The sequence below is a fragment of the Anabaena sp. PCC 7938 genome, from assembly GCF_049315035.1.
GTDB classification, from domain to species: Bacteria; Cyanobacteriota; Cyanobacteriia; order Cyanobacteriales; family Nostocaceae; genus Anabaena; species Anabaena cylindrica.
Genome location: NZ_CP186034.1, coordinates 465,515 through 523,185, shown reverse-complemented (window position 1 = coordinate 523,185; position 57,671 = coordinate 465,515). Strand labels below are relative to the sequence as shown.

Here is a 57,671-nt window from a genome sequence, read left to right as displayed (position 1 = left end):
CTCAAAATCGGCATCACTTAAAAAACCGTTATCAGGTTCAGAACAAGTATCCCAAGCTGTATCATGAGGACGATATAAACGGCGGGGATTGATAATAGAAACAATCTTCACACCAATACCTTCAGTTTCTAAAAAAGCCGCCGCTTCAAACACAGGAATTAAAGTCAAATCGCCAATGACAGCAAATACAACAGTCTTCCCACCAGCCACTTCATGTAATAACACCGCACCATCAATTAAGCCTTTTTCAGTTTGGGCAAAGGTGCTACGAATTGGCAAAGGAGACTTACTAGCAGTAATGACAATGCCCTTATTTTTTGTTTGCAAAGCCCAATCATAACAGACTTGAATACTGTTAGCATCTGGGGGAAATAATGGGAAGACATTTCCGGTTCTCATCAAAGATGCAAAATAAGCTTCAATTTCTGGTCTTTGGTGAGTCCAACCGTTGCGTCCTTGTTCTAAAGCCCCGGCTGTAAATAATGTAATTGTTGAGGGAGTTTGACGGCGTAATTCTGCCATTGCTTGGGTGACAGTTTGCCAAATTGGTAAACCATTGATAGCAAAAGATTCGTAAGAACACCACAAAGTTCTCGCCCCCATTAAGGATAAACCAGCGGCTAAACCTGCACAAGCATCTTCGCTCAAAGGTTCGTAAACTTGACCGCCTGGGGCTTGATTATATAAATCATCGGTGGTGGGGTGATTGATTTTTAAAGCTTGGTTAATGTTAGCAATTCCTGAAGCTTCGTTTCCGTCAGCATTAGTCACGAGGAAATTTTTATCTTTATTTCCAACTATTCCCACTAACCTACCCATTGCGGTTGTCGCCACTTGGGGAACTGCCCCAACTTTATATTCTTCTAATGGTAATTCCCCTAAATCTGCTAAGGGTAATTCAAATTCTGTCACCACAGTTTTAGCTGCGGGACCACCTCCAGCCCGTTCGGCATTTGTCCGCACAATTTGCCATGCTGCGGCTGATAATGCCCGTTTTTGTAAGGCGGTGACAATATGGGGCGCGTCTAATGTATCTTTAGGATAGAGGTTGTGTGATTTTGCCCCCAAGGCGTGAACCCCTGCACCTTTGAGTTGTTTGATAATAAATACGGTCAATTTTCCGCTAAGTGCTGAACGGGCAGCTTTATCCATGCCTACTAATACCGCTTTGGTAAATTCTAGGCGGTTCTCAAAAGAAAATGCGGTACTATCAACATATTCACCAGCTTGATTTTGGTCGTCAAAATCTTTAGCATTTACTAACACAACTTCGGCAAAACCGTTACCTTGCCAATAGGCTATCATCTCTGCGTTGGTTTTCAATGATACCATGCTGTGGTGTTCTTGGCTGTAACCGTTCCACACTAATACGGGTAAGAAGTTGGTAACGGTGGGGTAAGCGGTGTTGAAATGTGCCATTGAACTCATGATATAGGGTTCACCCAGTCCCCCGTCTCCCACGGTGAAGGGGAAGAGTTTGTCACGGTGCAAGAGTGCAGCAGACATAGCAAAATGTTGTCCTTGTCCCAGGGGTCCAGCCGGTGCGAGAATACCGGGAATGTAGCCGGAAAGGTGTCCTAATAATCCATGTTTTTCTCGAAAGCGATCGCGCAATTGTTGTACTGTAGAAATGCCCATGTCTTCTAAGGAACGATCCAAAAACATGGCACTATAAAAACCAGGGGCGTGATGTCCCACTTCCGTGATAATGTTTTTATGTCCCAGCATGACCAAAGCTGCATAAGCTTCCGCTTGGCTGGCAAAACCGCCGGGATGTCCAGAAGCCTTACTACCAGTGACTTGTAGGGTTAGGTAGCGCAGGGCATCAGCCGCGAGTAGAGTTTGATATACTGCATTTGGATCTGTTGGGGATGCGATCGCACTCTGACCCGATTCTATCACCGGTTTTACACCATAAGTTTCAAAATTTGGTAGTGCTTCCCCAAAATATTGTATCCCTTCACAAAAATTAGGAAGCGCAGAAGATGCTTTAGACGTAGCGACTGTCATGCTGAGTACCTTAATAAAAAGCCAATAAACTGAATATGCTCGTTCAATGTAACCAAAATTTTACATCTTTGCGGTTGTCACAGTGAATTGCTTTTTCTCAATCTTCAGCATAAGCAATTTCAATATAGCCCTCCTGCTGTTTGCTGCCAAAAACAGGCAATATCAGGACTTGCAAATAAAAAAACATCCCATCATTGTTATAGCTGGGAAGTAGGGGGACAAATTTTTTTGACAGAAATGATGATGCCCGCCAAGACTGTACCTTATCTGAATTAAACTACCAAATAGATATCTATGTTAGAAAAATCAATTGTCAAAATCTTGTTGTTGTAGAAACCTAATGAACTGAAGTATTTACTTAGTAAGCCATTTAAATCATTACCAAAAATTGTATCATTACTACTCCATAAAGGTATAACAGTATTACCTCCTGATATTGATTCCATTTGTGCTGAAGTGAGTTTATGAAACAGTCTATTCAATTCAACAGAACTTAATTCAGTATTCATGATTGCAGCTATTGTCTTAATTTACCAATCCAAAAATGAGTAGGTATAAAAATCAATGAGGGGTAAAACCTGTAAAAATAAATGCCCTAAAAAAATGTTTTACCCTCAACCAACTAAAAAAATTGTAATTGTAGTATCAGAACACAAATAATTAATTACCAAGAATTTATGACAACGTATATCGACCTAGAATTGTCTATAGTGGCGATTTTATTATCGCGGGGTCCACTATCTACACCTTTGACATCTCCAGTCCCTGTAGTCTCCACGTTTCCAGTATTACCCGATATAAAATAATTATTGACGCTACCACCACTACCACCAGATACAGTCTCTGTTTCAACCACAGATAAATCACGAAAAATGCTGGCTGCATTATTAGATTTTAAGTCTGCGATTACTATTTTCTTCATTGTCTTATCCTCTAAATTAGGAGTTAATTCCGTTCAGATGTTTTTGCATAACTAGATTTAAACTAATACAAAATTCCGATAGATATAAAGCTTTATGCACATGAACATAGGACATAAAACCGAGGATTTTGTCTAAAAATTTAATTCGTATGTTTTTATATTTCTAAATCCCCATCATAGAAAATTCCCATACTAAAAATATTTTTAGACATTATATTAAGACATAAATCATATAACTTTGTTTGAAATTTTTACCTTTATATATTGAGATTACCAAATTAAATTAATACAAAATTTTCATATAATATGGTTTGAAACATTAAGTTTGCAGACATAAAACCAAGGATTTTGTCTAGAAATTTAATGCTTTGATAGTATTTCTGAGGATAGATACCCGTGTTGGCATATTACTTAACAAGTAATATCGTATCTGCTTAAAGGCTTATTCTAGATCACAGAAGTCAGAAGAAGATATTTTTCCCCTACACCCACACCCAAAAATTCATTCCTTGCATATCATCCCATCACAAGGTTGTCAATGAGTATATTTGTCATATACTACTATATAATCAACATAAAGTTTTGTGAAGCGAGGGCTAAGAATGTACATAGTACAAATTGCCTCAGAATGCGCTCCTGTGATTAAAGCCGGAGGGTTAGGGGATGTTGTTTATGGACTCAGCAGAGAACTAGAGAATCGAGGAAATACAGTCGAGCTAATTTTGCCTATGTACGATTGTATGCGCTATGACCATATTTGGGGGTTACATGATGCCTACCTCAACTTGTGGGTTCCCTGGTATGGAGCAGCAATCCATTGTTCAGTATACTGCGGTTGGGTACATGGAAGAGTATGCTTTTTTATTGAACCTCACAGTGAAGACAACTTCTTTAATCGGGGTTGTTACTATGGTTGCGATGATGACAATATGCGTTTTGCATTTTTCAGTAAAGCAGCTTTAGAGTTTTTACTCAGAAGCAATAAAAGACCTGATATCATCCATTGTCACGACTGGCAAACAGGCTTAATTCCTGTCATGCTTTATGAAATTTACAAATATCATGGCATGGAATATCAACGAGTTTGTTACACAATTCACAACTTTAAACATCAAGGTATGGGTGGTGTAGAAACTCTCAAAGGAACAGGTTTAAACCAACCATCTTATTACTTCCAATACGATAAGCTCCGTGATAACTTTAACCCCTTTGCTTTAAACTTTATGAAAGGGGGCATTGTTTATTCCAATGCATTCACCACAGTTTCACCCAATCATGCCATAGAAGCTCAAACCAGTGATGTAGGCTGTGGTTTAGGTCACACATTGCATTTACAAAAAGAGAAATTTACTGGAGTTCTCAACGGCATTGATTATGATTTTTGGAACCCAGAAATTGACCGTTACATCCCCCATAATTACAGCCGGGATGACTTTGAACAAAAAACATATAACAAAAAAGCGTTGCGAGAACGGCTAATGTTAGCCCATGATGATCAAAAACCCATCGTGGCTTACATCGGTCGATTAGATAATCAAAAAGGTGTGCATCTTGTTCATCATGCCATTTATTATGCCCTCAGTAAAGGAGCGCAATTTGTATTACTCGGTTCAGCCACAGAACCAGTAATCAATGCTCATTTTCAACATGAAAAACAATTTTTAAACAGTAACCCAGATGTGCATTTAGAACTGGGTTTTAATGAAGAATTATCCCACCTCATTTATGCTGGTGCAGACATGATTGTTGTCCCTAGCAATTATGAACCTTGTGGGTTAACTCAGATGATTGGTTTAAAATACGGTACTGTACCCATTGTGCGCGGTGTTGGGGGGTTGGTAAATACAGTCTTTGACCGAGATTACGACCAAAATCTACCTCCAGAAAAACGCAATGGTTATGTATTTTATGAAATGGATAACCAAGCCTTAGAGTCAGCAATGGAAAGAGCAATTTATTTGTGGTATCAGCAGCCTGAACAGTTCCAGCAACTAGCTATTCAGGGTATGGGCTATGACTACTCATGGAATGCTCCCGGAGCCGAATATTTAGAGATTTATAACTGGGTAAAACACAAATGGTAACTCACTAGACATCTCGAAAAAAAGTAGAGATGTTCCATGTAACGTCTCTACAAAAGTAGATTTAATTTTTGGAAACATCCAGTGTTAAGCTGTTGTGCATTTAATTTGTATAAGGCTGGCGGGCAAGATGCCCACCCCACAAGATTTAACAATTTTAGGATTATCAAATTTAGGTGCTTAACAGCTTATTAAACCTGCATTGTTAAGTGTGCGTTATTTGTTGTCTGTGAATGAACACACTCTGAGTTTTTCAGTTAATTTATTAGAAGATAGATTCACGCTAATCAAAATTTTATGCCTCTACCAATCAGCCCTAAAACCCCTGCCACTTTGCAAATGCTCCGTTGGGTATTCACCCCCATGCCCTACATGGAAGAATGTGCCAAAACCTACGGAGACATTTTCGCTCTCAAGCTGCAAAAAAAATTACCTCCGCTAGTTTTTATCCATAGCCCGGAAGCAATGCAGCAGGTTTTAAGCAATGATACCAAAGAATTAGAAGCTCCAGGAGACTTGAATAGCATTTTTGAATATTTACTGGGGAAGCGTTCTGTTATATCACTCAGTGGCGCAGAACACCAAAGACAACGCCAGTTAATGATGCCGCCTCTACATGGAGAAAGAATGCGGAATTATGCTGACTTAATGGGTGACATAACTGAAACAACTATGAATAAACAGCAATTAAATCAACCCTTCAATGTCCGTACAGTTACCCAAGATATTACCCTCAGTGTGATGATGCAAGCTGTCTTTGGACTCTATGAAGGGGAGCGTGCGGAAAAGTTACAAAATTTACTGTGTGAAATTTTAGAAGTAGGTAGTGCGGTTTGGAGAGTTGCCGTACTTTATTTTCCCGCTTTAAAAGATGTGATTGGTCTCTCTCAGCTTTGGGAAAAACAGCAGCGGCAGCAAGATAAAGCTGACCAACTCATTTATGAAGAAATTCAGGAACGGCGAGACAATCCTGACCAGTCGCGCACAGATATTCTCAGTTTACTCATGGCTGCTAGAGATGAAGCTGGTCAACCTATGACTGATGTGGAACTACGGGATGAGTTAATAACCTTGTTAGTAGCAGGTCATGAAACTACAGCTACAGCGATCGCTTGGGCTTTATACTGGATTCATAAGCTACCGGAAGTTCGGCAAAAATTATTGTCAGAAATAGATGGTTTAGGCGGAAATCTAGACTCCAATGCCATCTTTAAATTGCCCTATCTCACCGCTGTTTGTAACGAAACCTTACGGATTTACCCAATCGGAATGTTGACTTTCCCCAGGCGAGTAAAAACGCCTATTTCTGTGTGTGGTTATGAACTCGAAGCAGGTACAGTCATCATGGGTTCAATTTATCTAACCCACAACCGAGAAGATATTTATCCCAACCCCAAAAAATTTAACCCAGAACGCTTCTTAGAAAAACAATTTTCACCCTATGAATTTCTACCTTTTGGTGCTGGTGCAAGACGTTGTATTGGTTTAGCATTTGCCCAATTTGAAATGAAGTTAGTATTAGCTAAAATTCTGAGTGGTTGGCAATTAGAACTAGCTAATACTCGTGATATAAAACCAAAACGCCGTGGTTTAGTGACAGGGCCAGACCGTCCTATTCAAATGGTCGTCAAGAGTCAGCATCAGGTAAAATCTCACACCTTAGAAACCAGTGTTATGTAATTAATTCTAGCAATTTAAGTTGATAAGCTCTCTTACAGCAGCATTTAGAAGTCACAATATAGCGGTATGCATTTGAATGAAATACGTCATAGCCCCCTTATCGCTTGCGGGGAGGGGGTTGGGGGTGGGGTTCTTGTATCTCACTCAACCAAAAACCTCTATAATAAAGGATTTCTGAGTTAAATTTGATATTTTATCAAAAATATCACTTCTCTCTATTCCTGATTTAACAAGCATTCTGATTCCTGAATTCTGCTGTATAATCTACCAATTGAATTATGTCTCACTATAGATACTCTTCTTAGGAATCAGCGTATACATTGGCCAGTAGGAAAAACTTCTAAAAATAATCTTTTTATGTCAGACCAACCAACTTTTGAGGAAAAATTATTATCTCAGGAAGCTAAAAGAAGAATATCTGAAAAATTAGATGAAGTAGAACAAATAGATATAGATATAAAAACTGATGTTGGTAAATTATTTCAGGGACAAGTAGATAAAGTTGAACTTACCGGACAAGGGTTGGTAATTCAAGACAAAATCCGTGTCCAAGATATAAAAATGCAAACAGATAGAATTTCTATTAATCCTTTAAGTGCGATTTTTGGTCAAATTGAACTTAATGAGCCAGTTAATTCCAATTTTCGCATTGTTCTCACGGAAGCAGATATTAACGATGCCTTAACGTCAGAGGTGATTTACAAGTGGGTGAGACAATTTAAGTTAAATGTAGATGGGGAGATTGTCAGCTTTGAACCACAAGAAATGCAGGTGTTTTTACCCGGTGAGGGCAAACTAGAATTTAAGGGTAAGGTATGGCTCAAAGACAAAGATAATACTCATATCTTAGGTTATCATGCGATCGCTCATCCCCAAACTCAGACAAAACCACCCAGGTTGGAGAGTTTTCATTGTACGGAAGGAGAAGGGATAAGAGTGGAATTAATAGCAGCCGCCATGCAGAAAATTAAAGAAATAATCAATTTACCTTACTTGGAGTGGGAAAATATGGTATTTTCTATCATAGATATGGAAGTAAAAAAGGGTAGTTTAATCCTGATACTCAAAGCCCATATAAAACAAATTCCTTCAATGGAAACTATCCTTTCTCCTGAGTAGGATCTATCTTGGTAAATATTAATTTTTATAAATAACAAATTCTGTAAATTTATAAAAATCTAACTCACATTAAACAGTTTGTTTATTTGAAGATAAAATTCATGCAAGAATATGATGTTGTAATGATCGGTGCAGGACATAATGGTTTAGTATGTGCTGCTTATTTGCTCAAAGCAGGCTATAGCGTCCTGCTACTAGAAAAGCGTCCTGTTCCCGGTGGTGCAGCCACAACAGAAGAATGTATCCCAGATCAAGCACCAGGCTTTAAGTTTAACTTGTGTGCTATTGACCATGAATTTATTCATTTAGGTCCAGTTGTTGAAGAATTAGAACTGACAAAATACGGATTGGAATATCTAGAATGTGACCCAGTAGTTTTTTGTCCACACCCAGATGGTAAGTATTTTTTAGCTCATAAATCATTAGAAAAAACCTGTGCAGAAATTGCCCGTTATAATGAACGTGATGCTAAAAAATATGCAGAATTTACAGATTACTGGCAACGGGCTATTAATGCCATGATTCCCATGTTTAATGCTCCACCAAAATCAGTTATAGATATTTTTGGAAACTACAACATTCAGAAATTTAAAGATTTATTTTCAGTAATTGGTTCTCCGTCCAAAAGCTTAGATTTTGTGCGTACCATGTTGAATAGTGCTGAGGATATACTCAATGAATGGTTTGATGAAGAATTTCTCAAAGCACCACTTGCTAGATTAGCTTCCGAACTCGGTGCGCCCCCTTCACAAAAAAACCTGGCAATTGGTGTCATGATGATGTCTATGCGTCATAATCCCGGTATGGCTAGACCTCGCGGAGGTACAGGTGCATTGGTGCAAGCATTGGTGAATTTAGTCACAAGTAAAGGCGGGGTAATTCTCACCGACCAGCACGTTGAAAAAGTTTTAATTGATGATGCTAAAGCCGTGGGTGTGAGGGTTGCAGGTGGTCAAGAATACCGAGCTAAATATGGAGTAATTTCTAATATTGATGCCCAGCGTTTGTTTTTACAAATGACTGACAAAAGCGATATTGATGCAGTTGATTCTGAATTGTGGGAAAGATTAGAACGCCGCATTATTAACAACAATGAAACTATCCTCAAGATAGATTTAGCTTTAGATCAACCTCTACATTTTCCCTATCACGCTCACAAAGATGAATACCTCATTGGTTCTATCTTAATTGCCGATTCTATGAATCATGTAGAACAGGCTCATAACAAATGTACATTAGGCGAAATTCCCGACTCTGATCCATCAATGTATGTGGTCATGCCCAGTTTCCTTGACCCTAGTTTAGCACCTCCAGGTAAACACACTGTATGGATTGAATTTTTTGCTCCTTATCAAATTGCAGGTGCAGAAGGTACCGGTTTAAAAGGTACGGGTTGGACTGATGAATTGAAAAATAAAGTTGCAGACAGAGTAGTTGATAAACTAGCGACTTATTCGCCAAATTTGAAAAACTCAATTATTGCTAGACGTGTGGAAAGTCCAGCAGAATTAGGTGAAAGGTTAGGTGCTTACAAAGGGAATTATTATCATATTGATATGACAATGGATCAAATGATATTTTTCCGACCTTTACCAGAATTAGCAAACTATAAAACCCCCATTGACAATCTATTTTTAACTGGTGCAGGGACACACCCCGGTGGTTCAATTTCGGGTATGCCAGGACGCAATTGTGCAAGGGTATTTTTGCAAAATAAGCATCCGATTAGTCAGACTTTAAAGGATGCTGGAAACTCGCTGAAGTCTACTGTAGGTTCTGTGTTTGGGATTGGTTAGGAATATGTTATGGCTTAAATACAGCAGCATTTTGCAGTCAAGCAAACCGTTAAAAAGCTAATATTATTTCACTGTTAGTAAGGGAACATCAAACAATAAATTATCCTACAGGGAATCCTATCACAAAGGCTCTGCCTAATATCTGTTAAAAAGGAAGGCAGAGCCTTCTAGAATTCATTCCCATACAGAGTATGTATGGGAACGAGAAATCAGAAGGATAAAATCCTTGTAAAACCAGAGTTTTTACCTTAAGTTGACACCAATGAAAGCTCCTTAGGCGTTTTTAGAGAAAAGATCACTATTCGATCATCCACCGATTTATCAAACGTTCTGACTCCTGAATTATTACGTTTTTAGTTAATCTTGGAATAAACTAATAGGTTCTTGTATGCCTCGATTTTTTTGATTTTTCCTTGGGCTGTAAATAATTCGATGACTTCTTCAGCTTTACTCCAACCAACTGACTGCGTATAAAACAAAATTTTTCCGTCAGGATTCAACTTATTCAAAAATAGCTCAACAAGAGATTCATCGTTATGATGTACAAAAGGAGCTTCTTCTGGCATATAAAATTCACCAATATGAAAGAGTGAAACCACATCTAACATAGGTAAAGAACGAGCAGTTAGAGTGTATATATCCGTACAAATCACTTTATAAAATTTGGCAAGTTGGCGATTTCTTCGGCAGATACGAATATATTCTTCATGTTCAGGAATGGAAGCAGTAATGCCAAATATTTCATTGGGACTGTCAAGTTTTTGATTTTCTAAACCCAAAATATGATGAGCGCCTGTACCGAAATGAAATATACTTTTATCCTGAATATTATACTTTTGCAAATACTCGTTTAGTTCAATATCACATGGACAGAGATTAGGTTGTAATTCCCATGATGATTTTGTGCGGTAGTAATCAGCGCCAACCCAATGCGGTAGAACAGGTTGAGTCAAACTCACTGAGTAGTATAATTTTGCGAGTTGGCGATTACTGAACACTAGATCACGAATTGTTTTCCTAAAAGTAACTACCATTAGTGAATAACCCTCAATAGTTTTGAAAAAGTGAAGTGAATTTGATTTTGATATTTTAGCTACGACATCAATTCAGTTATTGAGCTAAAAATGTTGATTATTAGTTTCATGTGTGATGAGCAGTAGATATTTTGCTATCCTTGCTCACAAGTTGATAGAATTCCCCTGTCTGAGTACCAAAAAAGTTGTGTAGATGCTAATTAAGATGTTTATTCGGCAGAGAAAATTATCTTGTCTTGAAAGCTATCTGCCGATTTCTCATATTAATTTTATACCTTGAAGACATTAACTCCAGGAACTTTGCTACGGTATTTTTACTAATGTCGGTAAGCCTAACATAGAAAAAATAAAGATGATATTAAGTTAAGATGAAAACTTGTTGAAGTTTGGGGAATACTTGTCAGTTTTTACTTTTCATGGGGAAAATAAAACTTTTACTTTTTACCCCTCACCCAAAGCAAGCAGTATTGAGTGTTGTCTGACTTTTTACCGATGACAAAGGGGACATAAATCTGGTGAAATAAAGATAATGTTGTCCAAACCGTAGTCATGATAGATCGTGTGTTGATTCTAGGTGGAAGGGGACGCATTGGTAGCGCTGTTGCTAATGATATTCTCAGCCACACACAGGCAAATATTACCATCACTGGACGGTCTCCAGAGACGGGAAAGGCTGTCAGCTTGTCTTCAGGAGGACGAGAACAGTTTTTAGTTTTGGATTTGACTGAAGTTGAAAAATTGCGGGATGCGATCGCACAATCAAATCTTGTCATCCACTGCGCCGGGCCATTTCACTATCGAGATACTCAAGTTCTCGAAATTTGCATTGAGCAAGGTGTTAACTACTTAGATGTCAGTGATCATCGTTCCTATACTCAAAAGGCGTTAAATTTACACGATAAAGCTGCTACTGCTGGAGTAACGGCAATTATTAACACAGGTATTTTCCCTGGTATTTCTAATAGCTTAGTCCGCCAGGGAATCGAGCAATTTGATGTAGCTGAAAAAATTCATTTAAGTTATTTAGTATCTGGTTCTGGTGGTGCTGGTGTTACCGTCATGCGAACAACTTTTCTAGGTTTACAACATCCTTTTCCAGCTTGGATAAACCGCGAATGGCGTTTAGTTGCACCTTATTCTGACCAAGAAAATATTAACTTTCCGTCACCCTACGGAGTCAGCGGAGTTTACTGGTTTGATATGCCAGAAACTATCACACTACCCCATTCTTTTACCACAGTGAAAACTGTAATTACTAAATTTGGATCAATTCCTAATTTTTACAACCACCTGACTTGGATAGCTGCCCATATTTTCCCAAAATGGTTAATGCAGCGTCGTTATATGATTGAATTTTTGTCTCATGTTAGTCATAGTATGACCGATTTTACAAATATTTTTACTGGAATTGGCGTAGTAGTACGAGCAGAAGTAACAGGAGAAAAAGATGGTAAAACAGTTGTTTATGCTTCAACTTTAATGCATGAAAATACTGCTGTTGCTTCTGGTGTAGGGACTGGTAGTATCGCCAAATTATTACTAGAAGGTAAACTCAAACATCCTGGAGTTTCACCTGTAGAAGCAGCATTACCGACAAATTTATTTACAGAGATTATGCAAGAACGGGAAATACAAATTAATTCCCATTGGGTAACAATATAATACAAATAGGCGTGCAATTTATTTTGCACATTTCGGTAAGGGAACGGGGACCAAAACAAGATGACAGGGATTTCAATTTTTTGAGAAAATATATAATTAATTTTTCTGAGGTACTGACAACATAATTTTAGGTAAATCAAAGTTACTCAAATTCATCAATTGTCGCAGAAATATGAGATTTTGATTTTGTGCCATTGGCAATATTCCGCTCATACCAATTCATTAACGGAGTGGCACTAATTCCATGTACAATCACAGAAATAACAATAGTCGTGTAAGTTATCCAGGCAATTTGTTCAGCAGCCTCACCTTTTAAACCATTACTTAAGCTATAGGCAAGATAATATAAAGAACCTATACCCCGAATACCAAACCAACCAAATAGTAAGCGAGTTTCAGGATTGAAAGTTCGACGGTGAGAATTGAGAGGACGTTTACCAATAGTGCTAACCCATACTCCCACAGGTCGAATCACTAAAAATAGCAAACTTATCACTAAAAAAGATTGGGGAGCATAATTAAACATTGGTTCCCATAATAAAATTGTTCCTAAAAGCAAAATTAGACCAACTTCTAATAGCTTTTCTAATCGTTCAATAAATTCTAATTGTGCAAGTGGCTTTTGGGGATTTGTGTAACTTCTTTGGACAGCTAACCCTGCTACAAATACTGCTAAAAATCCATAGCCATTAACAACTTCTGTTAAAGAATAAGTTACCAAAATCGTGCTAATAGCCACAAAATCTTCCATTACGTCATTAACAGGACGAGATTTTTGGATTTTTTTATCAATCCATACTATGACTAAGGGGACAATCAGCCCTACAACGATACCGGATGCGATCGCCCAAATTACATCTACTACAACCCATTGTCCAAACCAGTGATGCCAATTACTATCTTTGAGGGCATAAATACCAAAATAAACAAACGGAAATGCTAAAGCATCATTTAAGCCTCCTTCAGAGGTTAAACCAAAGCGTAACTCATCGTCGTCATTTATATCAGTTAATTGCACCTCTGAGGCTAATACAGGGTCAGTTGGAGCGAGAATTGCACCTAATAAAATCGCCTCTCCCCAATTCATACCTAACCATAATTTCCCCACAGCGGCCAGGGAAAAAATGGAAATTGGCATTAATAATCCAATCAGTCTTGCTGTAATATTCCAAAACTTCCACTTTAGCAGTGTAACTATTTTTAAGCCACAACTAAATACCGAAACAATCACCACAAATTCAGTTAGTCTTTCTAGTAATTCGGTGTTGAATAATTCCTCACGACGTAATTGAATTAGTCCTAAGCCATAAGGCCCCAAAAAAATCCCTACCATGAGGTAGATCATGGCAAAAGAAAGAGGTAGACGCGAAATCCAACCTGAGGCTAAAGTAACAATCAGTAAGAGTAGACCAATTACTAACAAATCAAGAATATAAATATCTACCATAAACTTTTGTATAAAAAATTATTGCTACTTTGGTAAGTTAATCACACCTGATTTTAGGTATAAATCACCCAAAGGTAGATTTTGTGGAAATATTTGGAATTTATGGATAGATTTGTTAGCCTAGTGAGAAAATAAATAACTTATAGTTAGTAATTTTTGTTATGCAATTACCTGGTGAATCCCAAACCTCAAGATTTATACAACGTCTTCAGTGGGTTTTTAATCCTTTACAATTGATGGAAACATCAGTAAAGACGCATGGTGAATTTTTTACACTCCGACTGTCAGGTGAACAACCAATCGTTTTTATTACTAACCCCCAAGCGATTCAGGAAATTTTTACAACTCCACCAGAGTATTTTGATTCAGGAAGGGGAAATGGACTTCTCAAGCCTTTAGTGGGTGAAAATTCTTTGCTACTGATAGATGGTAAAACTCACCAACGTCAGCGACGATTATTAACACCTCCATTTCATGGAGAACGGATAAAATCCTATGCTCAAATTATCACTAATATTACAAAACAAGTGATTAATGATTGGGAAATTGGCAAACCTTTTTCTGTTCGTGACTCAATGCAAGAAATCTCCTTGAAAGTAATTTTGCAAGCTGTTTTTGGTTTATGTGATGGAGAACGTTTTAGAGAATTAGAAGAACTTGTGAGTTCTCTGCTAAATTTATCTGGTTCTCCTTTGCGTTCTGCTGTAACTTTTTTCCCTTCACTGCAAGTAGATTTAGGCGCGTGGAGTCCTTGGGGAATGTTTTTACGTCAGAGAAAGAAAATTGACCAACTTCTCCAGACTGAAATTGAGGAACGCAGAAATAATTTTGATTCATCTCGTAGCGATATTCTTTCATTAATGATATCAGCACGGGATGAGAATGGGGAAGCGATGACAGATTCAGAGTTACGTGATGAATTGATGACTTTGTTATTCGCTGGTCATGAAACTACAGCTTCAGCTTTAACATGGGCATTATATTGGATTCATCATTTACCAACAGTTCGGGAAAAGCTGATAAATGAGTTAAATAGTCTTGCTGAAAATGCAGATTTAAATGAAGTTTCTCGCTTGCCTTATCTTACTGCTGTTTGTCAGGAAACTTTACGCATTTACCCGATTGCCATGATTACTTTACCTCGGATAGTAAAGTCACCAACAACTATTATGGGTCATGAATTTGCACCGGGTATATTACTAGCACCTTGTATATATTTAACTCATCGCCGTCCAGATTTATATCCAGAACCAGAGAAATTTAAGCCAGAACGCTTTTTAGAAAGGCAGTTTTCACAATATGAATATATTCCCTTTGGTGGTGGAAATCGTACCTGTATTGGTATGGCTTTTGCGATGTTTGAAATGAAGTTAGTTTTAGCTACTGTGTTATCACAATTAGATTTAGCTTTGGTTGATAATATACCTGTTAAACCTATGCGTAGGGGGGTAACTTTAGCACCTTCTGGTGGTAAATGGTTGATTCCAAGTGGAAAAAAAGAAAGGGTGAAAAGTGTTGTTGAAGTTTAGTTAGGGTTTGCTGTAAAGCCCTGCGGGCATAGCTTCGCTTACCGCGTAGCGTGCCGTTAGGCATAAAAGTTATCTGTGAGGGCTAGGAGTCAGAATTCAGGAGTCAGGAGTCAGGAGTCAGGAGTCAGGAGTCAGGAGTCAGGAGTCAGGAGTCAGGAGTCAGGAGTCAGGAGTCAGGAGGAAGAATTAGAAGAAGAGAAGAATCGTCTTGAATCTGGTCAAGTGATAGGTAAATGAACAGTTTCAACGCTTATTCCTTGCACCTGATTCACCTTTTTAACCTTCAAACTCTTGATATATCTAAGTTTTAGCTTTATTAAGCAGCCCTAGTTAAAATCAATAAATTACAAAGTTATAGCCTTTCCCACTCTAGTTAGATACAAAATTACCCCTCCCCAACCCTCCCCTTGGTAAGGCTACGGTGTACACACAAGTAATCCTGGCATAGGTTTGAGCCTTTTTTCAGCCGGAAATTTAAGCTTCATCACCGCATAATTTCAGAATTAGGGAGTTAACATCAGTTGTGAGTTGAAGATTACGGCTTAACTTGGCGGTTAGTCTGGCTATAAACCTCAAAAAATTCGTGTAATTCATGCTTTGGTTTGGGGTCTGCGGTGACTTGAATCCTTTTCTCAGGACTGGAAACCATCTCTGGATAAGGATGTGTGTACACCGTAGCTTACCAAGGGGAGGGTGCGCGATAGCGCGGGTGGGGTGTATTTCATGAGCTTGGGAATTGCTATATGTTTTTAGGCTAGGTGTGAGGAACAACAAGCGAATAAAAATGGCTCATCGTTCCAATCCCTAGCCTATTTGGCAACATTTGGTACAAATTTTAAATAAGTTCCACCCAATCCTTCCACAATACTGCGCGTATTGGCATCCATCATTTTTTGATAAGTTTCTCCATCACTACCAGGTTTACCAAGTCCATCAATATAAAGTTGTCTGGAGAAAAGTTTTACATTTGCTTCTTTGGTAATTGGCTTAATTAACATGGGGTTAGTTGTTGTATCTGCAAAAACTGTTGGTACTTTAGCTTGTTGAATATATTGAGCCAAATTTCTTACTTTTGTATTTGTTAAATTATCTTGGTTGCTAATACTTGATAAACCTTCTTTATAGGGAAGATTGTAAGCTTTGACATAATAAATCATTGCTTCATGAGTTGCTAGTAATTTTCGGTTTTTAGTAGGAATACTAGTAAGTGTATTTTTTATCCAACTATGTAGTTGGTTTAATTCATTTGTTATTTTTTTTGTATTATTGCTATATTCTTTTTCATTTTTGGGTGACAGTTTGCTCAAATTACTATTAATTACTTCTACTAATTTGATAGTATTTTTGACATTGTGCCAAATATGTGGTTCAGTGTAATTTCTGCCATTTTTTTGAATTTGTTGAGGTTCAGATACGGCACGTTGACCGACGGCTATTTTAAGGGAACGGTTTTTAGTTGATGTAATAATTTTAATTAAACCTGGTTCAAAATTATAACCATGATAGAAAATAAGATTAGCTTGTTCAATGGCTTGGATATCTTCTGGTGTCGGTTGATAAATACGCGGATCTATACCAGGAGGAATCAAACAAGTAAGGTTAATTGTTGTCCCGGCAACCTGTTTAGTTAGGTCACACAATATACTGTTAGTTGCGACAACTTGAGGAAGATTTCTATTAATTATATTGGATTGATTAGATTGTGTGTAGGTTGTATTTGTAAATTGATTTCCACACCCAAAAAATCCAATAGCTAAAATCAATCCTGCATTATTTAATAAGTTCTTATATTTCACTGGATGGTTATTTTTGCTACGCTGTATTAGTTTTATAAATTAATAAAGGCACAGCATTAGGAGTGTGCCTTAAGAATTTTCATAACGCCTAACTTTATTGAAAGTCAGCCGCAGGTAACTTACCTTGCAACATTTGAAAATTAGCTTTTACACAAGTACCACAAGTGCAACCAATGTGATCAACAATGGAACTGTTTGCTGGAGTTAAATTTGGTGCTATCAATTCGGGATTTGGCTGTGCAGATGCAATCACAATTATCTGCGGAACAGGTGCAGATTTCATTTTTGTAGATGCGTGGGCTGGACTAACTACCAGCAGTAGAGATACGAAAAATACATGACAAGCAAGCAAAATCAATTTAGCTATGTTCATAGTTCACTCTCAGAGGCTAGGCTGGCTGCTGCTGATACAGCATAGCCAATTATTATTGATTAGTCAGTAGTTGTTGACCAGATTAGTAGTTCTCCTTGTTCCCCACCTGCGGCTAATAAGGGTGGAGAGACTCCACTTTTACTGGGATGCCACGCTAGGGTGGAAAAACCGGCGCTGACACCTGTGAGAATCTGTGATACTTCTGTGGCTTGGTTCCACAAACACAACCAGCCATCAGCACCGGCAGAAGCGAGAAGAAAACTTTGGGGTGCAAATGCGATCGCATTAATGATATCCACATGATTGGTTAATATCCGTGCTTCCCAACCCAAAGATTCATCTTCTGATTTTTCCCAAACTACCACACCCTCAACACTGGAAGAAGCCAAAAGCGGCGCACCTACGGCTGTTGTGACTTCTGACCAAGCTAATTGGCGAATTTTTCCCGGAAAGCCGCGCATTACCCAAGGGTCAGGATTTCCCCATTCCAATACGGTAACGCTGCGATCCATATTACCCGAACCTAAATATTTACCGTCAGGCGACCAAGCCATTGCTACACTAACGGTTGTCATAGAAAGAAAATAAGGTTCCTCATCCCAATCTTGAGTATTCCAAATCTTCACTCCCTGATAACCGCTAATGGCTAAATATTGCCCATCTTTACGCCAATCAATAGCCAAAACTGACGAGTTTTCAAAATTCAGCGTCACAACAATTTCTTCTGTATCTGCATCCCATACTTGAACATAACGCCCTAAACTAAAAGCGAGTTGGTTATTAGTAGGACTCCAAGCTAATTTATCAACCCAAGCAGGAGCATTTTCTAAAGTAGCAATTAATTTATTTTCTCGCCAAATTTTAACTTGTCCATTTTGTCCACCAACGGCTAAATATTTACCATCAGTGGAAAATGCAACACAATCTACTGATTTATTTGTAGCAGTTTGTAAGGTTTTTAATTCGCCATTTTCCCACAAAACAACTTCTCCAGCAGCCGAAGTTGCTGCTAGTATCTCTCCTTGAGATGACCAAGCTAGGGATGTGACATAATCTGCAAGTTTCCCTGAATAATGGGCTGCAAATTGTTGAGGTTTGCTAGTTGTGAAGTTCATGTCTAGATATAATTTTACTAACCGCAGAGACGCAGAGAACACAGAGAAAAGAAAATGGCGTTGTTGATTGAGGATATTAATTTCTCATTCTTATGCACCAACGCCTCAGAGGATGTTTGAAAAATGGTATCTGAATGTATTAAAAATTTTAAGATTCTCCTAAATCCTCCTTAAAAAGGAGGACTTTGACTCTAGTTCCCCATTTGTTAAGGGGGATCTCGATTTACGCCAAACAGGCAAGAAAATCTTGTTTTAGTTGGGATTCATCTAGATTTCGACCGATGAATACAAGTTCGTTTTTCCGGGTTTCGCTGGCTTTCCAAGGTCTATCTGGTCTACCATCAAATATCATGTGTACTCCCTGGAAGACGAAACGATTATCTTCTCCGGCTATGTTTAAAATGCCTTTCATGCGGAAAATATCTGTTCCTTGGGTACGCAATAATTCACCCAACCAATCATTTAATTTTTGTCCATCTATTGCACCTTTTTCGACTAAAGCTACAGAATAGACGCTTTCATCATGTACATGAGCATCTTCACCTAAGAAATTGGGGTCAATTTCTAAAGCGCGGTCTAGGTTAAAGGCTTGTACTCCCAAAAGTGCATCCATTCCTAGTTCTGAGTTGCGGGTGCGGTGGATTTTAGCGATCGCATTCATCGACCGAATCCGCTTTTCTAATTCTTCTAAATTTTCTGGGGTGACTAAATCTGTTTTATTCAATAAAATCACATCAGCAAATGCAATTTGTTCTTGGGCTTCGTCTGCTTCCCAATGTTGCCAAATATGTTTAGCATCCACAACTGTAACTACTGCATCTAATGAAAGTTGACTCTGCATATCTTCATCAACAAAGAATGTCTGAATTACAGGTGCAGGGTCAGCTAATCCAGTAGTTTCAATTACTAAATGGTCAAATTTATCACGCCGCTTCATCAAATTGTTGATAATGCGAATTAAATCGCCACGCACTGTACAACAAATACAGCCGTTATTCATTTCAAAGATTTCTTCATCTGCATCAATAACTAGTTGATTATCAATGCCTACTTCCCCAAATTCATTGACGATCACAGCAACCTTTTTGCCGTGTTCATAAGTAAGAATGTGATTAAGTAGAGTAGTTTTACCTGCACCCAAGTAGCCAGTTAAAACAGTTACAGGTACGGTCGTCAATGTTTCTGAAGCAATCATATTCTCAAAGAAATTTTGATGATTTATTGATAATCATTCTCTATTTAACACACCTTGGTTAAAAATGGTAGTTTTGTGTCAAAGAATATTTGGCTCTTCGGTACTTTTTATGCTAAACTATTAAACATAATGCCAACTTAATAAGCATCTAATTCGGAAATTTTCAAAGTTTTTAAATCCATATCCCGAACGTTTTATTAGTTTAAGCTTGTTATTAATTCCTTCCACAGTACCACTGGTTGTCCTATTATCAAAGTAGGCTATAATTTCCTGATACCAACGAATAATAGTATTGTTGCTATTTGGGAAGTATTTTTAGCTCTCGATAACCACATACCTAATTTGAAAACTCCGTATACCAATCTTGTGTAGTATTAAAAATTTGCCTAATCTTTTCTTTAAATTCGTGCATTTCCTTCAAAATAGGCGAGACATTTTTAACTTGAATCAGTTTCTCTAATTGCTCTTGGGTTAACTTATCTTCATTTTTAAGTAAGGGATATTTACTATTCTTCAATCCAGCTAATATTTCTTCATATTTAGATTTTTCTGTTGTATTTGCTTTCTTGATTAAATCTTCAACTTTCCGTTTTTCCCTTTTTCTTTGTGTATCTAATTCTTTGTTAATCTGTGTCATTACATGAAATCTATCAGCTACTACTTGAGCATTTGGCATTAATTCTGTTACTAAAGTTTTATAGCCACTCCACAAATCTATACTGACTTCTTCTATATTTTCTAGAATCTCTGTCCCCCATCCCATAAGGGTTTTCCTGATTATTTCTTGTGTTCGTCCGCTTAAAATCGCAATTAGTTTGCTCTGATCTAAATCTACTAATACTGCACAGTAATTCCCATGTCCTTTCTTCAAAGCTATTTCATCAATTCCCAGTCTTTTTAGATTTATAGGTTTTAAATCTGGTAATTCTGATGATGCGTCTTTTAACATTCTTTCTATTTCGTCTTTTGTTACTATACCTTTTGCTGCTACACTATGAATGTCGTTTTCTAAAACTTCTTGTATTGTCTTATTTGCAAGGCGATTTGTAAAAGTTCTTTTCTTTTTAACAAAATCTAAATCTTCACTAAATGGTTTTTTACATTGTTCACATTTAAACTGTCGGCGATTAATTTCTAAAATATTTCTTTTTCTCCAAAAGGGAGGTCTTTAATAATATGTCTATGATTTTGATGTAATTTATGGCTGGTTGTGCCACAATATGGGCAGGTAGCAAATGAATTTTCTTGTTCAATTTGTAAAATCATTCCAATTCCGGTATGAAGGCGATGTGATACAACTTTTACACCGCTTAAATCCAGAATTTCTGTTAGAATTTTAATACCTTTTTTGCCAGTCATAACTTTAAGTTTATCTAAAAATAATTTGGATTGCATTTATAGTTAATAATAAATGCTCTTTGTATGTCAACCCCTACAATACCTTTAGTCATTTATTGATACATTTTTTAATATTATTTAGTGAGTGTAGCTAATAGTTTGGCATAACAACTACCGAAGAACCGAATATTTTAGAGGTTGTTTGAAAAGTATTGCATGAAACTAATATAGCCTTTCCCACTTTAGTTAGATACAAAATTAACCCTCCCCTTACCAAGGGGAGGGTGCGCGACAGCGCGGGTGGGGTGTATTTCATGAGCTTGGGAATTACTATCAAAGCCGAGATTTAATAATAAGTATGGAAGGTGGGAATCACCCACCTCATATTTATTCATCACCGAACACACTTGCAAAAAAGTCCAGTGTTTCCTTCAAAGCCTTGATAAAAATATCAATTTCTTCATGGGTGTTGTAAAAATATAAACTTGCCCGTGCAGTTCCCGGTAAATCTAAATAACGGTGTAATGGTTGAGTACAATGGTGTCCAGAACGAATGGCGACCCCTTCTTGATCTAATAATGTAGATAAGTCATTTGGGTGAACACCGTCTGCTGTAAAAGCTGCTAATGAGGCTCTACCTTCTCCTTGAGCATTAGGTTTTGGCCCGTAGATTCTGATTTGGGGTATTTGTGCTAATTGCTCAAATAAATAAGCGGTTAGTTCTGCTTCATAAGCATGGATTTTATCCATACCAATATTAGTCAGATAATCTATCGCTGCACCGAGAGCAATTGCTTCTCCAATTGCAGGTGTACCCGCTTCAAATTTATGGGGTAATTCTGCATAGGTAGAATGGTCTAAATATACCTCGGCGATCATCTCACCACCACCAAAAAATGGCGGCATTGCTTCTAGTAAATCTAACTTACCATACAAAAAACCAATACCAGTAGGAGCGCACATTTTATGTCCAGAAGCTACCAACCAATCACAGTCAATTTCTTGGACATCAATATGCATATGGGGGACACTTTGGCAAGCATCCATTAAAAATTTTGCCCCGTAGCTATGAGCAATTGCGGCGATTTCCTTGACTGGGTTGATACAGCCCAAAGTATTGGAAACATGAACTAATGACACCAGTTTTGTTTTTTGAGAAATCAGTTGTTTAAACTGTGCTAAATCAAAAGTTTCTTCTGGCGTTAATTCAACAAACTTCAATACTGCACCAGTTTTTTGAGCAACAAATTGCCAAGGAACTATATTACTATGATGTTCCATTACCGAGAGAATAATTTCATCTCCTGGCTGTAAATTGTTCATTCCCCAACTGTAAGCCACCAGGTTAATGGCTTCGCTGGCGTTGCGAGTGTAGACAATTTCTTGACGTGATTTTGCATTAATAAATTTAGCAATTTTGTCTCTTGTGGCTTCATAAGCATCTGTGGCTTTTGCACTGAGAGAATGAGCGCCACGATGGACATTGGAGTTATATTGTTCGTAATAATCACGCCAAGCATTTAATACAGCTAAAGGCTTTTGAGAAGTAGCTGCATTATCAAGATAGACTAATGGTTTACCGTGAATTTCTTGATGTAAAATCGGGAAATCTTCACGAACTTGATCGCCTAGAGTTTTGGTAGAAGTGATGATCATTTTTAATAAGGAGTATGGCTAACGTCACGCCAACAGAATAATTTTGAGAATTTAGTAGTTTGAGAAATTCAGGAAAATAGACTTCTTTCACTTCTAAATTCTGTATTTTTCGTTATTTATTTGTGAGACTGGTGACGGTTTTCAACAGCTTGTCTCGCAACGAAGGAACAGGTATGAAATTAATAATTTCCGCAGCGAAAGCATTAACTAACAACTTGCGTGCATTAACTTCATCAATACCGCGACTTTGCAGGTAGAATATTTGATCATCTTCCAATTGGCTGACAGTCGCACCGTGAGCGCATTTGACATTATCAGCAGTGATTTCTAATTGGGGTTTGGTATCAACTCTAGCTTTAGGTGACAACAGCAAATTCCGGTTTAGCTGTGCTGCGTCAGTTAACTGCGCGGGTTTGGGGACAAAAACCTTACCATTAAATACACCATGAGCGCGATCGCCTATAATGCACTTATGTAGCTGCTTACTTATACCATGAGGATGATTGAGAGCGATCGCACTGTGAGTATCACCCAATTGATTATCAGCAACAACTGTTAAACCATTCAGAGTCGTTTCCGTTTGCTCACCAGTCTGCAAAATCTCCAAATTGTGACGGGATATTTTTCCACCAACAGTCACAGCATTACAAGTATAACGACTAGATCGAGCCTGAGTCACCGCAGTTTTCCCCACATGAAAAGCCGCGTCACCTTCCCACACAACCCTAGAATGACTTACCTGAGCATTTTCATGTACCCAGATTTCCGTCACACCATTAGTAAAATAAACCTCCTCCTCTGCGTTCTCTGCGTCTGGGCGGTTCGTATATTCTTCAATTAAACCCACCTGAGAACCACATTCCGCAACCACTAAAACACGCGGTTGAGAAATAGTAGCAGACTCACCCGACACAGAAACAAATAGCAGATGAATAGGAGACTCAACCACCACATTTTTACCAACCCATACCACCGCAGCATCACACAAACCAGCAGTATTTAGAGCAGTAAAAACCTCATTTGCGCCCTCAGCTTGGGCTAAATATTTCCGTAAAACCTCACCAGATAACACATCTAAATTACCAACCATTAACCCAGAAGGCAAATTTTCAGTATTTGATAAATTCGGTGAATAAACACCATTTACAAATACCAACCGCTGAGAAACTTCAGGTAAAATATAATCTTCTAAAGATATTTCCTCAAACATCCCTAAATTAAATTTAACCTGCTTCAGAGGTGATAAATCAGTAAAACGCCATTCTTCCTCACGGGTATTAGGAATCACAGAATGACGCACCCAATTAGCAGCAACATCGCGTAAACCTTGTAACCAACCATCTTCTTTTTTGGTAGTTACACCACTTAACAAATCAGTCAAAAAAGCATCTCTATCTAATAGATTTTTTTGTAGAGATGTTTCATGAAACGTCTCTACATTAATTGGAACATTCATTATACACCCACTCCCAAAGCTTCTTCTAGAACCCAATCGTAACCACGAGATTCCAACTCTAACGCCAACTCCTTACCACCACTTCTAATAATGCGTCCTTGTGCCATAACATGAACAAAATCAGGGATAATATAATCCAGAAGACGCTGATAGTGAGTAATCATAATTGTGGCATTTTCAGGACTTGCTAATTGATTTACCCCATTTGCCACAATTTTTAGAGCATCAATATCCAAACCCGAATCAGTCTCATCTAAAATCGCCAACTTGGGTTCTAGCAAAGCCATTTGCAGAATTTCATTCCGCTTCTTTTCACCACCAGAAAAACCTTCATTCACACTGCGATTAAGAAAAGAGGAATTCATCTTCACCACATCCAACCTTTCCTCAATCAAATCATCGAAATCAAAAGCATCAACCTCTTCTAATCCCTGAGCTTTTCGACGGGAATTATAAGCCACCCGTAAAAAATCCAAATTACTCACACCGGGAATTTCCAAAGGATATTGAAAAGCCAAAAACACACCACTTCTAGCTCTTTCCTCAGCTTCCATTTCCAAAAGATTTTGTCCTTGAAAAATCACCTCACCACCAGTAACAGTATAAGCTGGATGTCCTGCCAAAGCCTTAGAAAAAGTACTCTTACCAGAACCATTCGGCCCCATAATTGCATGAACTTCACCAGCGCGAACTTCCAAATTCACACCCTTCAAAATTGACGTACCATCAACATCAGCCGTCAAATCCTTAACTGACAAAATCAAATCACTATTCTCAATAATCATCTTCTCTCTCTCTTCTCTTTTCTTTCTTTCTTCGCGCCTCTGCGCCTCTGCGTGAGCTTACTCTTAACCCACACTACCTTCCAACTTCAGACTCAACAACTTATCAGCCTCAACAGCAAACTCCATAGGAAGCTGATTAAAAACATCCTTACAGAAACCGCTAATCATCATCGAAATAGCATCTTCCGAAGAAATACCGCGTTGAGCAAAAAAGAACAATTGATCTTCACCAATCTTAGAAGTAGAAGCCTCATGCTCAACCTTCCCAGTATTATTCTGAACTTGAATATAAGGAAAAGTATTAGCGTGAGCATTATCTCCAATTAACATCGAGTCACATTGAGAATAATTTCTTGCGCCTTTCGCAGTCGGATTAATCTTCACCAAACCCCGGTAACTATTACTAGATTTACCAGCAGAAATTCCTTTAGAAATAATAGTACTGCGGGTATTTTTCCCCACATGAATCATCTTTGTTCCCGTATCAGCTTGCTGCATATGATTTGTCAGCGCCACCGAATAAAATTCACCCACCGAGTTATCACCAACCAACACACAGCTAGGATACTTCCAAGTAATAGCCGAACCAGTTTCAACCTGAGTCCAAGAAATCTTAGAATTTACACCCTGACACAAACCGCGCTTGGTAACAAAATTGTAAATTCCACCTTTACCATTTTCATCCCCAGCGTACCAGTTCTGCACAGTAGAATATTTAATTTCCGCATTATCTAAAGCTACCAATTCCACTACCGCAGCGTGTAATTGATTACTGTCGTACATTGGGGCTGTACAACCTTCTAAATAGGAAACATAGCTACCTTCTTCGGCGACAATTAATGTTCTTTCAAATTGTCCTGTATCACCGGAATTAATGCGGAAATATGTAGACAATTCCATTGGACATTTTACACCTTTAGGAATGTACACAAAGGAACCGTCACTGAACACAGCCGCATTTAAAGCTGCAAAATAGTTATCAGCAATAGGAACAACACTACCCAAATATTTTTTAATCAATTCTGGGTGTTCTTGTAATGCTTCCGAGAATGAGCAGAATATCACACCATCTTCGGCGAGTTTTTCTTTAAATGTAGTGGCGACAGAAACACTATCAAAAATTGCATCAACAGCTACATTGCTTAGTCGCTTTTGTTCAGAAAGAGAAATACCTAACTTCTCAAATGTTTCCAAGAGAGTAGGATCAACTTCATCCAAACTGTTGAGCTTTGCTTTCTTTTGTTTCGGCGCGGAATAATAAATAATATCCTGATAATTAATAGGCGGATAGTTGACACTTGGCCAAGTTGGTTCCGTCATTTTTAGCCACTGGTGATAAGCCCGGAGGCGAAACTCCAGCATAAATTCCGGTTCGTTCTTTTTAGCGGAAATCAGGCGGATAACGTCTTCGTTTAGTCCACGCGGAATAGTATCAGCTTCAATATCAGTGACGAAGCCGTACTTGTAGGGTTGGTTGACTAAGGTTTTGACAGTGGCACTCATCGTTATTAGTCTCTCGCGTTCGGAAGTGGTTCTCTAAAAAAAAGGATGGGAGACGGGCTATTTGAGCCAATTCCCGTTTCGTGTTACCAAGCGTTCACACGGCTGTTAAGATAAATTGAGAGGATAAAACAACAGGGGTGTTGTTTAATCTATTTTTATCTTACGATAGATTAACAACAACAATGTTGTTAAAGTCAAATTTTTCAGAAAAATTTTTGGGACGAACGCGAATAGCGTCTCGTAGAGAAGATGACGACTACCCACCAGTCCTCCACAAAGCAGGATATTTTAGAGTACCTTTTGCAACACTCACAGGCAACTGCTGTTGAGTTAGCAAATTGCTTCGATCTTAGCCCGCAAGCGATTCGCCGTCATTTAAAGGATTTAGATACTGAAGAATTAGTTTTGTACTCAGTATCAGAACAACCGGGAATGGGCAGGCCACAGCACGTTTATCAATTAAGTAAAAGAGGAAAAGAACGCCTCAGACGGACTAGAGGAGAAGGCTTTGGTGATGGTTATGGTGAATTTGCAGTTTCCCTTCTGGACACCTTGGCCGCAACTGTTGGATATGAACAGGTAAAGACCATTTTGCAAAAACAATGGGAACGCAAAGCCCAGGAATACCGCGAACGGGTGGGGAATGGGTCTTTGCAGGAACGGGTGGCAAATTTGGTACAATTGCGAAAGACGGAAGGCTTTATGGCTGAGTATCACCCTGTTGATTCATGTTCCTCAGCCAAGGATAGTTTTATTTTTATAGAACACACCTGCGCTATTTCCAACGTTGCGGAGTCTTTCCCCAGTGTCTGTGGTCATGAATTAGAAATGTTTGCAGCAATATTACCAGATTGTAATGTAGAGCGTACTCACTGGCTAAATAACGGTGAACATCGCTGTGGTTATTTAATACAAGCCCAAAAGCGCCTGATTAAAGAATAAGTTTATTTTTGTAAATCTGAAAATATCATTTTATGGATATATCCCCAAACCAATCATCAACACAATTTTTAACTCTGGAAGAGTCAGCAAAGGTAGATGCTGCTTTGTTATCTTCTCCAGAAAAGTTTTTAACCAGACTGACGATCTCTTCTTTGAGAATTTTACAGTATATTGCTAAAGATTATGAAGTTGCAATTGAAGATTTAACCACGCCACAAGTAATTGCTTGGTTTGAAAAAGATGCCAAAATTAGGAGAGAAGAAGGCATTGAAGAGGCGTTTTTGAAGTGGTAGTAAATAATTCCTAATTTCGTAAGAACCAATACAATTCAAACTTAATCTAATTTTATCTAAGAGGATGTTTGAAAAGTGGTTGCTGATGTATTAAAAACTTTATATCCATAAATAAACGGGTTTAAGACGCACACCAAATTAGAAATTTGGCAGACCCAATTTAGGAGGGGATTCAAACCCCTTCTAAATTGAAACTTCTGCCCTCTGCCTCCAGCAAGACTGCCTTCTTCAATCAAGTATGCAAATTAGATTGTCAATGATTGTAATTATTATTCCGAGGAGTGCGAGAGCCGGCAATTGCTCCCATTAGTGCAGCAGCTAAACCTAACAAAGAACCCAAAACAAACCACCACAAGCTTCTTGAGGTTGCAGCTGCGGCTTCACGGGTTTGTTCGGCGGTTAACTGAGGTATATTTGACGGTATGTTAGTACCTTGTTGTTGTAGTTGAGTTATCACTTCTGCTGCGTTGTAAGCAGCAACTCCAAAAGCACCCCAGACCCCACTTGCTAATAGAAAAGAGCTAACTGCTAAGGTTGTAGCCCAGAGAATTGCGCCGTTGAGTAGGGCTGTATCTCGATGCATTGGGCCACAAGCACGGGTTGTTACCCAACCACCCGAAAATAAGGAAAGTAACAAACCAACTGTTGACCAAATACCAACATTACTAATAATACCTGAAGCGATTGTTCTTGGTGCTAAAGAGTCAGCTATTCTGCCTGCACCAAGAGCGCCAAAAAGGGAACTCAAAATTAATTGGGTGGCTAAAGCAACTAAAACACCGGAAATAATGGGACCCCAACGGACGCGATCGCGGTATTCGGTTACTCTGGCTGCTACCCCAGATTCAGGAGGAATAATTTCATCACCTACACGATTTACGTATGACATAGTTTATTTTCTCCTTTGCTATTTCAGCAAAGATGCTCAGGTATATTTATGCTTATATTTAAAATTAAATACTTATTTGTGGTTTTTAATCTCTATCATCAGAAGGAGTTAATTACTATGTCTTAAGTTAGAATAAAATTCCTGAGTATACGGAGTTATTGAATTTTTGATTATCCCTAATTATCAAATATTATGAGTTTTTCTAAGGCTTAAAGACTGTCTAACTATGAAAAATTCACAAACATACTAACGAATTTTTACAGCAGTCCCTGTGGCAGTAATTAGTAGTAAAACTCCAGATTGATCTACATTAATTGTGCCTGTATCAATTTCAATGCCGATGACAGCATCTGCTCCTAAACGTTGCGCTCTTTGTTCTAGTTCTTCTAGTGCTTTGCGCTGTCCTTGTTCAAATAAACGTTCGTAGCTACCAGTGCGTCCACCGACGATATCACGAATACCAGCTAAAAAATCTCGTAGGAAATTGCTGCCATAGACGATTTCTGCTGTCACAATACCCAAATAGGAATCAATTACAGCGCCTTGAATTACATCGGTAGTACTTAAAAGCATAAGTTTTTCTCATCAATAGCAAGTAACTTGATATATACTAATTGTGCATTTTTATGATGCAAATTGCAAGAAATGCCGGAACTTTTTGGATGTTGTTGTCATCCTATTCTTGTGATGCTACTGCAATTCTCAATGAAAAGTAGGTGTGTGTGAATATTTATTGTCAGGATCAGGTTAGGAGATAACTATGCTGGAGACAGAAGAGAAAAGTGTTGGAAACGTGTTAATTTTTCCCATGTTATATTTCATTGTGCTAATTTATTTATCAATGATTGAATATTTTGTAAATGTGATTAAACAAGAATTCTCACTCCTGAATTCTGTTCGATAAATACAGTTTTCAAATTTAAAGATTTTTGTTTTAATGTACAAACAAAAACTTAACTAAATTTTCAGGAAATTTACTGTGTACAAACAAACATCATTTTTAGTTACTGTTCTATTATTAGGAAGTTTCGTTACTAGTACTCCTTTGGTAGCTGAAGGTGCAGAAGTGTTGGTAGCACAAGCTAGTAATCCCAGGTTAAAGGAACTGCTAGAGGAAGGACGAAGACTAGTAGATGCGGGGGATTATAATCGAGCGATCGCAGTTTATCAGGAAGCTGCAACTATAGATCGTCGGAATGCCAAAATTCATTCGGGGATTGGCTACTTGTATGCTCAACAAGGGAATTTCCAGTTAGCGTTAGCTGCTTACCGTCGTGCGATCGCAATCGACGGTAATAATAGTGATTTTTATTACGCTGTAGGTTATATCAAAGGCAACTTAGGAGACACCCCTGGAGCTAAAGAGGCTTATCGTCGTGCTATCCAGCTAAACCGAGGTAATCTTAATGCATATCTAGGTTTAGGTGTCACTCAAACTGCGCTCAAAGACTATGAATCAGCTACATGGGCTTTTGAACAAGCCATTGAACTGAATAAAAATAATGCTCGCACCTATGAGTTAATGGGTTCGATGTTTCAACAACGACGACAAACCCAACAAGCCAGTAATGTATTGAGAAAAGCTCTGAGTTTATATCGCAGTAGTAATGACTCAGAAGGCATGAACAGGGTAGAATCCATATTAAGAGAAATTGGTGGATAACCCAATTTTGGCTTTGAGATCAAGAATGGAAAACATCAATATCAAAAGCAATGGGTAATGAGTAGAATTCATTACCCTCTATTTTAAACTTGCTCTTTATCCAGGAAACTGTTTGATTAGATCATTCCCTGGAATAATTGTTGTGTAGAAGACATAATTCTTATTCGCTACATAACGGCGGTCTTTTTTAACAATCGCCATAAACTCTTTATGTCCGTCTATTCTTCGTCCTACTAAACAACCTGCGCTGGCATTTTTGATATCATTAACAGGCGCATCATAGCCCCAGTGTTGATTGATATAAAAATCATCACCTGTATCAAGTTTATCGCCAGTTCGTTTAAAGTCTTTGTTGAAATCTCTGCAAACAGTGAGATTTCCCACTTGTCTTAATGCTTCATGGGGCTGTGCCGTACCGTGCAGTCCCACAGCCCAAGCTTTGTATTGACCAAACTGAATCCTAGCTGCACCTTTGGGGTTCATTGGATTATAAGTGTAGTACTTTCCTGGTTCAGTAGTTGCTTGCCAGTTGTTGACAATTTTGGGGACACCATCTACTACTTCGATCACAATCCGTTGGTCATTAAATTCATTGGGGGAATCATTATTAAGAGTCCAATCCCCATTCATTCCTTCTATATAAACTATGTTATATTCTTGAGGGTTTGTGAATACCTCATATTTTTTTGTCAGCATATATTTAATAATTCTGCTGGCAATATCGTTTCCAAGTTTTAAGGCTGGTTGGGGGATTTCTTCTTTTTTTGTCTCAATCAGTTCTTTGGCTGTGATCGCTCCTAAAAAATCAACCTCTCCGGTCTTCATTATCTCTTGAAATTTTTTAAGTGCTGCTGTAGAAACAGGGCCAAATTGTCCATCGGCTGGGGGTTCAAGTAAACCCAAATCAATTAACCGTAGTTGAATCTGACGTGGTAATTCTGCGTCAAGTGCGATCGCTTCATAGCCCCATTTTTCATCTGTACCTAGAAAATCTTGTAGTTTCATTCTGCACCTTATCGTTATTTATCTAATTTTTCCGATCATGTCCGAATATATACGCTGAACTAGAAAATAGCTGCAAATTTTTACTTATTTTAAAGATTGAAAAAATCCCCATAAATAATGCTGCTTCCTCATTTTGACGGGAAACAGCAAAATCTGAAAATTGGCTTATTGTATAATCAAAGACTTATTTTTCGACTGCCACTGTCATTTTTGAGTTGAAATGCCAGTAGAGACATTGGTCACTATGAGTGAGAATTATTCACAGCTATCCAGTTAATTTTACTAGCAATAGGCATTCGCCAACCAGTACCAAAAGCGCGGTCAGTAATTTTCAGTCCAGGGGGTGCTTGTCGCCGCTTAAATTCAGACCGAGCGACCATTTGCAATACCCGGTTGACAATGTGCGGATCATGACCTGCTGCAACTATTTGTACTGCGGATTGGTGATCATTAATTAAACGTTGCAAAATATCATCTAAGATATCGTATGCAGGTAAAGAATCTTGGTCAATTTGACCCGGTTTAAGTTCTGCACTGGGTGCTTTGGTGAGGATATTTTCAGGAATGATTTCTTGCTGGGTATGAAAATTTAACCACTTACACAGCGAATAGACACGGGTTTTAGGGACATCTGCAATCACCGCTAAACCGCCATTCATATCACCGTAGAGAGTGCAGTAACCAACAGCCATTTCCGACTTATTTCCAGTTGATAGCAGGAGATGACCGAATTTATTAGCGATCGCCATCAACAAGCTACCACGAATCCGCGACTGAATATTTTCCTCAGCAATCCCGAACTCAGTCCCAGTAAATAAATCAGCCAAAGTGTGGTCAAACCCTTGCATTAATTCCCCAATCGGTAAAATATGAGTTTTAATTCCCAAATTCTCACCTAAAGCCAAAGCATCACTAATAGAGTGTTGGGAACTATAAGGAGAAGGCATTAAAACACCAAAAACATTTTCCTTACCGAGTGCAGCAGTAGCAATTGCAGCTACCAATGCCGAATCAATTCCACCACTTAAACCCAAAACCACCTGAGAAAAATGACATTTGTGGATATAGTCTTTCACACCCAAAATCAAAGCGTGCCAAATTTCCTCATCTTCTGATTCATAGACAGATGAAACCGTACCTAACTGTAAATCGCGTTGTATTTCATCAAATTCAACAACTAATAAATCAGATTCAAAACCCTTAGCGCGACAGATAACTTCACCTTGACGATTTAAAGCAAAACTGCGTCCATCAAAAATCAAATCATCATTGCCACCAACTTGATTAGTATAAATTACTGGATGTTTAAAATTGACTGCACTATGTTGCAGCATCGCTTCTCGTAATTTTTGCTTACCGACAGTATAGGGTGATGCCGATAAATTCACAATTAAATCTACACCTAAAGATGATAAATCAGCGATAGGATTAACCGCATAACTACGCTTACCCCAAAATTCTGCATCATTCCATAAATCTTCGCAAATAGTTACGCCAATATTGATATCATCTAAATTGAAATAACTAGGTTTGAACCCTGGTTCAAAATAACGGTTTTCATCAAAAACATCATAAGTCGGTAAAAGTCGTTTGTGAAAATACTGCTTAACTGTACCCGCTTCCAATAAAGCAATACTATTAAATAGATTTTTTCCACCTGTAACGTGTGCTTCAGAATTTTTAACACCAGTTCCTACCAACACAGCTAAATTAGCAGGTAAATCCTGAGCTAACTGTTGTAAAGTAATATCCATAGCTTCCACAAAACTAGGATTTAGTAATAAATCTCGTGGTGGATAACCACATAAAGAAAGTTCTGGAGTTAACAACAAACGCACACCTAAAGACCCTGCATTTTCAGCAACCTCAAGAATTTGTTTAGCATTTCCAGACAAATCACCAATGATCGGATTAAATTGAGCAATCGCTATTTTCATATTAGTAATGTGTAATTAGATTATTAAAAATTCTTACTCCCTTTCTTCCTTCTTCTTTTCTTCTTCCTTCGCGCTCTTCGCGCCTTCGCGGTTCATTTAATCCATATTCTTCTGATATAGTAAGTATTCAGGATAGAGAATACTCAAAGTCATGAGAATCAAGGATTTTTAGTCAACATTGATGATATTGATAAAATCTCACTTCTATCTATTCTTCATTTCATAAGCATTCTGACTCCTGAATTCTTACCTGATATAAATCAAATAAACACCAAAGGCTTATCCTTAAAAGGCGCAAAAGCCGCAGCATCAAACTTATACAAACTAGCCGGACGACCAGCACCTCTTGAAACCTTAATTCCCGTATCGCATAAAAAACCCAACTTAAGTAAACGCGCTCGAAAATTAGAATAATCTGAGAAATTTTCCCCCAAAACAGTAGTATACAACTGATATAAATCATTCAAAGTAAACGTTTCTGGCAAAACATCGAAAGCAACCGGACTATATTCCAATTTATTTTTTAATCTTCCATGTCCATAACTGATGATTTCATTATGATCAAATGCTAACTGGGGTATTTGTTTAACTGGATACCAAGCAATCCCTGCCACCTTATCGGCAATTAATTCTGCTTCTTCAAATCGAACTAAAGCAAAATAGCTGACTGATAAATAACGCACACCATAGCTATCCATTTTTTCCCTTGGATCACGATTTGGCCCGCCAAAAGTATAAAGTTGTTCCAGATAGAGATTATTGACTTTAATTTTTTCTGCCATAATGCGATAAGCTGCATCTTCTAAAGATTCCCCTTGACGTACCAAAGTACCGGGAAGACTCCAATAATTTAAAAATGGTTCTTGCTGTCGCATTATTAACAGCACTAATAACCGATTTTGGGCAGTATCTACAGAAAAAATTACATTATCTACACCGACTTTGAAATCAGCCAAGGGTTGTTGATTGATCTGATTTGAATTTTTTTTATGGTTGCGTTCTGGCATTTAAACGTACAAATGCTGTTGATGAATATAAGCAACGACGTGGGGTGTGAGGGTGTCGGGATCTTTTTGTTCACGAAAAGCTGTGGAGGAGACATCTAAACCTGTTAAACTAGCGATCGCAATTTTCCCTCCTAACTGCCTAACTCCCTCCAAACTAAAATCATCTATTACATAACCAGGACGGGGAATTACCAGCAGTTGTACTTTCTGCAACAAATCCTCAATATGATACCACCGTGGTAACTGATGCAATAAATCTGAACCAATTATCAAAGTATAATCAGCGTCATCACCCCAACGCAGTTTTGCTTTTTCTACTGTTTCTAGTGTTCTCCAGCTACTCAATTCTTGTTCTAAAGTTATATTCTGCCTGGTTGTATTTATATCTGTTATTAGCAATTGTAACATAGCTGCCCGATGAGATAAAGGCGTTTGCTGTGACTTAAACGGATTATCAGCAGCCCAAACCGCAACCCAATCATAACTCTCAGACAACCACTTGAGAATTTTTTGATGTCCAGCAGTTGGAGGATCTGCACTAGTACCAAATAAAGCGATTTGCATAAAAAAGGAGTTCAGGAGTTCAGAAGTTCAGGAGTTCAGAAGTATGGCTTACGCCACGCTGCGCTATCAGAAGTTCAGAAGTATGGCTTAGTCCACCTGCACTATTAAGAGTGAGAATTAAGAATAGATTGTGAATAGCCAATCAGTAGTCTACTAACTTCTTCTAGCTGGGAGATCAGGTATGTACTATCTCCATAATTGAGGTCTTTAGTAAGAATGAAGTAGTAACGACATTCTTCTAAAGAACCTTCTGCTATATTAAAAAAACCTTAATTTATCAGCAGAACTTTTCTTTTTAAATCCTTCCGCTATGTTGGCTGGAACAGAAACGATAGCCCTTCTTAATTGAGAAGTTAGTCCATACATTTCAGATTTAGGAAAATTGTTACTAAAGTAATAGGTTTCCAAAACTAACTTATGTGCTTTTTGCCAAACAATCAAATCTTGAAAACTTTTGGCTGGTTCTCTTTTCATTTCCAACTCTCATAACTCCTTTTCGTTTCCTCAGTCAATTCCTGTAAGCTTGGAGAAATATCAACTTGGACAGAAAGTGGATTTTCTAACCGTCTTGTTTCTTCTGGTAAACTAGTAACTGATGCAGAGGTACGTTGGCGAATTGCTGATAAACTTTCTAGTGTTTGCAGTTGTTTACCTTCTTTCATTACCAACTGTAATAAAGGTTGTCCTGAAACCGAATTTTCATCTAATAATCCCAGTTTATCTACCTGTAACTTACCTCCGACAAATGAGCGCCAAATCTGCTTACGTCCTGGATAAGTAAATTTACCACTAGACATTTTCATAACGGGAATGCCATCAATATCTACGAGTTTATAAACTCCATTCACGGGTGAACCTGTGACTAATTTAGTTCCTAGTCCATAACCATCAATTTCTGCACCTTCTTTTTGGAGTCGCTGAATCTCCCATTCATCTAAATCACCACTAGCAAAGATGGATATATCTGGTAAGAGCGATCGCACTGCTTTTGATAAACTAACTAAATCCCCAGAATCTAACCTCACCCCACTTAAGATCATTTCCCCAGAATTTACCTTTTCTGCCAATTTTTGTGCCGCAGCAACTGTATCATAAGTATCAATTAATAATGGCGCACCAGGAAAATACTGGTGAAATGCCGTAAACGCCTGTTCTTCACTTCCTTCTAAAGCAGACAAAGCCATAATTAAAGCGTGTGCCATTGTCCCACTTGGTTTTTGCCCTAGTTGTAGTGCTGCTAACACATTAGAAGTGGCATCTAAACCTCCAGCTATTGCTGCCCGTGCTGCCCACAAAGAAGCTTGAGGACTAAAAGCTCTTCTCGTGCCAAATTCTAAAAGTGTTGCCTTTTCCCCCGCAACATCACGCAATCTAGCGGCTCTGGTAGCAATTAAAGTTTGGTAATTAAGGGTATTTAAAAGATAAGTTTCTACTAACTGCGCTTGCCATAAAGGTGCTTCTATCCTTAATAATGGCTCATTAGCAAATACTGCTGTGCCTTCAGGTACTGCCCAGACATCACCAGTAAAAGCGCCCTCTGTTAATAATGACCAAAAACGCTCAGGTGCATGGGCAAAAATTCCTGTTGCCTGCAAAGCGGTAATTTGCGTGGAATGAAAGCGGAATTGAGTCAAATATTCTAAAGCTTGCGCTAAACCCATTGCGATTAAATAGCCAAAACCTTCGGGTAAGCGTCTCACAAATAATTCAAAACTGGCTCGTTTTTGTTCTATACCTTCACCTGTGTAACAAGCTGCCATTGTTAACTGGTAAAGGTCAGTTAGCAAGCTATAATCCTCTACACTGAGATTCAATTCTGGGTTTTGGTAGCTTTTCTGTCCATAATCCACATCTGGAAAGGTTGTCATTTGAGAGCTTCCCCAAGTGCTGCTGTTGTTATGGTAGAACTTACCATAATTAATGTCAAGGGTAGAACGGATTAAAAGTAAAAGATGCCCAAAATCCCTATGTTTACAGGCAGAGTAATATATAACTAGCTATTAATTCATACTTTTTAATGGTGATTAATAATAATCTGACTCCTGACTCCTGAATTTTGACTCCTGTATTCTGTTTAATAAAGTATTGCAAATATATCTAAAAAATCATTGCATAACTTGTCAATATATTGCAAATATGAGCAATCAGCTCATAACAGAACTAAAGTATAGATATCGCAGTTTATAGCGAATAAAAAAGGAGTTTCAATATTATGGCTATCTCCAGAATACTTGCTAGTATGGCTCAGTTTATCTCTGAAGCAGCAATGCGGATTTTTTCTCCTAATGATGATGCCTATCCTGTGATTGGTTTCCAACCTTTTACAGGTGATCCTTATAAAAAAGGGAGCGCAGAATCTTGGTAGGTAAAGACTTAGTAATAATTAAGATTTTTAGAAGCAATAAACAAAAAGGCGTGGGATTTTTTCTCACGCCTTTTTATTGTTAAAGAGAATTGGTGTATTCCCATTACCAATTACCCATTACCCATTACCTACTAAGATTCTCAAAAATAGCTTTGTTTTGTAACCAGTCTTTACCTACCTGGATGCTAATATCTGAGCCGATATTGCCAGTGCTTTCTACCCGGACTTCACCAAATCCTAAGGTATTACGAATTGATTCGGCACTGTCACTATCTCCTTGTTGAGCAACAATGTGAGTAATTTCTAGAGGTTCACCCCAAGGTTTAGAGATGAAGACATTAGGATAACCAGCTTTTTCTAATCCTTTAATTAAGGGGCTGATTTGAGAGTAATCGCCACCTGTACTATCTTGAATTGCGATGCGTAAACGAGCAGGATCAGTTATTTGTGATTCGAGGGATGTAGATTCTAAACCGAAGTTTTGAACCATGACTTTGGTAATAGCAGTTTTATTTGGCAACCAGTAACTAGCTTCATACTCACTTCTTTCACTAAAACGACCAGGCAACATTAACATTTGCATATTAGAACGATTAGTCCGTGAGCCAAAACCAACTAATGCAACTAATTCTTCAATTGTTAAATTAGTGTCGATATTATCTTTAACTACATTAAGAATTTGGGGTAATTGGGTGAGCGTAGTGGGGTTGAGAGTCTGTTCAATTAAGGCACGTAATACCATCTGCTGACGCTGAATCCGGCCAATATCTCCTAGTTCATCATGACGAAAGCGGAGTAATTGTAATGCTTGATTACCGTCAAGATGCTGTTTGCCTGCTTTTAAATTAATATATAAGTGCTGGGAATCATCCTGATATTTCATATCCTTGGGAACATAAACTGTTACCCCACCCAAAGCATCAATCAGTTTGCCAACGCCTAAAACGTTAATGCGGACATAACGATCAATTCCCACCCCACCCAAGAGATTGCTGACGGTTTTAGCAGTTAAAGCTGGACCACCATCGACATTAGCGGCGTTAATTTTTTTCACGCCATACCCTTCAACTTCTGTGCGGGTATCTCTGGGAACGGAAAGCATGACTATTTTTTTGCTCTCTGGATCAAATTTGAGCAAAAGCATTACATCAGCAAGACCATCAAAGGAATTTACTTGGGGCAGATACCTAAGTTCTTTGGTTTCACTAGGTGGGTTTTGGATATCTGGGGGCAGTACGCTCATGCCCATCACGAGGATATTAACAGGGCGAGTTAATTGAGAAAATTGGAATCCATCACCGGAAATGCGATCGCCATCAAACACCGCAGCTTCCTTGGCACTCAACTGGGCTTGCTGCAATGGTGTACTCTCCCAAGACACCGCCAACAATGCCCCTGCCATACCTGATACCAAGGCAATTCCACCCATGCCCACAGCAAACCATAGCCACCGCCCAGATTTGGATTTACGATAGTTTTTGCCTCTGGATTGGGCTTTTGCTGATTTTTTATCTTCTGCTGATGTTCTTTGACTAGTCACAGATTCCCTCACACTGACTGATAAAATACCGTAAATTTGCTGACTCAATATATGTAAATAAATCAGACTATGACAGATAAATCTTAATTAATAGTGCTGACTTTTTTCCTGAAGTAGATACTACAAGACCTATACCCGGATTTCTATTTATTTGTTGCTAATCCGGAGATGTTTCTAGGAGTATGGCAATAATAAACCACATTTGACCATATGCCTTGTTAGATTAACTGTCAAGAGCAGTAATTTTAGTAAAAACCATGACTAGCTAATCACTTAAAAAAAATTACAAATCTAGTAGATTAACTTGAGTTCGACATCAGATAATTTGTGGAAAATTCGCCCCCAGTACGAGTCTCAAACCCTTATTCTCTCGCTCTTAAAAATCATAACTCCGAACTCCGAACTCCGATTAGAGTATGGCAAAAATAAATATCCTGTGAAAAAAGTTTAAAAGCTGATTTAGCTTCTTTCTAGGCTTGTTGTACTAGTACTTACGCAGTATTCGCTGGGACAAACTACTTAATCCTGGTAATCGGTAAGATTTTCCTTGAATGATGCGTAAAATTAACCAAATACTCAGTAAAAAATAACCGGATGTGAAAAAACTGTTAAGAATCAAAAAACGTAGTGTCAAAAAATCAGAAGTTGCTGCTCCAGTCGTGAAAAATAAGTACCCTAACATCCATGTAAAACCCAAAGTAATGGACAGACGACTAACGGCGAGTTGTTCCCGGTTGCCCTGACGGTGATAGAGAGTCCAGAGTGAGGGGAAAAATCCTAGCACTGGAATCAAATATAAAAGCAGTAATCTTTTCGGGATAACCTTTTCATCAGCCGTGGGGTAATTATCAATTGGTGGTAGATTGTCCATTGTGGTTGGTCTAATCATAAACTAGAGGAATAAATAAGACTCATTTAGTTAGAGATAATAGTCTGTAAAGAAGAATTTACCTTAGTTCTATCCCCAATCATCTGAAAATGCAGACACGCAAGCTACTCGACTGGTGGCAAAAATTTACACCAATAGCTCGAATCGGAGCGATCGCACTATTCGCTCCCCTATTAGTTCTCAATGGTTGGGCTATATTGGCAATTTTCAATTATTTCCACTCTTTGATAGCTATTTTAGTTGGAGCTTCCGTTTTGGCATTTCTGCTCAACTACCCTGTGAGTTGGATGGAACGCCACGGTGCGAGACGAGAACAAGTTGCTATCTTAGTATTTTTATTAGCTTTATCCATTTTATTGGCGCTGGGTGTCACCCTCTTTCCTTTAGCCCTTACCCAAGCCCAACAGCTGGTAGCCCGCTTACCAGAGTTGATTGACTCAGGGCGATCGCAATTAATGATTTTAAACGAAAAAGCCGAGACCATGGGCTTACCAATTAATCTTGATGCGATCGTCGTGCAAATTAATGATCGCGTCAAGGGACAACTGCAAGCGATCGCAGGGCAAGTTTTAAATCTAGCCGTAGTCACCTTTACCAGCCTGCTAGACATCCTGCTGACAATGGTTTTGACTTTTTATCTATTGCAGCATGGTGGTGAACTCTGGCAAAGCTTAGTAGAATGGCTACCTGCTAAATTTCGTGACCCTTTTTCCCGAACAGTACGTCTGAGCTTTCAAAACTTCTTTATCACCCAGTTAATTTTATCCACCTGTATGGCTTCGGCCCTCATTCCCACCTTTTTGTGGTTAAAAGTACCTTATGGGTTATTATTTGGCTTAACTATTGGCATCATGGCTCTGATTCCCTTTGGTGGTTCTGTGGGCATTGCCATCACAACTTTGTTGGTGTGCCTACAAGATTTTTGGATGGGTACAAGAGTCTTATTAGCCGCAGTCATAGTACAGCAAATTCTCGAAAATATTATTGCACCCCGGATTTTAGGCAGTTTTACAGGTTTAAATCCGGTTTGGATTCTCATTTCTGTCTTGACTGGAGCGAGAATTGGCGGACTTTTGGGCGTAATTGTAGCGGTTCCCTGTGCTGTCGTCATCAAAACAGTGATTAGCGCCGTCCGTCCTCCGATCATTATTCATAATGATACAGAAAACTCCTCTCCTGGGGAAATAGCTGCACCCATAACATCAGAAGAATCTGCAAAAGCTGACGCTAAAAATTCCCTCAGTATTTCTGATAGCGTAGCTTAAGGCATCGCAAATTTACCTAATTCAAGAAAATAGAAGACGGGAGGCAGAAACAAAAAATCAAAACGGCTTATTATCTTTAGTAAATTGAGACTCTGTATCAGGTAGACGAGACTTACTCGCAAAATTGTGACTACTATCGACTTGAGAATAGCCTAATACACTCAATAGTACAACGCTGGCTGCCGCTAAAACGTAGCGTCTGCCCAAACTCACGCCATAACGTCTTTGTAAAAAACTTTTTTGCACAGCACTAAATTTCTGTACGTTCATCTACTACCTCATTTGTTTTTTAACTGCCCATCAATTTAGACGCTGATGATGTGTCAGACGTTAACTATCGCATTTACTGGCAGATAAACAGTTGATGGTTACAGTTTTAGTAACGGATAGCAAGGAAGTACATGATCCGGTTTGATTGATGAATTGATTTGCGTAGGAAGGGAAAAGGTGATAGGAAACTAAGAAACTTGCAAATAAAAAAATATCCCGTATTTGTGAGGGTAGGGAGCAGGGGGAGGAAAAGTCGTTTTGATTTCACAAATTGGATCATCTTTTTTGTGGAGTTCTCTAATTCGTGGCTATCTTTTACTCTGTTACCTATTACTTATTACCTATTATTGCCAGGAAGATATAGTCAATTTGCAAACTGCTTTCAATGAGGTGTTTAATGTCCACATTTAGCCTTAAAAAAATTCTTAGCAAAAAAGAGTTATCATCTTTGCTTCAAGACTTAGTAAACCAGTTGCATATTGCCATTGATATTGAATTGGTAGACGGCACTAAACTCATGAGTATAGGAGAGCAAATTGCAGACAACAGATATCCAATTGAGATTTCAGGAAAAATAATCGGTTGGGTTGTTGGGGAAAAACAGGCCAACCTAGTGGCAGCTTTACTCTCAGTTCTGGCAAAACAAGAAGCAGATAAGAAAGAACTCGCTAAAGAATTGTTGGAAAGATATCAGGAAATTGATTTATTTGAGGATATCTCCACTCAACTGACTACAAGTTTGGACACACAAGAGATTGCCCAACTTGTACTTCAGGAAATGAGTCAATTGATTGAATCATCTGCGGGGATGATTTTGCTCCTCAGTTCAGATGCAACTGCATTTAAAATCATTGCCGAATTTGGAGTATTTTTTGTTAACAGTCAGCCGCAACCGGGTCAGGGAATTATTGGTCATGTTGTGCAATCTGGTCGGGCAGAACTCATCAATAATGTGCAAACTGATCCGCGATTAGGAGGGCAGAATAACAACATGAACTCTTTGATTTGTGTGCCATTGAGAGCCAAGTCCAGGGTACTGGGAGCGATCGCTATTGGCACCATCAAAACCGACGCATACAAAGCAGAACACCTTAAACTGGTGAGTATCTTTGCCTCCCAAAGTGCGATTGCTATTGAAAAAGCTTTACTTTACCAGCAGAGTTGTCAAGCGGCTGTTGCAGCCAAAGCCCAAACAGAAAAGCTTCAGCAAGCTCTACATGAGTTGCGAATGGCACAAACCCAGCTAATCCAAAGCGAAAAAATGTCAAGTTTAGGACAACTCGTAGCTGGAGTTGCCCACGAAATCAATAACCCCCTCAATTTTATTTGTGGCAATTTAAGATATGTTGCCGAATACGCCAAAAACCTATTACATTTGCTACAAGACTATCAGCAATTTTTACCAGTTGCTCCTCTAAATTTGCAATCAGATTTAGAAACTATAGATTTAGAATTTATTATCCAGGATCTACCAAAACTGCTGGATTCGATGAAGTTGGGTACTGATCGGATTGTGGAAATTGTCAAATCTCTGAAAAATTTCTCCCGCCATGACGAAGCTCAAATGAAAGCTGTCAACATCCATGATGGTATTGATGGCACACTGATGATTCTTCGCCATCGTCTCAAAGCAGCTAGTTGCAATTCTGAAATTGAAATCGTTAAAAACTATGCAAAACTTCCTCTGATTGAATGCTACCCCGGACAGTTAAATCAGGTGTTTATGAACATTCTATCTAATGCAATTGATGCTCTGGAGGCAGGAATAGACAATGGAGAAATAACCACTATTCCTCAAATCACGATTGTGACAGAAGTCTTCGATCAGGAGTGGGTGGTAATTCGCATTGCTGACAACGCAATGGGTATGAAAGAGGAGGTATTGCATCGAATTTATGACCCCTTCTTCACCACAAAAGAGGTAGGCAAAGGAACAGGGTTAGGCATGGCAATCAGCCACCAAATTGTTGTGGATAGACACCGAGGAATTCTCAAGTGTCGTTCTCAACCGGGTGCAGGGACAGAATTTTGGATTCAGATTCCCGTGACTGCAATCAATACCAATGTTCAAGAGCATGATAGTACTATTTCATCCCCAGAACCGAAAATAGAGACTTCACTACCTGTTACCAATGAACTATCCCCAACTCCTGATGCAGATGGATTCTTTGCTTCCACAACTCCTATACTCAAGCCAACGGATTTACTTATACGTCATGCTCAATTAATCCGGCGACTTTTACAGCAAAATACAGATGTTAAAACTTCATCCCCTGATCAAATTTACCAAATGTTTCAACAGTACCCAATTTCATTAAAGCTTTATGCCACCTTGTTGGCCTACTTGCCTACTGCTAACCCTACTCACATTGACCAATAAATAAATCTCAATATCGAATCGAGTTCACGTTTTCACATCAACACCTATAGAAATCTTTTATGTTAAGAAACTCTCAATTTCCTAAAATCGGTCATCCAGGAATTCTCAAGCGATTTCTGATCACCTTTTTGCCGCTGTCTGTCCTGCTTGGGGGTGTGCTGCGAATCATTCACCAAGCAGAAAGTAAGGCTGAACAGGTTGCCATCTCCATCAACGAAACCCGTAACGTTGACTTGCAAGCGAAAACGGCTGCCAGTGACTTCAATTTAATCAAGTCAGATTTGATGTTTCTGGCTAATCAGAACGAGTTACAGTCAATGCTCAATCCATCTGTAAGTCCAACTGAAATACTGAAATTAAAACAAGCGATCGCTCAAGAGTATCTTTCCCTTTCTCAACACAAGCAACTCTACGACCAAATTCGTTTTCTGGACGTAACTGGGAAAGAAGTTGTCAGAGTCAACTTTAACCAAGGTCAGCCCCGCATTGTCCCTGAAGAAAAACTGCAAGTCCAGGCAAAACGCTACTGGTTTAAAGACACTATTTCCCTCAAATCAGGAGAGGTCTTTATTTCCCCCCTAGATCTCAATATTGAGCGAGGCCAGATTGAACAACCACTCAAGCCGATGATTCGGTTTGGCACACCTGTTTTTGATGCCCAGGGTCAGAAACGAGGAGTTGTTGTGTTGAACTATCTGGGTGAAAAGTTTATCTACAATTTGAAAAAAGAAAACTCAACAACTTTAGGTGAAACGTTGCTACTCAATACTGATGGTTATTGGCTCAAGGGTTCAAAACCAGAAGATGAGTGGGGCTTCATGTACGAAGACCGTGAAGACCAGACTTTTGCCAAAGCTTATCCTCATATCTGGCAGCGAATCAGTACACAGGAGTCAGGACAGTTACAAACAACTGATGGGTTATTCACCTTTAAAACCCTGTATCCACTACTGGCAGTGCAGGGGGCTAAATCCAGTACAGGGGCAACCCGCGCTTTCGATTCCAGTCGAGGCAAGGTTGATGCCAAGTCTTACCGCTGGAAAATATTGACTCATGTTCCTTCTGTTGTGTTGAATGCGCGATCGCAGAGAGCCTTTTATCAACTCCTGCTTTTATACATTGTTTTAGGTGGGTTAATCGGGGTGGGAGTATGGTTATTAACCCTATCCCACTGGCGACGGCAACAAACAGACACAGAACTGCAATCAACATTTGCTGACCTGACCGCTATCATTGACAATCTAGCAGATGGCCTACTTGTAACCAACACGGCTGGAAATATCACACGCTTCAACCCGGCTTTGCTAAAAATGTTCCAACTCGGAGACATTGATCTCAAAGGAAAAGACTGTCGAGAAATTTCTCAAGCTGAAATCGCTAATTTAGTACAACAGACCTGCCAGCAGCAGCAAGAGATATTCACCGCTGAGGTCAATCTCGCAGCAGGAAAAGTTGGTCAAGCTTTGGCTACTACAATCTTCAAAAAAGCATCTGGGAATGAGGCAGCGGTGTGGCTAGGCTCAGTCATCCTCATTCGGGATGTAACAGCAGAAAAAGAAATCGACAAGATGAAAACCGACTTCATCTCCACGGTTTCCCACGAGTTACGAACACCACTAACTTCCGTCCTTGGTTTTGCCTCCATTATTAAAGAAAAGCTAGAAACCAACGTCTTCCCCTTGCTTTCCAGCGAAGACCGCAAACTTCAGAAAACTATCAAACGAGTCAGTGATAATCTCAACATCATTGTCTCCGAAGCAGAACGACTCACATCATTGATTAATGATGTCTTAGACATCGCCAAAATGGAAGCGGGAAAAGTGGAATGGCAAATGCAGCCCCTAGATCCCAGCGAATTACTAGATTGGGCTACCAAGTCCACATCTGGATTATTAGAAAGCAATGGATTGAAGTTAATCAGCGAAGTTGAACCAGGACTACCTCAGATCATAGGCGATCGCAACCGACTACTCCAAGTCCTCATTAATCTGATTTCCAATGCCATTAAATTCACCGCATCTGGTTCTATCACCTGCCGCATCAAACAGACAAAAGACGGTGTTTGCATCAGCATCATTGACACAGGCGTTGGGATTACACCAGAAGACCAGTCGAAAGTCTTCGAGAAATTCCGCCAAGTTGGTGACACCCTCACTGATAAACCCAAAGGAACAGGATTAGGACTACCAATCTGCAAACAAATTATCGACCATCACGGCGGTAGAATCTGGGTAGAAAGTGAACTCAACAAAGGCAGCACATTCTCGTTTACTGTTCCTACCCAAACCAGCCAACAATACTCTAGTTCCAGTCTGAATTTAGATACCCTCGTCAAGCAACTCAAAGATCACGTCATCACCTCCAATGCAGTGCAGAACGAAAACCGTAAAACCATTTTGGTGGTTGATGACGATCTCAACATTCGAGAACTACTTCGTCAACAACTAGAAAATGAAGGTTACAATGTCCGGGAAGCCAAAGACGGAGTAGATGCAATTCATCAAATCAAAACATCCCGTCCCGATCTGATTCTTCTAGATGTGATGATGCCTCAAATCAATGGCTTTGACGTGGCAGCCGTCCTCAAAAATGATCCTCAAACAGCAGATATTCCCATCATTATGTTGTCAATTATTGAAGACAAAGAACGAGGATATCATATTGGCATTGATCGCTATCTCACTAAACCTATCCATACAGAAAAACTTCTAGTCGAAATCGGCTCATTACTTTCCCAAGGTGCTTCCACTAAAAAGGTATTAGTTGTTGATAAAAATGCCTCAACTTTAAAGACAATATCAGATGTACTACAAACTCAAGGATACAGCGTGATTGTAGCCTCTGATCCTCAAGAATGTATTAATAAGGCTCGGTCAGCTAAACCTGACATGATTATCATTGATTCTATTTTTTCTCAAGAAGCCGACCTAGTCAAAGCTTTACGCTTTGAAAAAGAGCTAGAAAATGTAGTTTTCATTATGCTATCTGATCGGTAATCTCAGCAGACCAGATCATCAAGAACCTAAAATATTAAATTTCATATTACACGCTTCACATTTTCCTTCTGTCCATCTAAAATCAATCCAATAACCCCCAACTTACCCGAAATTGTATATATTCACAAAATGAATAACAATTTGTCCGAACTCAAAAAATCAAGCATCTTTCCAGACAAACTTAACTTAAAAGTTGTCAACAAGAAAAGCTTGTTAGCCAGTTTTATCGTATTTCTTGGTTTACTGGGAATTACAGGTTTCTGGTTTAAATCCAGATATGATTTCAATGATAAAATGACAATTAAACTCCAAGAATTATCTAATGCCGAATATCCAGCCAATCCTGCTCCATTAGGCAAAAATTTTCAAAGGTATTCTCAACGAAAACTAACAATTGTCAAAAAAAATGAAAATACTTTTGATTTTGTTTTGGAGCCAACTAATGAAAAAACAGCCAAAATAGTTATCAAAAATGTTGATTTAAATTTATTAGTTCCTAAAGCACCAGAATGGGTGAAAAAAGACCCAGGTTTAGAAGTAATTGCTTTTACAGACCGGGAGTGGAACAGACAGCAAATTAGCTTTCCTGCAAATTCTCAACACATAGAAATTACCGGAGGAGATGGTTTTGAAAAGCAAAATGTTGTAGAAGTTGCTTTAGCTAACAATTGCTTAAATGCAGGATTTTGGGAAATTTTGATTTTTAACAAAGAAGATGATAATAAAACACTCTATTATCAAAGTTGGTTTACCTTTCCAATGGGACATTATAAAAATATCTTTGAAAAAAATAATAATATGTCCTATTGGAAGCATTGGTGGAAATTAGAACATTGGCAAGATCCTAGCGGTACAGTCATAAATGCTAATTTGCTGAGAAATGTAGTCGATGAAAAAGAAATAGTTGCCCAATTCCCAATGGATGAAAAGATCTTTTCATCTGGAGAGCAAAGTCGGAAAATAAGGACTACACTAGCAACTAACTTAAGGACTTGGAGAGATATTTATAGCGGAGACAATAAAGTTGAATTTGCAAGTTTTATACCACCAGGATTTTATGAATCAAATAAGCCTTGGAAAAATGAATATTGGAGAATAGCTAAATTTGAAAAAGCTGTTTTAAGAAATATTAAATCTGTTGGTACTCAAGAAAATTTACAGGAACTAGAATTGATACTAGGAGATACAAAAACAGGGGAAAAAAATAAATTACTCATCAGTGGTATCAACCTCCAAAATCTGCCTAAACTAGCTGTCAAAGACTATCCAAAAGGCTTGTATATGCCACTGGGAATTGGCATACCTCCTTTTTATCAAAGCTACGAAGATTTAAAAAAGTCTCATCCAGATAAAAGTCCTTATTTCAGTGTTCTGCTAGATTCAAAAGATAGATGGATAGATCATCACCGTCTAGCACTTGACGGTGTAGTTATGCATAAAGATCAAGAAAATCCCAACCTTGTACATCTTTATTTCCTCTCCTATGAAAGGAATACTTTAATTGCCCATTTCTTGGTTAATCTTAAATAGACACATCACATTTCCAGTTTAGGCGATTGCAAAATTATGGGTTGCTAAGAGCCTATTTATAGCGGTTCTCAGTTGAATAAGATACAAGAAACCAACCCCCTCCCCGCTGTTTTTTATCTCGTTCCCAGTCTCCGAATGGGAATGCTATTACAGAGGCAGAGCCTCTGTTTTCATAGAAGGCAGAGCCTTCTCGAATTCATTCCCATACAGAGTATGGGAACGAGAAAGGGTGAAACTGATATTTTACGAGGCTTTCACGTTAAGTTGACACCAATGGGGGTTCTTGTACCTCACTTAACTGATAACCGCTATATTAGGTACTGAAGAACAAAAAATTATCCTCATCTAAATTTCAAAATCTAAAATTGTATGACCCAGAAGATTCTAATTGTTGACGATGAACCGAATATTGTGATTTTGTTGGAACAAGCCCTAGAAGAATTAGAAGACGAGGGGGTTGAACTACTAACTGCTAGAAATGGAGAAGAAGCTCTTGAAACTATTAAAACCGAAAAACCAAACCTAGTTTTTCTCGATGTGATGATGCCTAAAATGAGTGGTCTGGAAGTCTGCCAAATTATTAAAAACGAGTTACAAATGGCTGATATTTATATCGTGATGTTGACAGCTAAGGGGCAAGAATTTGATAAACAAAAAGGAATTGATGTTGGTGCTGATCTATATCTGACTAAACCATTTCGTCCCAAAGAAGTGCTTGAGAAATCAAAGCAGGTGCTAGGCTTTTGCGGTTGACAGGGAAAAGTCTGTTGGTGTTTAAGTTCTATAAATACCTACTACTTTTTTCAGGAATACATCTACCCTCTGACTTCTAATCTTTACCAGAAAACTTTTTTAGCCAAAGCTATTTAATAGGGACAGTCCACCAAGCTAAACCATAGGCTTGCTTTGCTTCATTGACTTGTTGTTTAAACTGCACACGGATTTTATATTGACCAGTAGCAGGAATTGGACAAAATATATGTTCTACATTATCAATTTCGCTAATTGATGAACAAATAACACCAGCATCTGAATCTTGAGCATCTGTTTTGACTAAGTAGAGATTGAGGTTATTTAGTCCTCTATCTATAAAATTTTCATCTACATCATATTGTTGATTATTATTTTTATCTGCTAATTCAACTAATCTATCCCAAGTTAAAGTAACAGCTACAAAACTATTTTGTTTTAAAGGTTTTGCTAAAGCATATTCTACAGATGATGCAGCATTAATCGTGTGATAATCCCAACCAATAGAGGGAACAGATTCTGAAGGTTGCCATTGACCAGGAAGGAATTGTTGATAAGCACGAAAAGCATTTAAATGACCTGTTCCCATTTGAGCATCTAAAGGAATTGAAGGATTTTGATAAGCATCAGAAACTAGCCAATCTTGATTTTGTTTATCAATTAACGTCTTCGTCATTCCCAAGCGTAAACCATCACCGCTATCTTGGATTTTTTCGGCTGAATTTAATAATACAGCTTTCATCACTTGATGATGTCGAGAATCAATGCTCCAGTTTGGGCAGATTTGTGCGGATTTGTCGGTCAGCAAATTCTTGTAATAAAGCCACAGTAGCTGTAACGTGGGGTGCTGCAAAACTTGAACCTGTGGACTTATTTAACTTACCATCGGGATTAAGTAAAGGAATATTACTACCAGGAGCAACTAAACCTATAGATCGCCTACCACCAATATTAAACTCTTTCCCCACTAAGCGAACTGACCAGTCAGCGCTGGCGCTATCGCCCACACCTTGATAATTACCTGCTAGATTAGAAACATCAACTTTATTAAAAATCCCTTCTCTTCGGGATGAAAAAGCAACGTTAACTCCGTTAAAATTGTCTGTAGGAATGGGAATCCCGCCTTTGCCTTGATTACCTGCGATCGCATACAGAACATTATGAACTCTAGTAGACCAGTCAATACACATCGTTAGTAAAGCTTTGCCATCTAAAACAGCTTCTGCTCTGGGATCACGGTTCAACGGTTCACCAAAACTAAAGTTAATAGCACGAACATCACCACCGTTTTGCAGTGCTATGTGTTGTGTTGATAAACACTCCTCTGGTTGACCCATATTCTTTGTAGAACCGACAGCAGAAGAATATAGCCTCGCTTCTGGAGCAACTCCCTTCCAGGCTTTATCTCTACTCACCATCACAGCCGCAACATTATAAGCATGGGGATCAACACCACTATTTGATTTAGCTGGTGCATTGCGTAAAAACACCGCCACTGGAGAAATCGCGCGATTTTTAGACACGGCTTTATCCAAGCCAAACATCCCCGGACGACCAATTTCTACCTGACCAATGGCAATCTTGCGACCAGTTAAATTGTAAGGTGGTTGGTGTAGTTTAAGCGCATCAATGCCACTACTTTCTAGAGAACTACCAAACTTGACAGCAGCCAATACCGGCAAACTCAAGCAGGAAATTCCCAAACCCCAAATAACCCAAGTTAGTTTTTTGTTCATTGTCAGTAGTTAGTAGTCAGTTGTCCCTAATTCCCAATTTCCAAAAAATCCATATTTTGTTACAATGCCTACAGACGAATATGCTTAAAAACCCACCAGCCATGACCCAAAACCCATCTAAAAAGCCTATAGTTATCTCTCCATCTATCCTATCAGCCGATTTTAGTCGGTTAGGTGATGACATTCGCGCCGTAGACAAAGCAGGAGCAGATTGGATTCACGTTGATGTAATGGATGGACGTTTTGTACCTAATATTACAATAGGTCCTCTGGTTGTGGAGGCGATTCGTCCCATTACAACCAAACCCCTGGATGTCCACTTGATGATTGTGGAACCAGAAAAGTATGTGGAAGGTTTTGCTAAAGCTGGTGCTGATATTATTTCTGTACACGCCGAACATAACGCTTCACCTCACCTACACCGGACTTTAGGACAAATTAAAGAACTCGGTAAAAAAGCTGGAGTTGTACTTAACCCCGGTACACCTTTAGAACTAATTGAATATGTCTTAGAACTGTGTGATTTAGTGCTAATTATGAGCGTTAACCCCGGTTTCGGTGGACAAAGCTTTATTCCTGGCGTGGTTCCCAAAATTCGCCAACTTCGTCAAATGTGTGACGAACGTGGTTTAGATCCTTGGATCGAAGTTGACGGTGGATTGAAAGCTAATAACACTTGGCAAGTTTTGGAAGCCGGCGCTAATGCTATTGTAGCTGGTTCTGCTGTATTTAATGCTCCAGATTATGCTGAGGCTATTAGCAGTATCCGCAACAGCAAGCGTCCCACTCCAGAATTAGCGGCTGTTTAATTGAATACTGCTAACTAAATAATACTTAAATCCTCGATTTCTTTGGGAAGTCGGGGGTTTATTTTTTTGATGAAATTTCAATTTTAGGACTTACGCAAGATTGGACTCAAAACCTGATTCTTGCGTAGGGGTAATTCATGAATTACCCCTACTTCCATTCTGTTTTGCGTAAGTCCTGAATTTGCTGCTGATGATGCTATAGTAGACCTATGATGTTAATCACGTCAGCAGTCAACAAAATATTTTTGGATCAACAGGAGTCTAGAATAGTGTCACTGCTAGATATTAGACCTATGGCTATGAGACCTAGAGTGACAATTACACTGGATGAAGAAATATATAAAGAGCTTACAAACATAGCTGAAGAACAGGAGCGTACACCAGCTAACCTGGCGGCGTACATTGTTACAAAAGCTATCAAGGAGAAAAATAAAGAAAATCCACAAAATAAAGAGGTATTATGACTAATTCACAGCCATTAGAAGATTTACCCGCAAGGCTGGATGATATTGACAGCAGATTAGATCAGCTTGGAGATGAAATTGATTTAGTCCGTACTGTTCAGGAGGGTGTCAGACGTGAAACCCGTTCTAACAGTCAGGCTTTAGCACGACTAGAGAGAACAGTAACCAACCTTGCGGATATTGCACGTTTACACCAGCAAGCACTCAGGCAGTCTGAAAGACAGTTTCAGGAGTTCCAGAGAACTAACCAGGAGTTTCTAAGAAATAACCAAGAGTTCCAACGTACTACTAATGCTGCTTTGGAACGCATTGATAGAATTTTAGATTACTTGATAAGGCAATCAGGTAGTCAGGGTGAAGGGTAGGTGGTGGTGTAGGCGATCGCACAACCAAAATGATCAACTTCCTTAACCCAATTCTAGAATGTCATTAACTAAAGGTGGCGATCGCAAATTGCACAACAGCTTATCAACATCAGATCCCGTACTGCTTTTTTGAACTTGTCAATTGAATTGTAAGGTGTTTTGATAGGATTAAGAACAGGAGGAAATGATGACCATAGTTAGGCTACAAGTTACTTTTGAATCGTTACTTGAAGGAATTACATCTTTAAGTTTAGAAGAAAAACATAAGCTTTTAGGAATCATAGAGGAGCAGGTTTTAGAAGCAGAAGAAGATTTATTAGAGGAAGATCCACAGATTCTTGCTGAGGTTTCAGAGGCTCGAAAGGCTTATAAAAATGGTGATTATACAACTATTCAAGAATACATTGCTAATCGGTCTGGGGAAACTTAATGAGCTACGAAGTCATTATCCCAAAGCCTGTAAAAAAACAACTGGATGCTTTACCAGGGGATGTACGGGAGCGAATTTTAGAGAAAATTTTGTCTCTTGTTGAAGATCCGCGTCCATCTGGAGTTAAGAAACTAAAGGGCTTTGACGGTGAATTATAGAATCAGAGTTGGGGATTATCGAGTGCGTTATGCAATTGATGACCAAGCTTTAACTGTTTTAATCCTTCATTGTCAGCACCGTAAAGATATTTACAAAAGTTAAAAAAATTCTCTTTTTGATGAATTATTTGTCAAGAAATGCAAGTATATGTATGATAGATTTGGGATTTTAAATTATGCCAAGAAAAATAAATATTTAAGTCGTATTGCATTTGACATATTTAAGAATTAGTATATTTTTCTAGTTAAAAAATATGCTGAAAAAGAGCATTAATTGATACAAGTTCAAATTATCGAAATATATTCTTGATTACAGCTTTAAAAAGAATTTAGAAAGAGAATAGTGAAGAGAAAAGAATATTATTTGGACTCGGAGACGAATCATGGTAGCGATCTCAGAGAAAGTTCAGCCCCGATTAACTATACAAACTGTAGAAATTGCCCCTAACACAACGGCGATTCGCTCTCTTGATTGGGATCGAGATCGTTTTGATATTGAATTTGGCTTGCAAAATGGCACAACCTATAATTCATATTTAATTAGGGGTGAACAAACAGTTTTGATTGATACTTCTCACCAGAAGTTTCGTCACTTGTATTTAGAAACCCTTAAAAGTATTGTTAACCCTAAGACAATTGATTATATAATTGTCAGTCACACAGAACCAGATCATAGTGGTTTGGTAGAAGATGTATTACAGTTAGCACCGAGAGCAACTGTTTTAGCGTCTAAAGTAGCGTTGCAATTTTTGGAAGGTTTGGTACATGATCCTTTTTCTAAGCGAATTGTCAAAAGTGGCGATCGCATAGATATTGGTAAAGGACATGAAATAGAATTCGTCAGTGCGCCTAATTTACACTGGCCTGACACCATTTTCAGCTTTGACCGCAAAACCAAAGTCATCTACACTTGCGATGCTTTTGGAATGCATTTTTGTGATGATCGCACCTTTGATGAAGATTTAGAAGCAATTGAAGCTGACTTTCGGTTTTACTACGATTGCTTAATGGGTCCCAATGCTCGTTCTCTGTTGAATGCAATGAAGAGAATGGGTGATTTAGGCAAAATTAACATTATTGCGAACGGACATGGGCCACTGCTGCACCATCACCTAGATATCCTCACCGAGTGCTACCACAGTTGGAGCCAAAGACAAGCTACAGCAGAGACTGTGGTTGGTTTGTTCTATGTTTCAGAATACGGTTATAGCGATCGCTTGGCTATGGCAATTTCTGAAGGTATTCAAAAAGCTGGTGTGGGTGTAGAAGTAATTGATCTCAACACCGCAGAACCTCAAGAAATTCAAGAACTAGCAGGTAGAGCAGCCGGTATTATTATCGGAATGCCTCCCACTACCTCATCTGCGGCTCAAGCTGGAATCAGTTCATTATTATCAGTTGCCAAAAATAAGCAAGTAGTAGGACTATTTGAATGTTACGGTGGCGATGATGAACCCATTGATACCTTCCGTCGTAAGTTTATTGACTTGGGAATCAAAGAAGCTTTCCCAGCAATTCGGATTAAAGAAGTTCCCAGTGCATCTACCTACCAACTTTGTGGAGAAGCGGGTACAGATTTGGGACAAATGGTGATGCGAGAACGCAACATCAAACAAATCAAATCCCTCGACGTGAACATGGAAAAAGCGTTGGGTCGGATTAGTAGTGGCTTATATATAGTCACCGCCAAAAAAGGTGATATGAGTGGAGCAATGATCGCTTCCTGGGTGACACAAGCCAGCATACAGCCTTTAGGCTTCACAATGGCTGTGGCTAAGGATCGGGCTATTGATAATTTACTCCAAGAGAGCGATCGCTTTGTTCTCAATGTCTTGGAAGAAGGAAACTATCAAGACCTGAAAAAGCACTTCCTCAAACGTTTACATCCCGGTGCTGATAGATTTGCCGGCGTAAAAACCCAAACTGCCAAAAACGGTTCTCCAATTCTTACAGATGCACTTGCATATATGGAATGTCAAGTTGTCACCAGCATGGAATGTAGTGACCACTGGATTTTATACTGCACAGTCGAAGAAGGACGCGTTTCTAAACCTGATGCAGTCACAGCAGTACGTCATCGCAAAGTAGGAAACTACTATTAATTCGTAATTTGTAATTCGTAATTCGTAATTAAGAATCTAATTATGAATTATGAATTACCTATTTTTAAGTTTTGAATTGCAATGCACAGATATTTTACGGCGATTCTTTCATAATTGCTATGAAACTTACAGATTCATTTTCCAACGCTTTTGCATCGGCTAAAAATTGGTTTTCTCAAGTTTTTTCTCCACAACAAATATCTATGAGCAATTCCAAACCACGGGACGTACAAATTCTACCTATTGCTACAAATACAAAAGTTCTCAGAGCGCGTAGTTGGTCACGTCTACGGTTTGAAATTGAATATGCACTTGAAAGAGGTACTACTTCCAATTGCTATTTAATCGAAGCCGATCAAACTGCACTGATTGACCCTCCTGCGGAAAATTTCACAGAGATTTATATCCAAGCATTGCAGAATACGGTCAATTTCCGTAAGTTGGATTATGTGATTCTGGGTCATTTTAGTCCCAACCGCATACCCACATTTAAAGCTCTTTTAGAACTTGCGCCACAAATTACTTTTGTTTCTTCTCTATTGGGTGCTGCTAATTTAAAAGCTGCCTTCCCAGATGAACACATCAAAGTTTTGGTAATGCGCGGTAAAGAAACTTTAGATTTGGGTAAGGGTCATGTTTTAAAATTCTTCCCTACTCCTAGTCCTCGTTGGCCAGAAGCGCTTTGTACCTACGACCAACAAACCCAAATTCTCTACACAGATAAATTATTTGGAGCGCATATCTGTGGAGATGAAGCATTTGATGAAAATCCAGAAAGCTTTAAAGAAGACCAGCGTTATTACTTTAATTGCTTAATGGCTCCCAATGCAACTCACGTAGAAGCAGCGTTGGAAAAAATTTCCGATTTGCAAGTGAGAATGTATGGCGTTGGTCATGGGCCTTTGGTACGCACTGGTTTAATTGAATTGACCAAAGCTTATGGTGAATGGAGTCATGCCCAAAAGAATCGAGAAATATCTGTGGCGTTACTCTACGCTTCAGCTTATGGAAATACGGCGATTTTAGCACAGGCGATCGCATTGGGATTAACTAAAGGTGGGGTCGCAGTTCAATCTATTAACTGTGAATTTGCACCACCTGAAGAAATTCGCACCACTGTAGAAAAAGCTGATGCGTTAATTATTGGTACTCCTACCATTGGTGGTCATGCACCCACACCTATTCACACCGCTTTGGGTATTGTCCTCTCTACCGGTGACAATAGTAAATTAGCAGGGGTGTTTGGTTCCTATGGTTGGAGTGGTGAAGCTTTAGATTTGGTTGAAGGTAAACTGCGAGATGCTGGCTATCGGTTTGGCTTTGACACTTTGAAAGTGAAGTTTAAACCTGATGAAGTTACCTTGAAATTGTGTGAAGAAATCGGTACAGATTTTGCTCAAGGCTTGAAAAAAGCCAAGAAAATCCGTGTACCCCAACAAGCTTCTACCCCCACAGAACAAGCTGTAGGCCGGATTATTGGCTCTGTGTGTGTGATTACAGCCAAGCAAGGAGAAGTTTCTACAGGAATGTTGGGGGCTTGGGTTTCTCAGGCTACTTTTAACCCACCTGGGATTACTGTTGCGATCGCAAAAGACCGCGCGGTTGAATCACTTATGTATCCTGGGGGTAAATTTGCCCTGAATATCCTCCCAGAAGGGCTGCACATAGACTACATGAAGCATTTCCGCAAGAACTTCGCCCCCGGAGAAGACAGATTTGCTAACTTCCAAACCGTAGAAGCCGACAACGGTTGTACAGTCCTCACCGAAGCTTCAGCCTATCTGGAATGCTCAGTTGGCCAGCGCCTGGAATGCGGCGATCATTGGGTAGTTTATGCAACCGTAGATAACGGCAAATTACTCAAACCTGATGCTGTGACAGCAATCAACCACCGCAAAACAGGCACACATTATTAACAGGACTTACGCAACTGGCTTACTTTGTAGGGTGCGTCAGACCCGGTAACATAGCACACAACAGATTTTCTCTATCTGACGCACCAGCAAAAGATATTAAATGTGACACTAGCGTAAGGGATCACCAAAAAATAAATTACCCGATTTTGTGGGACGGGCAGGATGCCCATCCTTGATGATTTGAGGACAAGATGCCCGCACCACAAGAAATTTTTGGGTATTTTTTTAATTGGAAGTCCCTAAGTCATAATTAATTATCAACTGGTATAAATTGAAGAACCGCCTTGAGTAATCACCAAGGCGGTTTTATCATCTACGATTTCGGTGAACCCTTGTAAAAACCTTATCTCGTTCCCAGTCTCCGACTGGGAATGCCCTGACAGAGGCTCTGCCTAAAATTATCATTGATAACGCAGCGCTTTCCAGAACACAATCTTAAGTATAATTAAATACAATACCAGTCTTCGTATAATTTTGCACTTTTGGATCAATAAAATCTGGGATACTACCTGAGTGTAACCCTTACATAATCAAATCAAGATGTATAATATAAACAGTATAATTAAGTGTATTATATATGGTATGCCTAGCTGTCTAAGTAATGCACGTTCTAAATAATGCACGTATTATTAGAAATAAAATCTTTAAAGTTGACTGTAACGGAGTGAATAAATTTATCATTCATGATTTTTCTAGTTAGTTTACAGCTTAAAAAAAACTGATGAATAAAAAAATTATTCTTTTAGTAATAGCGTTTGTATTAGGTTTCACAATATATTTTTTCACTCATACCCAAATTCAAAATTCTCAAAAACCTATTAAAGTTGGTATTCTTCATTCTCTGACTGGCACAATGGCAATTAGTGAAAAATCCGTGGTAGATGCTACCTTACTCGCCATTGAAGAAAT

48 protein-coding genes and 4 pseudogenes (2 of these 52 running past the window's edge) are annotated in these 57,671 nt (G+C 38.7%); 25 read left to right on the top strand and 27 right to left on the bottom strand.

Going from position 1 to position 57,671, the window contains the following annotated elements; translation table 11 throughout:
* The 3 genes from ACOWPH_RS02530 to ACOWPH_RS02520 all read right to left on the bottom strand — a co-directional run.
* Positions 1-2,010: the 5' portion of a hypothetical protein gene (locus ACOWPH_RS02530; protein ID WP_015213847.1), read on the bottom strand. Its footprint begins 204 nt before the window's first position; 2,010 of the gene's 2,214 nt are visible here — the first part of the coding sequence; it begins with the start codon at positions 2,008-2,010; the stop codon falls past the left edge of the window.
* A 272-nt stretch (positions 2,011-2,282) separates the two neighbouring features.
* Positions 2,283-2,519, bottom strand: a complete 237-nt coding sequence (locus ACOWPH_RS02525; RefSeq protein WP_015213846.1) for a hypothetical protein — start codon at positions 2,517-2,519, stop codon at positions 2,283-2,285.
* Positions 2,520-2,674: 155 nt separating this feature from the next.
* Entirely contained in the window at positions 2,675-2,932 is a 258-nt protein-coding gene (locus ACOWPH_RS02520; RefSeq protein ID WP_015213845.1) for a hypothetical protein, read from the bottom strand.
* A gap of 602 nt (positions 2,933-3,534) precedes the next feature.
* Between ACOWPH_RS02520 and glgA the strand changes: the two genes are divergently transcribed.
* The 4 genes from glgA (at position 3,535) to crtO (ending at position 9,608) form a co-directional block, all read left to right on the top strand.
* The gene (gene glgA, locus ACOWPH_RS02515; RefSeq protein ID WP_015213844.1) at positions 3,535-5,016 is read left to right on the top strand and encodes a glycogen synthase GlgA; all 1,482 of its coding nucleotides are present in this window, start codon (positions 3,535-3,537) and stop codon (positions 5,014-5,016) included.
* Positions 5,017-5,310: 294 nt separating this feature from the next.
* Complete coding sequence (locus tag ACOWPH_RS02510; protein ID WP_015213843.1) at positions 5,311-6,693, top strand: cytochrome P450; 1,383 nt, start codon at positions 5,311-5,313, stop codon at positions 6,691-6,693.
* Positions 6,694-7,050: 357 nt separating this feature from the next.
* The gene (locus tag ACOWPH_RS02505; RefSeq protein WP_015213842.1) at positions 7,051-7,812 is read left to right on the top strand and encodes a DUF2993 domain-containing protein; all 762 of its coding nucleotides are present in this window, start codon (positions 7,051-7,053) and stop codon (positions 7,810-7,812) included.
* Positions 7,813-7,913: 101 nt separating this feature from the next.
* Positions 7,914-9,608 carry a beta-carotene ketolase CrtO gene (crtO, locus tag ACOWPH_RS02500; RefSeq protein WP_015213841.1) on the top strand — a complete coding sequence of 565 codons (1,695 nt, stop codon included), beginning with the start codon at positions 7,914-7,916 and terminating at the stop codon, positions 9,606-9,608.
* A 353-nt stretch (positions 9,609-9,961) separates the two neighbouring features.
* Here the strand turns inward: crtO and ACOWPH_RS02495 are convergent, their stop codons facing one another.
* Positions 9,962-10,642: a hypothetical protein gene (locus ACOWPH_RS02495; protein WP_015213840.1), complete on the bottom strand. Its 681-nt coding sequence runs from the start codon at positions 10,640-10,642 to the stop codon at positions 9,962-9,964.
* A gap of 549 nt (positions 10,643-11,191) precedes the next feature.
* Between ACOWPH_RS02495 and ACOWPH_RS02490 the strand changes: the two genes are divergently transcribed.
* Positions 11,192-12,304: a saccharopine dehydrogenase family protein gene (locus ACOWPH_RS02490; RefSeq protein WP_015213839.1), complete on the top strand. Its 1,113-nt coding sequence runs from the start codon at positions 11,192-11,194 to the stop codon at positions 12,302-12,304.
* A gap of 142 nt (positions 12,305-12,446) precedes the next feature.
* Here the strand turns inward: ACOWPH_RS02490 and ACOWPH_RS02485 are convergent, their stop codons facing one another.
* Positions 12,447-13,751: a cation:proton antiporter gene (locus tag ACOWPH_RS02485; protein WP_015213838.1), complete on the bottom strand. Its 1,305-nt coding sequence runs from the start codon at positions 13,749-13,751 to the stop codon at positions 12,447-12,449.
* A gap of 161 nt (positions 13,752-13,912) precedes the next feature.
* Between ACOWPH_RS02485 and ACOWPH_RS02480 the strand changes: the two genes are divergently transcribed.
* The gene (locus tag ACOWPH_RS02480) at positions 13,913-15,280 is read left to right on the top strand and encodes a cytochrome P450 (RefSeq protein ID WP_015213837.1); all 1,368 of its coding nucleotides are present in this window, start codon (positions 13,913-13,915) and stop codon (positions 15,278-15,280) included.
* A 75-nt stretch (positions 15,281-15,355) separates the two neighbouring features.
* Positions 15,356-15,517 carry a hypothetical protein gene (locus ACOWPH_RS02475; protein ID WP_171815767.1) on the top strand — a complete coding sequence of 54 codons (162 nt, stop codon included), beginning with the start codon at positions 15,356-15,358 and terminating at the stop codon, positions 15,515-15,517.
* Between the two features lie 298 nt (positions 15,518-15,815).
* Here ACOWPH_RS02475 and ACOWPH_RS02470 read toward each other — a convergent pair whose 3' ends face one another.
* The 10 genes and pseudogenes from ACOWPH_RS02470 to sufB all read right to left on the bottom strand — a co-directional run bounded on the left by ACOWPH_RS02470 (position 15,816) and on the right by sufB (position 26,497).
* The gene (locus ACOWPH_RS02470; RefSeq protein WP_190645351.1) at positions 15,816-15,953 is read right to left on the bottom strand and encodes a hypothetical protein; all 138 of its coding nucleotides are present in this window, start codon (positions 15,951-15,953) and stop codon (positions 15,816-15,818) included.
* 136 nt (positions 15,954-16,089) lie between these two features.
* Positions 16,090-17,076 carry a metal ABC transporter solute-binding protein, Zn/Mn family gene (locus ACOWPH_RS02465; RefSeq protein ID WP_015213836.1) on the bottom strand — a complete coding sequence of 329 codons (987 nt, stop codon included), beginning with the start codon at positions 17,074-17,076 and terminating at the stop codon, positions 16,090-16,092.
* Positions 17,077-17,170: 94 nt separating this feature from the next.
* Positions 17,171-17,449, bottom strand: coding sequence for a hypothetical protein (locus tag ACOWPH_RS02460; RefSeq protein WP_015213835.1), 279 nt, complete (start codon positions 17,447-17,449; stop codon positions 17,171-17,173).
* 59 nt (positions 17,450-17,508) lie between these two features.
* On the bottom strand, positions 17,509-18,564 hold the full coding sequence (locus ACOWPH_RS02455) for a WD40 repeat domain-containing protein (protein WP_015213834.1): 1,056 nt from the start codon (positions 18,562-18,564) through the stop codon (positions 17,509-17,511).
* A 223-nt stretch (positions 18,565-18,787) separates the two neighbouring features.
* Positions 18,788-19,759, bottom strand: a complete 972-nt coding sequence (locus tag ACOWPH_RS02450) for a CobW family GTP-binding protein (RefSeq protein ID WP_015213833.1) — start codon at positions 19,757-19,759, stop codon at positions 18,788-18,790.
* 120 nt (positions 19,760-19,879) lie between these two features.
* Positions 19,880-21,118 (bottom strand): annotated as a pseudogene (locus ACOWPH_RS02445) (ISL3 family transposase).
* Positions 21,119-21,484: 366 nt separating this feature from the next.
* Entirely contained in the window at positions 21,485-22,753 is a 1,269-nt protein-coding gene (locus ACOWPH_RS02440) for a cysteine desulfurase (protein WP_015213832.1), read from the bottom strand.
* 112 nt (positions 22,754-22,865) lie between these two features.
* Positions 22,866-24,209, bottom strand: a complete 1,344-nt coding sequence (gene sufD, locus ACOWPH_RS02435) for a Fe-S cluster assembly protein SufD (RefSeq protein WP_015213831.1) — start codon at positions 24,207-24,209, stop codon at positions 22,866-22,868.
* On the bottom strand, positions 24,209-24,994 hold the full coding sequence (gene sufC, locus ACOWPH_RS02430) for a Fe-S cluster assembly ATPase SufC (protein ID WP_015213830.1): 786 nt from the start codon (positions 24,992-24,994) through the stop codon (positions 24,209-24,211). The genes sufD and sufC overlap by 1 nt, the downstream gene beginning before the upstream one ends.
* 63 nt (positions 24,995-25,057) lie before the next feature.
* Positions 25,058-26,497 (bottom strand): Fe-S cluster assembly protein SufB, encoded by a 1,440-nt coding sequence (gene sufB / locus ACOWPH_RS02425; RefSeq protein ID WP_015213829.1) that lies wholly within the window; start codon positions 26,495-26,497, stop codon positions 25,058-25,060.
* Positions 26,498-26,746: 249 nt separating this feature from the next.
* On the opposite strand from sufB, the gene sufR reads away from it, so the two are divergent.
* The gene (sufR, locus tag ACOWPH_RS02420; RefSeq protein ID WP_015213828.1) at positions 26,747-27,439 is read left to right on the top strand and encodes an iron-sulfur cluster biosynthesis transcriptional regulator SufR; all 693 of its coding nucleotides are present in this window, start codon (positions 26,747-26,749) and stop codon (positions 27,437-27,439) included.
* Between the two features lie 32 nt (positions 27,440-27,471).
* Positions 27,472-27,732, top strand: coding sequence for a hypothetical protein (locus tag ACOWPH_RS02415; RefSeq protein WP_015213827.1), 261 nt, complete (start codon positions 27,472-27,474; stop codon positions 27,730-27,732).
* Between the two features lie 253 nt (positions 27,733-27,985).
* On the opposite strand, the gene ACOWPH_RS02410 is transcribed toward ACOWPH_RS02415, so the two are convergent.
* A complete protein-coding gene (locus tag ACOWPH_RS02410) occupies positions 27,986-28,621 on the bottom strand; it encodes a hypothetical protein (RefSeq protein ID WP_015213826.1) in 636 nt (211 codons plus the stop codon).
* A gap of 246 nt (positions 28,622-28,867) precedes the next feature.
* A complete protein-coding gene (locus tag ACOWPH_RS02405; protein ID WP_015213825.1) occupies positions 28,868-29,194 on the bottom strand; it encodes a YbjQ family protein in 327 nt (108 codons plus the stop codon).
* Positions 29,195-29,600: 406 nt separating this feature from the next.
* On the opposite strand from ACOWPH_RS02405, the gene ACOWPH_RS02400 reads away from it, so the two are divergent.
* Positions 29,601-30,284: a tetratricopeptide repeat protein gene (locus ACOWPH_RS02400; RefSeq protein WP_015213823.1), complete on the top strand. Its 684-nt coding sequence runs from the start codon at positions 29,601-29,603 to the stop codon at positions 30,282-30,284.
* Positions 30,285-30,380: 96 nt separating this feature from the next.
* On the opposite strand, the gene ACOWPH_RS02395 is transcribed toward ACOWPH_RS02400, so the two are convergent.
* From ACOWPH_RS02395 to ACOWPH_RS02370, 6 genes and pseudogenes are all read right to left on the bottom strand, one after another.
* Positions 30,381-31,289 carry a peptidoglycan-binding domain-containing protein gene (locus ACOWPH_RS02395; protein ID WP_015213822.1) on the bottom strand — a complete coding sequence of 303 codons (909 nt, stop codon included), beginning with the start codon at positions 31,287-31,289 and terminating at the stop codon, positions 30,381-30,383.
* A 242-nt stretch (positions 31,290-31,531) separates the two neighbouring features.
* On the bottom strand, positions 31,532-33,226 hold the full coding sequence (locus tag ACOWPH_RS02390) for an NAD+ synthase (protein ID WP_015213821.1): 1,695 nt from the start codon (positions 33,224-33,226) through the stop codon (positions 31,532-31,534).
* A gap of 260 nt (positions 33,227-33,486) precedes the next feature.
* The gene (locus tag ACOWPH_RS02385) at positions 33,487-34,233 is read right to left on the bottom strand and encodes an NUDIX hydrolase (RefSeq protein ID WP_015213820.1); all 747 of its coding nucleotides are present in this window, start codon (positions 34,231-34,233) and stop codon (positions 33,487-33,489) included.
* Positions 34,158-34,797, bottom strand: a pseudogene (locus tag ACOWPH_RS02380) (nicotinate-nucleotide adenylyltransferase). Before ACOWPH_RS02380 ends, ACOWPH_RS02385 begins: the two are co-directional and overlap by 76 nt.
* Positions 34,798-34,901: 104 nt before the next feature.
* Positions 34,902-35,271 (bottom strand): annotated as a pseudogene (locus ACOWPH_RS02375) (four helix bundle protein).
* Positions 35,268-36,665 carry a nicotinate phosphoribosyltransferase gene (locus tag ACOWPH_RS02370; RefSeq protein WP_015213817.1) on the bottom strand — a complete coding sequence of 466 codons (1,398 nt, stop codon included), beginning with the start codon at positions 36,663-36,665 and terminating at the stop codon, positions 35,268-35,270. Before ACOWPH_RS02370 ends, ACOWPH_RS02375 begins: the two are co-directional and overlap by 4 nt.
* 344 nt (positions 36,666-37,009) lie before the next feature.
* Here ACOWPH_RS02370 and ACOWPH_RS02365 point away from each other — a divergent pair, with 344 nt between their 5' ends.
* Positions 37,010-37,162 (top strand): hypothetical protein, encoded by a 153-nt coding sequence (locus ACOWPH_RS02365; protein WP_015213816.1) that lies wholly within the window; start codon positions 37,010-37,012, stop codon positions 37,160-37,162.
* Positions 37,163-37,286: 124 nt separating this feature from the next.
* Here ACOWPH_RS02365 and ACOWPH_RS02360 read toward each other — a convergent pair whose 3' ends face one another.
* Both ACOWPH_RS02360 and ACOWPH_RS02355 read right to left on the bottom strand, forming a co-directional pair.
* Positions 37,287-38,702, bottom strand: a complete 1,416-nt coding sequence (locus ACOWPH_RS02360; RefSeq protein ID WP_015213815.1) for an LCP family protein — start codon at positions 38,700-38,702, stop codon at positions 37,287-37,289.
* Between the two features lie 484 nt (positions 38,703-39,186).
* Positions 39,187-39,573, bottom strand: coding sequence for a hypothetical protein (locus tag ACOWPH_RS02355; RefSeq protein ID WP_042465869.1), 387 nt, complete (start codon positions 39,571-39,573; stop codon positions 39,187-39,189).
* Positions 39,574-39,680: 107 nt separating this feature from the next.
* Here ACOWPH_RS02355 and ACOWPH_RS02350 point away from each other — a divergent pair, with 107 nt between their 5' ends.
* The gene (locus ACOWPH_RS02350; protein WP_015213813.1) at positions 39,681-40,856 is read left to right on the top strand and encodes an AI-2E family transporter; all 1,176 of its coding nucleotides are present in this window, start codon (positions 39,681-39,683) and stop codon (positions 40,854-40,856) included.
* A gap of 57 nt (positions 40,857-40,913) precedes the next feature.
* Here the strand turns inward: ACOWPH_RS02350 and ACOWPH_RS02345 are convergent, their stop codons facing one another.
* Positions 40,914-41,126 (bottom strand): hypothetical protein, encoded by a 213-nt coding sequence (locus ACOWPH_RS02345; protein WP_015213812.1) that lies wholly within the window; start codon positions 41,124-41,126, stop codon positions 40,914-40,916.
* A gap of 397 nt (positions 41,127-41,523) precedes the next feature.
* Here ACOWPH_RS02345 and ACOWPH_RS02340 point away from each other — a divergent pair, with 397 nt between their 5' ends.
* The 4 genes from ACOWPH_RS02340 (at position 41,524) to ACOWPH_RS02325 (ending at position 48,785) form a co-directional block, all read left to right on the top strand.
* Positions 41,524-43,506, top strand: a complete 1,983-nt coding sequence (locus tag ACOWPH_RS02340) for an ATP-binding protein (RefSeq protein ID WP_015213811.1) — start codon at positions 41,524-41,526, stop codon at positions 43,504-43,506.
* Between the two features lie 59 nt (positions 43,507-43,565).
* Positions 43,566-46,502, top strand: a complete 2,937-nt coding sequence (locus ACOWPH_RS02335) for a response regulator (protein ID WP_015213810.1) — start codon at positions 43,566-43,568, stop codon at positions 46,500-46,502.
* A gap of 129 nt (positions 46,503-46,631) precedes the next feature.
* Positions 46,632-48,032: a hypothetical protein gene (locus tag ACOWPH_RS02330; RefSeq protein ID WP_015213809.1), complete on the top strand. Its 1,401-nt coding sequence runs from the start codon at positions 46,632-46,634 to the stop codon at positions 48,030-48,032.
* A 369-nt stretch (positions 48,033-48,401) separates the two neighbouring features.
* Positions 48,402-48,785: a response regulator transcription factor gene (locus ACOWPH_RS02325; RefSeq protein ID WP_015213808.1), complete on the top strand. Its 384-nt coding sequence runs from the start codon at positions 48,402-48,404 to the stop codon at positions 48,783-48,785.
* Between the two features lie 109 nt (positions 48,786-48,894).
* Here ACOWPH_RS02325 and ACOWPH_RS02320 read toward each other — a convergent pair.
* Positions 48,895-50,518: pseudogene (locus ACOWPH_RS02320) on the bottom strand (S8 family serine peptidase).
* A 101-nt stretch (positions 50,519-50,619) separates the two neighbouring features.
* On the opposite strand from ACOWPH_RS02320, the gene rpe reads away from it, so the two are divergent.
* The 9 genes from rpe to urtA all read left to right on the top strand — a co-directional run.
* A complete protein-coding gene (rpe, locus tag ACOWPH_RS02315; protein ID WP_042465865.1) occupies positions 50,620-51,327 on the top strand; it encodes a ribulose-phosphate 3-epimerase in 708 nt (235 codons plus the stop codon).
* 269 nt (positions 51,328-51,596) lie between these two features.
* Positions 51,597-51,791: a ribbon-helix-helix domain-containing protein gene (locus ACOWPH_RS02310; protein WP_242043105.1), complete on the top strand. Its 195-nt coding sequence runs from the start codon at positions 51,597-51,599 to the stop codon at positions 51,789-51,791.
* The gene (locus ACOWPH_RS02305; RefSeq protein WP_015213804.1) at positions 51,788-52,156 is read left to right on the top strand and encodes a hypothetical protein; all 369 of its coding nucleotides are present in this window, start codon (positions 51,788-51,790) and stop codon (positions 52,154-52,156) included. Before ACOWPH_RS02310 ends, ACOWPH_RS02305 begins: the two co-directional genes overlap by 4 nt.
* Before the next feature lie 184 nt (positions 52,157-52,340).
* The gene (locus ACOWPH_RS02300; RefSeq protein ID WP_042464768.1) at positions 52,341-52,586 is read left to right on the top strand and encodes a hypothetical protein; all 246 of its coding nucleotides are present in this window, start codon (positions 52,341-52,343) and stop codon (positions 52,584-52,586) included.
* Positions 52,586-52,744 carry a type II toxin-antitoxin system RelE family toxin gene (locus ACOWPH_RS02295; protein WP_311381499.1) on the top strand — a complete coding sequence of 53 codons (159 nt, stop codon included), beginning with the start codon at positions 52,586-52,588 and terminating at the stop codon, positions 52,742-52,744. Before ACOWPH_RS02300 ends, ACOWPH_RS02295 begins: the two co-directional genes overlap by 1 nt.
* Entirely contained in the window at positions 52,734-52,847 is a 114-nt protein-coding gene (locus ACOWPH_RS02290) for a type II toxin-antitoxin system RelE family toxin (protein ID WP_342342681.1), read from the top strand. The genes ACOWPH_RS02295 and ACOWPH_RS02290 overlap by 11 nt, the downstream gene beginning before the upstream one ends.
* Before the next feature lie 280 nt (positions 52,848-53,127).
* Positions 53,128-54,846 carry a diflavin flavoprotein gene (locus ACOWPH_RS02285; RefSeq protein ID WP_015213802.1) on the top strand — a complete coding sequence of 573 codons (1,719 nt, stop codon included), beginning with the start codon at positions 53,128-53,130 and terminating at the stop codon, positions 54,844-54,846.
* 203 nt (positions 54,847-55,049) lie between these two features.
* Positions 55,050-56,762, top strand: coding sequence for a diflavin flavoprotein (locus tag ACOWPH_RS02280; RefSeq protein WP_042465863.1), 1,713 nt, complete (start codon positions 55,050-55,052; stop codon positions 56,760-56,762).
* Between the two features lie 721 nt (positions 56,763-57,483).
* Positions 57,484-57,671, top strand: the 5' portion of a protein-coding gene (gene urtA, locus ACOWPH_RS02275) for an urea ABC transporter substrate-binding protein (RefSeq protein WP_015213800.1). Its footprint extends 1,072 nt past the window's final position; 188 of the gene's 1,260 nt are visible here — the first part of the coding sequence; it begins with the start codon at positions 57,484-57,486; its stop codon lies off the right edge, out of view.

Bases quoted from the DNA above. Each gene is read 5' to 3' on its own strand.
- ACOWPH_RS02505 (WP_015213842.1), top strand. From the start codon at position 7,051: ATGTCAGACCAACCAACTTTTGAGGAAAAATTATTATCTCAGGAAGCT.
- ACOWPH_RS02385 (WP_015213820.1), bottom strand. From the start codon at position 34,233: ATGCCAGAACGCAACCATAAAAAAAATTCAAATCAGATCAATCAACAA.
- sufB (WP_015213829.1), bottom strand. From the start codon at position 26,497: ATGAGTGCCACTGTCAAAACCTTAGTCAACCAACCCTACAAGTACGGC.
- ACOWPH_RS02525 (WP_015213846.1), bottom strand. From the start codon at position 2,519: ATGAATACTGAATTAAGTTCTGTTGAATTGAATAGACTGTTTCATAAA.
- ACOWPH_RS02295 (WP_311381499.1), top strand. From the start codon at position 52,586: ATGAGCTACGAAGTCATTATCCCAAAGCCTGTAAAAAAACAACTGGAT.
- ACOWPH_RS02485 (WP_015213838.1), bottom strand. From the start codon at position 13,751: ATGGTAGATATTTATATTCTTGATTTGTTAGTAATTGGTCTACTCTTA.
- ACOWPH_RS02405 (WP_015213825.1), bottom strand. From the start codon at position 29,194: ATGCTTTTAAGTACTACCGATGTAATTCAAGGCGCTGTAATTGATTCC.
- ACOWPH_RS02455 (WP_015213834.1), bottom strand. From the start codon at position 18,564: ATGAACTTCACAACTAGCAAACCTCAACAATTTGCAGCCCATTATTCA.
- ACOWPH_RS02300 (WP_042464768.1), top strand. From the start codon at position 52,341: ATGATGACCATAGTTAGGCTACAAGTTACTTTTGAATCGTTACTTGAA.
- sufD (WP_015213831.1), bottom strand. From the start codon at position 24,209: ATGAATGTTCCAATTAATGTAGAGACGTTTCATGAAACATCTCTACAA.
- ACOWPH_RS02510 (WP_015213843.1), top strand. From the start codon at position 5,311: ATGCCTCTACCAATCAGCCCTAAAACCCCTGCCACTTTGCAAATGCTC.
- ACOWPH_RS02395 (WP_015213822.1), bottom strand. From the start codon at position 31,289: ATGAAACTACAAGATTTTCTAGGTACAGATGAAAAATGGGGCTATGAA.
- sufR (WP_015213828.1), top strand. From the start codon at position 26,747: ATGACGACTACCCACCAGTCCTCCACAAAGCAGGATATTTTAGAGTAC.
- glgA (WP_015213844.1), top strand. From the start codon at position 3,535: ATGTACATAGTACAAATTGCCTCAGAATGCGCTCCTGTGATTAAAGCC.
- ACOWPH_RS02450 (WP_015213833.1), bottom strand. From the start codon at position 19,759: ATGATTGCTTCAGAAACATTGACGACCGTACCTGTAACTGTTTTAACT.
- ACOWPH_RS02440 (WP_015213832.1), bottom strand. From the start codon at position 22,753: ATGATCATCACTTCTACCAAAACTCTAGGCGATCAAGTTCGTGAAGAT.
- ACOWPH_RS02280 (WP_042465863.1), top strand. From the start codon at position 55,050: ATGAGCAATTCCAAACCACGGGACGTACAAATTCTACCTATTGCTACA.
- ACOWPH_RS02305 (WP_015213804.1), top strand. From the start codon at position 51,788: ATGACTAATTCACAGCCATTAGAAGATTTACCCGCAAGGCTGGATGAT.
- ACOWPH_RS02490 (WP_015213839.1), top strand. From the start codon at position 11,192: ATGATAGATCGTGTGTTGATTCTAGGTGGAAGGGGACGCATTGGTAGC.
- ACOWPH_RS02410 (WP_015213826.1), bottom strand. From the start codon at position 28,621: ATGTCATACGTAAATCGTGTAGGTGATGAAATTATTCCTCCTGAATCT.
- sufC (WP_015213830.1), bottom strand. From the start codon at position 24,994: ATGATTATTGAGAATAGTGATTTGATTTTGTCAGTTAAGGATTTGACG.
- ACOWPH_RS02520 (WP_015213845.1), bottom strand. From the start codon at position 2,932: ATGAAGAAAATAGTAATCGCAGACTTAAAATCTAATAATGCAGCCAGC.
- ACOWPH_RS02355 (WP_042465869.1), bottom strand. From the start codon at position 39,573: ATGGACAATCTACCACCAATTGATAATTACCCCACGGCTGATGAAAAG.
- ACOWPH_RS02350 (WP_015213813.1), top strand. From the start codon at position 39,681: ATGCAGACACGCAAGCTACTCGACTGGTGGCAAAAATTTACACCAATA.
- ACOWPH_RS02460 (WP_015213835.1), bottom strand. From the start codon at position 17,449: ATGAACATAGCTAAATTGATTTTGCTTGCTTGTCATGTATTTTTCGTA.
- ACOWPH_RS02365 (WP_015213816.1), top strand. From the start codon at position 37,010: ATGGCTATCTCCAGAATACTTGCTAGTATGGCTCAGTTTATCTCTGAA.
- ACOWPH_RS02340 (WP_015213811.1), top strand. From the start codon at position 41,524: ATGTCCACATTTAGCCTTAAAAAAATTCTTAGCAAAAAAGAGTTATCA.
- ACOWPH_RS02370 (WP_015213817.1), bottom strand. From the start codon at position 36,665: ATGACAACCTTTCCAGATGTGGATTATGGACAGAAAAGCTACCAAAAC.
- ACOWPH_RS02335 (WP_015213810.1), top strand. From the start codon at position 43,566: ATGTTAAGAAACTCTCAATTTCCTAAAATCGGTCATCCAGGAATTCTC.
- ACOWPH_RS02480 (WP_015213837.1), top strand. From the start codon at position 13,913: ATGCAATTACCTGGTGAATCCCAAACCTCAAGATTTATACAACGTCTT.
- ACOWPH_RS02330 (WP_015213809.1), top strand. From the start codon at position 46,632: ATGAATAACAATTTGTCCGAACTCAAAAAATCAAGCATCTTTCCAGAC.
- rpe (WP_042465865.1), top strand. From the start codon at position 50,620: ATGACCCAAAACCCATCTAAAAAGCCTATAGTTATCTCTCCATCTATC.
- ACOWPH_RS02415 (WP_015213827.1), top strand. From the start codon at position 27,472: ATGGATATATCCCCAAACCAATCATCAACACAATTTTTAACTCTGGAA.
- ACOWPH_RS02390 (WP_015213821.1), bottom strand. From the start codon at position 33,226: ATGAAAATAGCGATTGCTCAATTTAATCCGATCATTGGTGATTTGTCT.
- ACOWPH_RS02285 (WP_015213802.1), top strand. From the start codon at position 53,128: ATGGTAGCGATCTCAGAGAAAGTTCAGCCCCGATTAACTATACAAACT.
- ACOWPH_RS02495 (WP_015213840.1), bottom strand. From the start codon at position 10,642: ATGGTAGTTACTTTTAGGAAAACAATTCGTGATCTAGTGTTCAGTAAT.
- crtO (WP_015213841.1), top strand. From the start codon at position 7,914: ATGCAAGAATATGATGTTGTAATGATCGGTGCAGGACATAATGGTTTA.
- ACOWPH_RS02325 (WP_015213808.1), top strand. From the start codon at position 48,402: ATGACCCAGAAGATTCTAATTGTTGACGATGAACCGAATATTGTGATT.
- ACOWPH_RS02345 (WP_015213812.1), bottom strand. From the start codon at position 41,126: ATGAACGTACAGAAATTTAGTGCTGTGCAAAAAAGTTTTTTACAAAGA.